Origin of the sequence: Herbaspirillum sp. SJZ099 (assembly GCF_007828355.1) — a bacterium.
Lineage (GTDB): Bacteria > Pseudomonadota > Gammaproteobacteria > Burkholderiales > Burkholderiaceae_D > Herbaspirillum.
On the sequence record NZ_VIUO01000002.1, the window covers coordinates 566,013 to 608,276 of the forward strand.

General features: G+C 63.3%; 35 protein-coding genes and 1 pseudogene (1 of these 36 cut by a window edge). 18 read left to right on the plus strand and 18 right to left on the minus strand.

The features are described from left to right. From FB597_RS07675 to FB597_RS07690, 4 genes are all read left to right on the plus strand, one after another. On the plus strand, positions 1-59 hold the 3' end of the coding sequence (locus FB597_RS07675; RefSeq protein ID WP_144768971.1) for a peptidylprolyl isomerase. The gene continues 1,444 nt to the left of window position 1, outside the view; 59 of the gene's 1,503 nt are visible here — the last part of the coding sequence; its start codon lies off the left edge, out of view; the stop codon is at positions 57-59. 134 nt (positions 60-193) lie between these two features. Beyond that, positions 194-1,225 carry a 4-hydroxythreonine-4-phosphate dehydrogenase PdxA gene (gene pdxA, locus FB597_RS07680; RefSeq protein ID WP_144768974.1) on the plus strand — a complete coding sequence of 344 codons (1,032 nt, stop codon included), beginning with the start codon at positions 194-196 and terminating at the stop codon, positions 1,223-1,225. Continuing rightward, on the plus strand, positions 1,222-2,004 hold the full coding sequence (gene rsmA, locus FB597_RS07685; RefSeq protein ID WP_144768976.1) for a 16S rRNA (adenine(1518)-N(6)/adenine(1519)-N(6))-dimethyltransferase RsmA: 783 nt from the start codon (positions 1,222-1,224) through the stop codon (positions 2,002-2,004). The genes pdxA and rsmA overlap by 4 nt, the downstream gene beginning before the upstream one ends. Before the next feature lie 162 nt (positions 2,005-2,166). After that, positions 2,167-2,535: a hypothetical protein gene (locus tag FB597_RS07690; RefSeq protein WP_141913678.1), complete on the plus strand. Its 369-nt coding sequence runs from the start codon at positions 2,167-2,169 to the stop codon at positions 2,533-2,535. A gap of 85 nt (positions 2,536-2,620) precedes the next feature. Here the strand turns inward: FB597_RS07690 and FB597_RS07695 are convergent, their stop codons facing one another. Both FB597_RS07695 and FB597_RS07705 read right to left on the minus strand, forming a co-directional pair. Further along, on the minus strand, positions 2,621-3,508 hold the full coding sequence (locus tag FB597_RS07695; protein WP_141913677.1) for a LysR family transcriptional regulator: 888 nt from the start codon (positions 3,506-3,508) through the stop codon (positions 2,621-2,623). Between the two features lie 180 nt (positions 3,509-3,688). After that, on the minus strand, positions 3,689-4,432 hold the full coding sequence (locus tag FB597_RS07705) for a siderophore-interacting protein (protein ID WP_141913675.1): 744 nt from the start codon (positions 4,430-4,432) through the stop codon (positions 3,689-3,691). 32 nt (positions 4,433-4,464) lie between these two features. Between FB597_RS07705 and FB597_RS07710 the strand changes: the two genes are divergently transcribed. Beyond that, on the plus strand, positions 4,465-4,929 hold the full coding sequence (locus FB597_RS07710; protein ID WP_141913674.1) for a MarR family winged helix-turn-helix transcriptional regulator: 465 nt from the start codon (positions 4,465-4,467) through the stop codon (positions 4,927-4,929). A 103-nt stretch (positions 4,930-5,032) separates the two neighbouring features. Beyond that, complete coding sequence (gloA, locus tag FB597_RS07715; RefSeq protein ID WP_050468214.1) at positions 5,033-5,419, plus strand: lactoylglutathione lyase; 387 nt, start codon at positions 5,033-5,035, stop codon at positions 5,417-5,419. Positions 5,420-5,560: 141 nt separating this feature from the next. Here the strand turns inward: gloA and FB597_RS07720 are convergent, their stop codons facing one another. The 11 genes from FB597_RS07720 to FB597_RS07770 all read right to left on the minus strand — a co-directional run bounded on the left by FB597_RS07720 (position 5,561) and on the right by FB597_RS07770 (position 18,340). Further along, positions 5,561-6,547 carry a M48 family metallopeptidase gene (locus tag FB597_RS07720; RefSeq protein ID WP_141913673.1) on the minus strand — a complete coding sequence of 329 codons (987 nt, stop codon included), beginning with the start codon at positions 6,545-6,547 and terminating at the stop codon, positions 5,561-5,563. Between the two features lie 202 nt (positions 6,548-6,749). Beyond that, complete coding sequence (locus FB597_RS07725) at positions 6,750-7,547, minus strand: 1-acyl-sn-glycerol-3-phosphate acyltransferase (protein WP_141913672.1); 798 nt, start codon at positions 7,545-7,547, stop codon at positions 6,750-6,752. A 40-nt stretch (positions 7,548-7,587) separates the two neighbouring features. Beyond that, complete coding sequence (gene gmhB, locus FB597_RS07730; protein WP_141913671.1) at positions 7,588-8,145, minus strand: D-glycero-beta-D-manno-heptose 1,7-bisphosphate 7-phosphatase; 558 nt, start codon at positions 8,143-8,145, stop codon at positions 7,588-7,590. A 91-nt stretch (positions 8,146-8,236) separates the two neighbouring features. Then, complete coding sequence (gene glyS, locus FB597_RS07735) at positions 8,237-10,357, minus strand: glycine--tRNA ligase subunit beta (RefSeq protein WP_141913670.1); 2,121 nt, start codon at positions 10,355-10,357, stop codon at positions 8,237-8,239. Between the two features lie 77 nt (positions 10,358-10,434). Beyond that, positions 10,435-11,352: a glycine--tRNA ligase subunit alpha gene (gene glyQ / locus FB597_RS07740; protein ID WP_141913669.1), complete on the minus strand. Its 918-nt coding sequence runs from the start codon at positions 11,350-11,352 to the stop codon at positions 10,435-10,437. A 155-nt stretch (positions 11,353-11,507) separates the two neighbouring features. Then, entirely contained in the window at positions 11,508-13,139 is a 1,632-nt protein-coding gene (lnt, locus tag FB597_RS07745) for an apolipoprotein N-acyltransferase (protein WP_144768978.1), read from the minus strand. Between the two features lie 25 nt (positions 13,140-13,164). Then, the gene (locus tag FB597_RS07750; RefSeq protein WP_141913667.1) at positions 13,165-14,043 is read right to left on the minus strand and encodes an HlyC/CorC family transporter; all 879 of its coding nucleotides are present in this window, start codon (positions 14,041-14,043) and stop codon (positions 13,165-13,167) included. Positions 14,044-14,262: 219 nt separating this feature from the next. Beyond that, positions 14,263-14,721 carry an rRNA maturation RNase YbeY gene (gene ybeY, locus FB597_RS07755; protein ID WP_141913666.1) on the minus strand — a complete coding sequence of 153 codons (459 nt, stop codon included), beginning with the start codon at positions 14,719-14,721 and terminating at the stop codon, positions 14,263-14,265. Then, complete coding sequence (locus FB597_RS07760; RefSeq protein ID WP_141913665.1) at positions 14,705-15,838, minus strand: PhoH family protein; 1,134 nt, start codon at positions 15,836-15,838, stop codon at positions 14,705-14,707. The genes ybeY and FB597_RS07760 overlap by 17 nt, the downstream gene beginning before the upstream one ends. Before the next feature lie 23 nt (positions 15,839-15,861). Continuing rightward, positions 15,862-17,202 (minus strand): tRNA (N6-isopentenyl adenosine(37)-C2)-methylthiotransferase MiaB, encoded by a 1,341-nt coding sequence (miaB, locus tag FB597_RS07765; RefSeq protein WP_141913664.1) that lies wholly within the window; start codon positions 17,200-17,202, stop codon positions 15,862-15,864. Positions 17,203-17,635: 433 nt separating this feature from the next. Further along, a complete protein-coding gene (locus FB597_RS07770) occupies positions 17,636-18,340 on the minus strand; it encodes a TetR/AcrR family transcriptional regulator (protein ID WP_141913663.1) in 705 nt (234 codons plus the stop codon). 231 nt (positions 18,341-18,571) lie between these two features. Here FB597_RS07770 and FB597_RS07775 point away from each other — a divergent pair, with 231 nt between their 5' ends. Genes FB597_RS07775 through FB597_RS07785 form a run of 3 tightly spaced genes read left to right on the plus strand, consistent with a single transcriptional unit; the run spans position 18,572 to position 24,275 of the window. Further along, entirely contained in the window at positions 18,572-19,657 is a 1,086-nt protein-coding gene (locus FB597_RS07775) for an efflux RND transporter periplasmic adaptor subunit (RefSeq protein ID WP_141914199.1), read from the plus strand. Beyond that, positions 19,654-22,797, plus strand: a complete 3,144-nt coding sequence (locus FB597_RS07780; RefSeq protein ID WP_144768980.1) for an efflux RND transporter permease subunit — start codon at positions 19,654-19,656, stop codon at positions 22,795-22,797. The genes FB597_RS07775 and FB597_RS07780 overlap by 4 nt, the downstream gene beginning before the upstream one ends. Further along, positions 22,797-24,275, plus strand: a complete 1,479-nt coding sequence (locus FB597_RS07785) for an efflux transporter outer membrane subunit (RefSeq protein WP_144768982.1) — start codon at positions 22,797-22,799, stop codon at positions 24,273-24,275. Before FB597_RS07780 ends, FB597_RS07785 begins: the two co-directional genes overlap by 1 nt. Before the next feature lie 108 nt (positions 24,276-24,383). Here FB597_RS07785 and FB597_RS07790 read toward each other — a convergent pair whose 3' ends face one another. The 3 genes from FB597_RS07790 to FB597_RS07800 all read right to left on the minus strand — a co-directional run bounded on the left by FB597_RS07790 (position 24,384) and on the right by FB597_RS07800 (position 27,526). After that, positions 24,384-25,151, minus strand: coding sequence for a flagellar brake protein (locus tag FB597_RS07790; protein ID WP_144768984.1), 768 nt, complete (start codon positions 25,149-25,151; stop codon positions 24,384-24,386). A 400-nt stretch (positions 25,152-25,551) separates the two neighbouring features. Then, positions 25,552-25,830 carry a hypothetical protein gene (locus FB597_RS07795; RefSeq protein ID WP_144768986.1) on the minus strand — a complete coding sequence of 93 codons (279 nt, stop codon included), beginning with the start codon at positions 25,828-25,830 and terminating at the stop codon, positions 25,552-25,554. A gap of 1 nt (position 25,831) precedes the next feature. Next, a complete protein-coding gene (locus tag FB597_RS07800; RefSeq protein WP_144768988.1) occupies positions 25,832-27,526 on the minus strand; it encodes a thiamine pyrophosphate-binding protein in 1,695 nt (564 codons plus the stop codon). Positions 27,527-27,814: 288 nt separating this feature from the next. Here FB597_RS07800 and FB597_RS07805 point away from each other — a divergent pair, with 288 nt between their 5' ends. Both FB597_RS07805 and ligD read left to right on the plus strand, forming a co-directional pair. Beyond that, a complete protein-coding gene (locus FB597_RS07805; protein WP_144768990.1) occupies positions 27,815-28,828 on the plus strand; it encodes a Ku protein in 1,014 nt (337 codons plus the stop codon). Then, positions 28,825-31,461 (plus strand): DNA ligase D, encoded by a 2,637-nt coding sequence (gene ligD, locus FB597_RS07810; protein WP_144768992.1) that lies wholly within the window; start codon positions 28,825-28,827, stop codon positions 31,459-31,461. Before FB597_RS07805 ends, ligD begins: the two co-directional genes overlap by 4 nt. A 180-nt stretch (positions 31,462-31,641) precedes the next feature. On the opposite strand, the gene FB597_RS07815 is transcribed toward ligD, so the two are convergent. Further along, the gene (locus tag FB597_RS07815) at positions 31,642-34,062 is read right to left on the minus strand and encodes a catalase (protein ID WP_144768994.1); all 2,421 of its coding nucleotides are present in this window, start codon (positions 34,060-34,062) and stop codon (positions 31,642-31,644) included. 377 nt (positions 34,063-34,439) lie between these two features. On the opposite strand from FB597_RS07815, the gene FB597_RS07820 reads away from it, so the two are divergent. The 5 genes from FB597_RS07820 to FB597_RS07840 all read left to right on the plus strand — a co-directional run bounded on the left by FB597_RS07820 (position 34,440) and on the right by FB597_RS07840 (position 38,886). Continuing rightward, complete coding sequence (locus FB597_RS07820; RefSeq protein WP_222428640.1) at positions 34,440-35,486, plus strand: acyl-CoA dehydrogenase family protein; 1,047 nt, start codon at positions 34,440-34,442, stop codon at positions 35,484-35,486. Next, positions 35,474-36,250, plus strand: coding sequence for a PIG-L deacetylase family protein (locus FB597_RS07825; protein WP_144768996.1), 777 nt, complete (start codon positions 35,474-35,476; stop codon positions 36,248-36,250). Before FB597_RS07820 ends, FB597_RS07825 begins: the two co-directional genes overlap by 13 nt. Next, a complete protein-coding gene (locus FB597_RS07830; protein WP_144768998.1) occupies positions 36,247-36,849 on the plus strand; it encodes an SAM-dependent methyltransferase in 603 nt (200 codons plus the stop codon). The genes FB597_RS07825 and FB597_RS07830 overlap by 4 nt, the downstream gene beginning before the upstream one ends. Further along, positions 36,846-37,523 (plus strand): glycosyltransferase family 2 protein, encoded by a 678-nt coding sequence (locus tag FB597_RS07835; RefSeq protein ID WP_141913636.1) that lies wholly within the window; start codon positions 36,846-36,848, stop codon positions 37,521-37,523. The genes FB597_RS07830 and FB597_RS07835 overlap by 4 nt, the downstream gene beginning before the upstream one ends. Before the next feature lie 502 nt (positions 37,524-38,025). After that, positions 38,026-38,886 carry a hypothetical protein gene (locus tag FB597_RS07840; protein WP_144769001.1) on the plus strand — a complete coding sequence of 287 codons (861 nt, stop codon included), beginning with the start codon at positions 38,026-38,028 and terminating at the stop codon, positions 38,884-38,886. A gap of 194 nt (positions 38,887-39,080) precedes the next feature. Here FB597_RS07840 and FB597_RS07845 read toward each other — a convergent pair. Further along, positions 39,081-39,386 (minus strand): annotated as a pseudogene (locus tag FB597_RS07845) (integrase core domain-containing protein); the annotation flags it as partial. Between the two features lie 352 nt (positions 39,387-39,738). Between FB597_RS07845 and FB597_RS07850 the strand changes: the two are divergent. Together FB597_RS07850 and FB597_RS07855 are read left to right on the plus strand one after the other, a co-directional pair. Next, positions 39,739-40,893 carry a branched-chain amino acid ABC transporter substrate-binding protein gene (locus tag FB597_RS07850; protein WP_144769003.1) on the plus strand — a complete coding sequence of 385 codons (1,155 nt, stop codon included), beginning with the start codon at positions 39,739-39,741 and terminating at the stop codon, positions 40,891-40,893. Then, positions 40,890-42,113, plus strand: a complete 1,224-nt coding sequence (locus tag FB597_RS07855; RefSeq protein ID WP_144769005.1) for a branched-chain amino acid ABC transporter substrate-binding protein — start codon at positions 40,890-40,892, stop codon at positions 42,111-42,113. The genes FB597_RS07850 and FB597_RS07855 overlap by 4 nt, the downstream gene beginning before the upstream one ends. Positions 42,114-42,264: the final 151 nt, after the last annotated feature.

The window sequence follows — 42,264 nt, forward strand, 5'->3', positions numbered from 1 at the left end:
AAGACTGGATGCGCCAGATCCGCGACCGCGCCTATGTCGAGTACCGTAACGACGACTGATGCGGCCAGCGCGCGGCGCCCGTTGCAAGCGGCGCTGCGCGCCTGTGCATCTGGCGTCGCCTGCATGAGAGCCCAGCAAGAAGCCGGCCCTGGTGCCGGCTCTTGCTTTTTTTGACGAGGGATTTTCCAACGCCATGAATCGACCCATCATCGCGCTCACCTGCGGCGAACCGGCAGGCATCGGCCCCGAAATTTCGCTGCGCGCGGCCTGGGAGTTGCGCGCTGAAGTACGTTGCGTACTGTTGGGCGATGCCGCCTTGCTGGCGCAAACCGCGCAAGGCATCGACCCGCAGATGCGGGTCGCCGCACTGTCGATACAGGCCTGGCGCAACAGCGGCTTGCCGGACTTCCCGGCCGATTGCCTGACCGTCATCGACTGCCCGGTGGCGGAACCGGTGCGTCCTGGCCAGCTTGATGCGCGCAATGGCCGCGCCGTGCTGCAGGCGCTGGATCTCGCAGTCGAAGGGGCGATGAGCGGCGGCTTTGCCGCGATCGTCACCGCGCCGCTGCAAAAGAGCACCATCAACGACGCCGGCGTGGCGTTTTCAGGCCATACCGAATACCTGGCCGCAGCCACGCATACGCCGCACGTGGTGATGATGCTGGCCGGCGCAGCCACGTCACATGCGCCGCATCTGCGCGTGGCGTTGGCCACTACGCACCTGGCCTTGAAGGATGTGCCGGCCGCCATCACCGGCGACAGCCTGGCGCACACGCTGGATATCCTCCAGTCCGACTTGCGCGCCAAGTTCGGCATCGCCGCGCCGCGCATCCTGGTCACCGGCCTGAATCCGCATGCCGGCGAGAACGGCTATCTCGGCCGCGAGGAAATCGACGTCATCGCGCCGGCGCTGCAGGCGGCGCAGCAGCGCGGCATCGATGCGCGCGGCCCGTATCCGGCCGATACGCTGTTCCAGCCCAAGTACCTGGAAGGCGCCGATTGCGTGCTGGCGATGTACCACGACCAAGGGCTGCCGGTGCTCAAGTTCGCCAGCTTCGGCCACGGCATCAATATCACGCTGGGACTGCCGCTGATTCGCACCTCGGTCGACCACGGCACCGCACTGGACCTGGCCGCGCGCGGGCTGGGCCATGCCGACCACGGCAGCATGACGGTGGCGATCCGCGCCGCCGCCGAGATGGCGCGCAACCAAGGCAAGCTATGAAACACATCCCCCGCAAACGTTTCGGCCAGAATTTCCTGACCGACGACACCGTCCTGTACGACATCATCCGTTGCATCGAGCCCCAGCCGGACGATGCCATGGTCGAGATCGGCCCCGGCCTGGCGGCGATGACTTCCCTGCTGCTCGACTCCCTCAAGCACCTGCACGTGGTCGAGCTCGACCGCGACCTGGTCGAGCGCCTGCAAAAACGCTTCGACCCGGCACGCCTGACGGTGCATTCGGCCGACGCATTGAAGTTCGACTTCGGCAGCATTCCGGTGCCTGACGGGCAAAAGTTGCGGGTGGTCGGCAACCTGCCGTATAACATTTCCAGCCCCTTGCTGTTTCATCTGGCCAGCATTGCGCCGCAGGTGCGCGACCAGCATTTCATGCTGCAAAAGGAAGTGGTGGAACGCATGGTGGCCGAACCGGGCGGCAAGGCTTACGGGCGCCTGTCGGTGATGCTGCAATGGCGCTATCACATGGAATTGCTGTTCGTGGTGCCGCCCGCCGCATTCGACCCGCCGCCGAAGGTGGACTCGGCCATTGTCCGCATGATTCCGCTGGCGCAGCCCATGCCCTGCGATGAGAACTTGCTGGCGCAGGTGGTCACCAAAGCCTTCTCCCAGCGCCGCAAGGTGATCCGCAACTGCGTGGCGGGTTTGTTCACCGAAGAGGAATTGCGCCAGGCCGGCGTCGACCCGCAAGCCCGCCCGGAAGCGGTGCCGGTGGCGCAGTTCGTGGCGCTGGCCAATCTGCTGGGCAACCGCAAGACCTGAAAAACGCCGCCTTTGTGCGTATCCGGTTGCAAATAGTCACATTCGGGGTACGACTCGTAAGAACTGTAACCAAGTCACAGAATCGATGGATTTCGAGATTTGTTGGCATATAGTTGAATCGTGCCGCGACAACATAGCGGACTCATTTGACAGGAGCCAATCATGGCCAGCAAAAAAATCGCAACGGTTCTGATCGCAACAACCCTTCTCGCCTCGGCAGCAGTCGTCAGCGCGCCCGCCATGGCGCGTGACCACGGCGGCAATAACGGCGTCGCCATCGCTGCCGGCATCATCGGCGCGGTCGCCATCGGTTCGCTGATCGCCAATTCGGTTCCAGCCCAGCCGGTCTACCAGGCTCCGCCGCAACAGGTGTACTACCAAGCCCCGCCGCAGCCGGTTTATTACCAGGCGCCGCAGCCCGTGTACTACGAGCAGCCGCGCTATTACGCGCCGCGCCCGGTGCGCTACGTAGAACGCACCGAAGTGCGCTCCTACCGCTATGACGACCGTCCGTACTACTACGGCCGTTAAGCGATGCGGTAAATCGCAGTCTTGAGGAAAAAACGGGCAAGCCACGCGGCTTGCCCGTTTTTCATTGTGCTCCTGGAGCCGGGGTTCAGGCGCCAGCGTTTCGCGCCAGCTCGATGAAAGCATGCAGGTAATCGATGCCGACTTCGGTTTCGCGCGCGCCGAGGAAGATCTGCTTGGCGATGCCGTGCTTGCCCAGCCGCACCGGCGCCACGTCCATCTTGTCGGCGTATTCTTCCACCAGCCAGCGCGGCAGGGCGGCGACGCCGCGTCCGCTGGCGACCATCTGCAGCATGATGTCGGTGGTTTCGATGGCCTTGTGCCGTTTGGGCGTGACGCCCGCCGGCGACAGGAATTGATTGTAGATATCCAGGCGGTCGGTCGGAACGGGATACGTGACCAGTACTTCATCCAGCAGTTGCTGCGGTTTCACATAAGCGGCGCCGGCCAGCTTGTGGTTGCCGGCCACGACCAGCACCTGTTCGTAATCGAAGACCGGTTCGAAGACCAGGCCGGGCTTGTACAGCGGGTCCGGCGTGACCAGCAGGTCGATCTCATAGCCGAACAGCGCGCCGATGCCGCCGAACTGGAATTTCTGTTTCACGTCCACATCCACATCCGGCCATGCCTCCAGATAAGGCGACACCACCTTCAACAGCCATTGGTAACAAGGATGGCATTCCATGCCGATGCGCAATGCGCCGCGTTCGCCCTGGGCGAACTGGCGCAGCCTGCCCTCGGCCAGGTCCAGTTGCGGCAGCACGCGGTTGGCTACGGCCAGCAGGTATTGGCCGGCTTGCGTGAGCCGCAGGCTGCGTCCCTCGCGCAGCCAGATATCGGTGCCCAGTTGCTGTTCCAGCTTCTTCATGCTGTGGCTCAGCGCCGATTGCGTGACACACAGGATCTGGGCGGCGGCGGTCAGCGAACCTTGCCGCTCGACTTCCTGGACGATGGATAAATGGATGCGTTCCAACATGATGTATGAGCAACTTTCATGGCATTGTGGATTGATGCCATTCTACTTCATGGATGTCCGGTCCTGTGACCGCTCCATTCGACTGCGGACTGAAGACCCGCCAGAGGCAGGAGAAGGGATGCCGGCCTTGAGCAACATGGCGGCGGCCAAGACCTTGCGCGGCCGGATTTTTCCTTCGATCTATTGATCCAGCTTCTCGTGGAAGTCGGAGGCGCCGCGTTTCCAATAGGCGGAAATGCGCATGGCATCCTTGGAGTGCTGTTTTTCGTTGAGCAGCAAGGCGCGCAGTTGGGCCATCGTCGCCGCTTCACCCGCGCCCCAGACGTAACCCTCGCCGGCCGGCAATTGCCATGCGCGGATGTCGGCCAAGGCTTCGGCGCCGTTGGTCACCCATTTCACGTCGACTTGCGCCTGGCTGTCGAACTGGCGGATATCGCCCATGTGGGCAATCTCGATGACCGCCCGCACGCGCGCGCCCGCCGGCAGTTCCTTGAGGCGGCGGCTGATCGCCGGCAAGGCAGACAGGTCGCCCACCAGCAGGTGCCAGTCATAATCGGCGGGGATGATCATGGAGCCGCGCGGCCCGGCGATCACCGCCGTCATGCCGACCTTGGCCCGGCGCGCCCAGTCGGTGGCGGCGCCTTCGGCATGCAAGGCGAATTCCAGCGTGATTTCATTGCGTTGCTCGTCATGATCGATTGGCGTATAGTCGCGCCGCACCGGGACGCCGGCGGCATCCGGAAAGATGAATTTGACGTGGTCGTCAAACGACAGCGAAACGAAATCCGACAAGGCCTCGCCCTTGAATGTGATGCTGAGCATGTTGGCGCCGGTCTGGCGGATGCGCGAGACGGTGACGTCGCGGAATTTGACGTCATGGCGGACACGTTGCACTGCACGCGACGGTGTATTGATGGTATCCATGGAAGCCTATTTAGTTGATAATATCTACCATTATGAAAAATCAAGTTGATAAAGTCAACCAATCACCTGCTGCCGATAAGGTCTTTGAGGCCATCCATACGGTCATGCACTTGTACCGCGCCAGTCGCTTACAGGTTTTCCGCGAGGACGAGCGCGGCATTACGCATATGGAAAGCCGCGTGCTGGATTACTTTGCGCAACACCCCGACGCCACGCTGAGCGACCTGGTGGCGCATTCCGGGCGCGACAAGGCCCAGCTGACGCGGCTCATCCGCGGCTTGCGGGACAAGAACTATCTGGAGGCGAGGGAAGACGCGCAAGATCGCCGCTCCGTGCGCTTGCAGCTCAGCAAGGAAGGCCGGGCGCTGCAGCGCCAATTGAAAAAGACCGGGTCCCGGATCCTGGCGCAGGCAGTGGAGGGCTTATCGGAAAAGCAATGCGATGAGCTGGTCGCGCTGCTCAAGATCGTGCAGGGAAACCTGGAACGGCAAGACTGAATTTCTCCCGATCCTGCCGTGCTTGTCCCGAAGGCGCCACGGGGCACGAAACATCCAGTGCGTCTACAATACGGGTCTTACCCAGCAACATTTTGAGGCACACATGCGAATTCTCCATACCATGCTGCGAGTCGGCGACCTGCAACGTTCCATCGATTTTTACACGCGAGTGCTGGGCATGAAGCTTCTGCGCACGTCGGAAAACACCGAGTACAAATACACGCTGGCGTTCCTAGGCTATGGTTCCAATCCCGACCATGCGGAACTGGAGCTGACCTATAACCACGGCGTCGACAAGTACGAAATGGGCACCGCCTACGGCCACATCGCCATTTCAGTGGAAGACGCATACAAGGCCTGCGAGGCCGTCAAGGCCGCCGGCGGCAATGTCACGCGCGAAGCCGGCCCGGTCAAGGGCGGCGCCACGGTGATTGCCTTCGTCACCGATCCGGACGGCTACAAGGTCGAGTTCATCGAACACAAGAAGTGATGAAGTGATCGCAGGCGCAAGGGATGGGGAGAGGCGAAAGCGATACCCGGTCCCGATGCGCAGGCGTCGTATCCACAGAGCCCGCTTGCGGGCTCTTGTTGTTTACGGTGCCGTTTGGGACTTGTACGCGATCGCCTGCGATCAGAAGATCGGCAGGGTTTCCGGCGCGCTGTCGCGCAGCGCTTTCTTGGCCAGCTCGAATTCGGGGAAGATCGATTGCACCGTGGCCCAGAAGCGCGGGCTGTGGTTCATCTCGCGCAGATGTGCCAGCTCATGCGCGATCACATAGTCGATCAGCGGCAGGGCGAAGTGCATCAGGCGCCAGTTCAGGCGGATGCGGCCGTCGGCGGTGCATGAACCCCATTGCGTGGTGGCAGAGGACAGCGCGTAGGAGCGGTAGGTGACGCCGAGCTTTTCGGCGTAGACGATCAGGCGCTTGCCGAACAGTTCTTCGGCGCGCGCTTGCAGCCAGCCTTGCACGCGGTCCTTCAATTGCTGCTCGCCGGCGTCGGCGGGCAGGCTGACGTTCAGTTCGCGCGCATCCTCGTCGAGATAGACCGCGGCGCGTTGGCCGGCGCGGATGCGCAGCGTGATGTCCGCGCCCAGGTAGGGCAGCGTGGCGCCGTCGCGCCACTGCATCTGCGGCTGCAGGCGGCGTGCCGAGCGCTCGCGGCGCTCATTGAGCTTGGCCAGGATCCAGCGCTGCTTTTCGCGGATGGCGTTTTCGATCTCGGCCAGCGTCACCCATTTGGGCGAGGTCACGCGCAGTCCTTCGTCGCTCACCAGGAAACCGATGGTGCTGCGCTTGGAGCGCAGCAGGACGTAATCCAATGTGTGTTCGCCCAGCTGGATGCGGCGTTTGCCGTCGGCCGGGCGACCGCTCGGCGGCGGCACCAGCGTGGCGGGCGGCGCGACGACCGGGGGCGGCAGCGGCGCGGCATGCACCACCGGCGTGGGCGTGACGATCAGCGGCGGCTGCAGCGTCGGCGACGGCAAGGCCGGGCCGGGATCCTGGATAGGGGTAATCTGTTGCGCGGGCGACTGTCCCTGCTCCGGCTCCGGAGCGAACAAATCCAGTTGCAGCGAAAGCTGGTTGGGATTGGGCTTGGGTTTGCGAAGCAGTTTCAAGGGAGTCGCGGCGTCCTGATATGTCGGTTGGCTATCTGCAAGAACCTGTTGACGATCTCGTCCGGGGTTGCCCAAATACTCTTTCAGGCGGTCTGCGGCGTGGCAAAGCCTCGCCGGGCCAACCGGCCCGGCTACGTTTTACGCCTTGCATTCCATCCTGAAATGACATTTGCTCAACTCCCGGCTAGATCATCAACAGGTTCTAAGACCTGGCCGGATCGACAGGATCGACGGCGGCCTGCCGGGGCGCGTTGTTGTTGTATGCGTCCGGCGAAATCACGCGCATCTCGGATTCTATCCAATTTTCAACGCGCGCGTTGAGCTCGTTGGGCGACAGCCCGGCGGGCGAGATCGGCTTGCCGATCGATACCGTGATGGTGCCCGGTTGCTTGACGAACGAGCCCTTGGGCCAGCGTTCGCCGGAGTTGACGGCGATGGGCACCACCAGCGTATTGGTTTCCACCGCCAGGCGCGAGCCGCCCGCCTTGTATTTGCCTTGCGAGCCGACCCTGGTGCGCGTGCCTTCCGGAAACATCACGATCCATTGGCCGTCGGCCAGCCTGCGGCGGCCGTGTTCCAGCACCTGCGAGAAGGCGTCGCGGCCCTTGCTGCGGTCGATCGGGATCATGCGCAACAGGCCGATGCCCCAGCCGAAGAAGGGGATGTAGGTGAGTTCCTTCTTGAACACGAACACCAGCGGGCGCGGCATGTTGATGACGTAGAAGATGGTCTCCCAGGCCGACTGGTGCTTGGACAGCAGGATCACCGGCGCATCGGGCAGGTTTTCCTTGCCGCGGATCTCATAGCGGATGCCGCAGATGACTTTGGCGCTCCAGATGACGAACACATTCCAGCGCGAGGTCCACCAGTAGCGTTGCGCATAAGGGAAGGGCGCGGACAAGAGGCAGGCGAAGGACCAGATGATGGTGGCCACCGCCATCAGGACCAGGAACACTACCGACCGCAGAATCAAGGTAAGGCGCAAAATACATTCTCCCATGCCGCAGCATGCGTTGTTTGTTGTGATGAAACGGACGGTGCTATACCGACACGTCGACCGGCGACTTGAGGATGAAATCGACCACCGAAGACAGGTTGGGGTAGACCAGCGTACCCGGCGGCAGGCCGCCCTTGGCATGGGTCTTTTCGCCCTTGCCGGTCAGTACCAGGTAGGGCGCGCAGCCGGCCACGAAGCCGGCCTGCAGGTCGCGCAGCGAATCGCCCACGGTGGCCACGCCGCCGCGCAGGCTGATGCCGAAGCGCTTGGCGATCTCAAGGAACATGCCGGGCTTGGGTTTGCGGCAGTCGCAGTTGTCGTCGGCCGAGTGCGGGCAGAAGAACACGGCGTCGATATCGGCGCCGACCTGCTGGGCCGCGGTGTGCATTTTGTGGTGGATGGCGTTGAGGGTCTTGATGTCGAACAGCCCGCGCGCCACGCCGGACTGGTTGGTGGCGACCACCACCCGGTAGCCGGCCTGGTTCAGGCGCGCGATGGCTTCCAGCGATCCCTTGATCGGGATCCACTCGTCGGGCGATTTGATGAACGCGTCGGAGTCGTGGTTGATGACGCCGTCGCGATCGAGGATGATCAGTTTCATGCGGTAGGCTTCCCTTCATGCAATCCGCCGCGCCGGCCTGGGGCCATGCGCGGCGGATCTTCCCGGTATCGGTCTTGCTGATGGATTAGGATTACGCGGCCAGCTTGGAAATATCGGCCACCTGGTTCAGCATGCCATGCAGCTCCGCCAGCAACGCTTGGCGGTTCTTGCGCAACTGTTCGTCTTCGGCGTTGACCATCACGTCGTTGAAGAAGGCGTCGACATTCTGCCGCAATTGCGCCAGCGCCTTCAATGCGCCGGCGAAATCGCCCTTGGCATAGGCCGCTTCCACCTGCGGGCGCGACAGCTGCATGGCCGAGTGCAGGCCCTGCTCGGCGGCTTCGCGCAGCAGGCTGTCCTGCACCTGGCCGTGGCCGTCGATGGCCACGCCTTCGATCTTCTTCAGGATGTTGGTGATGCGCTTGTTGGCCGCGGCCAGCGCTTCGGCTTCGGGCAAGGCGGCGAAGGCCTTGACCGCGTCCAGGCGCTCGACCACGTTGTCCAGCACGGCCGGCTGCTGCGCCACCACCGCTTCGACTTCATTCTGCGCGAAGCCGCGCTCGCGCAGCAGGCCGCGCAGGCGGTCGTACAGGAAGGCCAGCACGTCGGCGCCCGGGTTCTTGAAATTGGCGTTGCCGGCGAACAGTGCGGCCGCGGCCTCCACCAGCACCGGCAGCGACAGCGGCAGGCGCTTTTCGACCAGCATGCGCAGCACGCCCAGGGCGTGGCGGCGCAGCGCGAACGGGTCCTTGTCGCCGGTCGGCTGCAGGCCGATGCCCCAGATCCCGACCAGGGTTTCCAGCTTGTCGGCCAGCGCCACGGCGGTGCCGGTCGCGGTGGCCGGCAGCGCGTCGCCGGCAAAGCGCGGCTGGTAATGCTCGGAGGCGGCTTGCGCGACGTCTTCGGCTTCGCCGTCATGGCGCGCGTAGTAGGTGCCCATGATGCCTTGCAGCTCGGGGAACTCGCCCACCATGTCGGTCAGCAGGTCGGCCTTGGCCAGCAGCGCGCCGCGCTCGGCCAGCGCCACGTCGCCGCTCAACAGGCCGGCGATCTTGCCGGCCAGCGCCTGGACGCGCTCGGTGCGCTGCAACTGGTTGCCCAGCTTGTTGTGGTAGACCACGTTGGCCAAGAGCGGCACGCGCTCGGCCAGCTTTTTCTTCTTGTCCTGCTCGAAGAAGAACTTGGCGTCCGACAGGCGCGGGCGCACCACGCGCTCGTTGCCGCCGATGATGTGTTCGGGATGCGCGGTCTCCAGGTTGGAGACGATCAGGAAGCGCGAGCGCAGTTTTCCGTTGGCGTCGGTCAGCGCGAAGTACTTCTGGTTGGTCTGCATGGTCAGGATCAGGCATTCCTGCGGCACGGCCAGGAACTCATCCTCGAACTTGCATTCGTAGACCACCGGCCATTCGACCAGCGCGGTGACTTCGTCGAGCAGGCTGTCGGGCATCAGCACCTGGTCGGCGCCGGCCTTGTCCAGCAGCGCGGCGCGGATCTTGTCGCGGCGCTCGGCGAAGCTGGCGATGACGCGGCCTTGCGCGGCCAGCGTCTCGACGTAGGCGTCGGGCGCGGCGATCTGCAGCGCGCCCGGCGACAGGAATCGGTGGCCCAGCGTGGTGCGGCCGGCGTCCAGGCCGAGGATGGTCAGCGGCAGCACGGCATCGCCGAACAGGGCCACCAGGTAATGCGCCGGGCGCACGAAATGCACGGTTTCCCCGGCGGCGCGGCCGAACTGGCGCTGGTAGCTCATGACCTTGGGGATCGGCAGCTTGGCGACGGCTTCTTCCAATGCCGCCTGCAGGCCCTGGGCCAGGGCCGAGCCCTTGGCGGTATAGGTGTAGAAGAAGCTTTCGGCCTTGCCGTCCTGCGCGCGTTCCAACTGGTCCGGCGTGATCACGGCGGCGCCGGTGGCGGCGGCCAGGGAAGCCAGCTTCTTGACCAGCGGCGCGGCCGGGCGGCCTTCCGCATCCAGGCCGACTGCGACCGGCAACACCTTTTCGCGGATCGCCTTGTCGGGCGAGGCGGGGCGTACCTTGGTGATGGAGACGGCCAGGCGGCGCGGCGTGGCGTAGGCGGTGGCGGCGGAATCGGATTCCAGGTAGCCGCGGCTTTGCAGGCCATTGAAGATGCCGGCGGCGAAAGCGTCGCCCAGCTTGGCCAGCACCTTGGGCGGCAGTTCTTCGGTGACGAGTTCTACGAGAAGTGTTTGGTTCATGTTGTGTGTCTTGCTGTCTTGCTCGGTGCGCCTGCAATGCCAGGCGCCGGTTCTGTCGTATGCGGTTGCGGCCGCGCTCAGGCAGCGGCCTTGATCCCGGCCTCTCCCAGCATGGGGAAGCCCAGGCGCTCGCGCGACTCGAAATAGGCTTGCGCCACGGCGCGCGAAAGGTTGCGGATACGGCCGATGTAGGCGGCGCGCTCGGTGACCGAGATGGCGCCGCGCGCATCGAGCATGTTGAAGGTGTGCGCCGCCTTGAGCACCTGTTCGTAGGCCGGCAGCGCCAGCGGCACTTCCATCAGGCGCTTGGCTTCGGCTTCGTAGTTGGAGAACAGCGAGAACAGGAACTCGGTGTTGGAGTACTCGAAGTTGAAGGTCGACTGCTCGACTTCATTCTGGTGGAACACGTCGCCGTAGGTCAGCTTCTTCTTGACGCCGTTTTCGATCCATTCGGTCCACACCAGGTCGTAGACGTTTTCCACGCCTTGCAGGTACATCGCCAGGCGTTCGATGCCGTAGGTGATCTCGCCCAGCACCGGCTTGCAGTCCAATCCGCCGACTTGCTGGAAATAGGTGAACTGGGTCACTTCCATGCCGTTCAACCACACTTCCCAGCCCAGGCCCCAGGCGCCCAGGGTCGGGTTTTCCCAGTCGTCCTCGACGAAGCGCACATCGTTTTGCTGCAGGTCCAGGCCCAGCGCTTGCAGCGAACCCAGGTACAGGTCGAGGATGTTTTCCGGGGCCGGCTTCAACACCACCTGGTATTGGTAGTAGTGCTGCATGCGGTTGGGATTTTCACCGTAGCGGCCGTCCTTGGGGCGGCGCGACGGTTGCACGTAGGCGGCGCGCCACGGCTCGGGGCCGATCGCGCGCAGGAAGGTCGCGGTGTGCGAAGTGCCCGCGCCGACTTCCATGTCGTAGGGCTGCAGCAGCGCGCAGCCTTGGGCGTCCCAATATTCTTGCAGCTTGAGGATGATTTGTTGAAATGTCAGCATCTTGTGTGGTTGCCGGAGGAACTGGCGAGGAATTGCTAAAACCTTGAATTTTAGCGTCTTTTGGGCTGTTTGACCCGGTTTCGGGGTGGCCGATTGCAGGCGGGTTTGAACTGTTTCAAGCCTTGAAACAGTTCGGCGTGCCCACTGGCGACTTGTCAGTGGCGGATGCGCGCGGCCTTGTTGCGGCCCCAGGCCACCAGCAGCATCAGCAGGGCCAGCCCGACCACCAGCTTGTTGCCCAGCAAAATGTAGGGCGTCTGGCCGGCATAGCCTTGTACCTGCGCGGCGAGCGTGCCGCGCGTGTAGGGCGGCAGTTCCTCCAGCGCGCCGCCGGGCACGATCACGGCGGTGGCGCCGGTGTTGGTGGCGCGCAGCATCGGGCGGCCGGTCTCCAGCGTGCGCATCTGCGAAATCTGCAAATGCTGCGGCAGCGCGATGGAATTGCCGAACCAGGCGATGTTGGACAGGTTCAGCAGCACGCTGGCCTGCGGCTGGCCGGCGCGGTAAGCGTCGCGCAGCTGGCCGGCGATTTCTTCGCCGAATAAATCTTCGTAGCAGATATTGGGCAGCACCCACTGGTCTTTCACGGCGAACGGCGATTGCACGGGGGCGCCGCGCGTCATGTCGCCCAGCGGGATGTGCATCATGTCGACGAACCAGCGGAAACCCAGCGGGATGAATTCGCCGAAAGGCACCAGGTGGTGCTTGTCATAACGATAAGGCGACACCGCCGAGCCGGCTTCGGGGCCGAAGCCCAGCACCGAATTGGCGTATTGCATCGGCGCGTCCGACAACGGAATGCCCAGCGCCAGGTGGCTGCCGCTCGATTGCGCGAAGCGCACCAGGCGCGCCAGGTAGTCCGGCGGCAGTTGCTGGGGCAGCAAGGGAATGGCGGTTTCCGGCGTGGCGATCAGGTCGGCCGGTTCGGCGCTGATCATCTGCTCGTACATGGTGAGCGTGGACACCAGCGCATCGTTGGAGAATTTCATTTCCTGCGGGATATTGCCCTGCAGGAGCCGCACCGAGATCGGCTGGCCTTGCGGCGTGGTCCAGGCCACCTGGCGCAGCGCCAGCCCGCCGGCCCATAACGCCAGTACCGTAGCCAGCGGCACGCCGATGCGGATGGCCGCGCCGGCGGCGCCCTTGCGGCGCATTCCCTGCCACAGCAGCGCCAGCGCGCCGGCCGCCAGCGCGGCGATCCAGCCCACACCATAGACCCCGCCCACGGCCGCGAAACCGGCCAGCGGCCCGGCGGTGTGCGCATAGCCGGACACCAGCCAGGGAAAGCCGGTGAAGATCCAGCCGCGCGCCCATTCGGACAAGGCCCACAGCGCCGGCAGCATCAGCAGGCCCATCGTCAGCGGCGACGACGACCAGTGCTTGCGCAGCCAGCCGGCCAGCGCCATGGCGCCGCCGGCGTACAGGCCGAGGTACAGCGCCAGCAAGGCCACCGCCAGGGCCGCCATCCAGGAGGGCATGCCGCCATAGTCGTGCATGCTGATGTACAGCCAGTGCACGCCGGCCGCGGCCCAGCCGAAACCGTACAGCCAGCCCAGCAGGAAGTGCCGGCGCGCGCCGGCCTGGGGGGAAACGATGGCCTGGTGGAACAGCCAGGCCAGCGCCGCGATCTGCAGCGGCCACAGCCTGAACGGCGCGAATGCGAAGACGTTGGCGGCGCCCGCCAGGATCGGCAGCAGCAGCGGCAGCAGCGCGGCCGGGCCGATGCGGTCGCGCGCGGGGGCTTCCCCGCGTTGTTCAGGAGTGTTGTTCGGGACGGGGGAATTCACGCTGGACAGTGCCGGGAGAGCGGGATTATTCGTCTTCCGCTGCCGCAGACGGCAGCTTGGACACCAGCAGGACATGCACCTGGCGAGCGTCGGCGCGCAGCACTTCGAAATGCAGGCCGTCGATGTCGAACTCGTCGCCCTTGCGCGGCACACGGCCGAGGTGGTTGGCGACCAGGCCGCCGATGGTGTCGGCATCCTCGTCTTCGAGGCGGCAGCCGACCTCGTCGTTGAACTGTTCGATCTCGGTGAGCGCCTTGACGCGCCAGCGCGCGCCGTGGGGGCCATCCTTCAGGGCCAGCACGTTGTCTTCGGCCTCGTCGAAATCGTACTCGTCCTCGATGTCGCCGACGATCTGCTCCAGCACGTCCTCGATGGTGATCAGGCCGGCCACGCCGCCGTATTCGTCGACCACGATGGCCATGTGGTTGCGGTTGGCGCGGAAGTCGCGCAGCAGCACGTTGAGGCGCTTGGATTCGGGGATGAAGATGGCCGGGCGCAGCATGTCGCGCACGTCGAACGATTCTTCGGCGTAGTAGCGCAGCAGGTCCTTGGCCAACAGGATGCCGACCACCTTGTCGCGTTCGCCGTCCACGGCCGGGAAGCGGGAGTGCGAGGTCGACAGCACGTCGGGCATCCAGGTTTCGATGGGCTTGCTGATGTCGATGCTGTCCATCTGCGAACGCGGCACCATGATGTCGCGCGCGGCCAGGTCGGAGACCTGGAACACGCCTTCGATCATCGACAGGGCGTCGGCGTCGATCAGGTTGCGTTCGTGCGCGTCATGCAGCACCTCGAGCAACTCTGCACGGTTTTCTGGTTCGGGGGAAATCAGGGCGGTGAGACGTTCAAACAATGAACGGTGGGGTTTAGCGTCAGACTTGACGCTACTAGGGTGTTCTTGCATGGCGTTAGGCGCGAGCCCGACGTAGTTTTGAAGAGGCATAGGATACAACAATTATGTGACAAGTCCACTAAACCGCCGCAAGTCCAGGCATGGCGCGGCTTGCGCGCAGATGCCGTCAGTTGCATGCCGGAAACTGGAAAATCCCGCCTGTTGCCGCCATCCGGGCAAAAAAAAAGCCGGCCACGCTCGCGCGTGCCGGCCATTTCCGCGCATCGGCGCTCAGCGTCCGGCGTAAGGGTCGGCAAAGCCCAGCCCGGCCAGCAATTCGGTCTCCAGCGTTTCCATTTCGACCGCGTCTTTCTCGTCTTCATGGTCGTAGCCCTGCGCATGCAGCACGCCGTGCACCACCAGGTGGGCGGTGTGCTCAATGACGCTCTTTTTCTGTTCGGCGGCCTCCTTCTCCAGCACGTCGGTGCAGAAGATGATGTCGGCCTGCGTCACTTCGCTGTCTTCATCCTCTGTATAGGCGAAGGTCAGCACATTGGTGGCATAGTCCTTGCCGCGATAGTCGCGGTTCAGCGCGCGGCCTTCGTCGGCATCGACGAAGCGCAGCGTCAGTTCGGCCGGGGCGAACAGCGCGGCCTGCACCCAGCGGCGCAGCATGGGGCGGGTGACGGTGTCTTTCAGGCTGGCGTCGGCGTATTGCACCGACAAGGCGAGCTTAGGTTTTGCGGACATTGCGGGGCTTGGCTGCTTTGGTCAGGAGGTTGGTGGCCGCGCGCGCGGTGCTGCGGGCGGTGTCGGGTTTCGGGTTGTTGTGCCCATCGTAGGCATCGACGATGCGCGCCACCAGCGGATGGCGCACCACGTCGGCGCTGGTGAAGCGCGAGAAGGCGATGCCGCGCACATTGTGCAGCACCGTCAGCGCATCGACCAGGCCGCTCTTCTGGCCGTGATGCAGGTCGACCTGGGTGACGTCGCCGGTCACCACCGCCTTGCTGCCGAAGCCGATGCGGGTCAGGAACATCTTCATCTGTTCCGGCGTGGTGTTTTGCGCCTCGTCCAGGATGATGAAGGCATGGTTCAGCGTGCGGCCGCGCATGTAGGCCAGCGGCGCGATCTCGATGGCCTGCTTCTCGAACAGCTTTTGCGTGCGGTCGAAACCGAGCAGGTCGTACAGCGCGTCATACAGCGGACGCAGGTAGGGGTCGACCTTCTGCGCCAGGTCGCCCGGCAGGAAACCCAGGCGTTCGCCGGCTTCCACCGCCGGTCGGGTCAGTACGATGCGTTGCACCGAATCGCGCTCCAGCGCATCCACCGCGCAGGCCACGGCCAGGTAGGTCTTGCCGGTGCCGGCCGGGCCGACGCCGAAGGTGATGTCGTGTTCCAGGATGGCGTTGAGATACTGGCTCTGGTGCGGCGTGCGGCCACGCAGGTCGTGCTTGCGGGTCTTCAGGATCGGGCTGTCGGGGATGGCCTGTTCATCGGCCGCGGCCGTTTCTTCCGCGGTCGGCGCCTCCGCCTTGCGCGCGCGGCGAACGCTGGCGCTCAGCGGCGGCAATCCGGCTTCTTCATCGGCGGCCGCATTGGCGCGCTGTTCGACCAGCGTCAGCTGGATATCGTCCAGCGACACCGCGCGGTCGGCGCGTTCATAGAAGCGCTCCAGCACATCCACTGCGCGTTCGGCGTTAGTGCCGGTGACGATGAAACGGTCGCCGCGGCGGAAGATGGTCACATCCAGCGCGTTGGAAATCTGCCGCAGGTTTTCATCCAGCGCCCCGCACAGGTTGGCCAGGCGCCGGTTGTCCAGCGGTTGCGGGATGAAGTGGTGCGGCTGGTTGGGGATCTTTTTCAATGAGGGGTCCGGTCTTTGTTTGGCTATTGTTTGACGACGATCTCGCCGCGCAGCGAGAACGGGAATGCCTGCAGGATGGTGACATCGACCATCTGGCCGACCAGGCGCGCGCCGTTGGGGCCGCCGTCGAAGTTGACCACGCGGTTGTTTTCAGTACGGCCTTGCAGTTCGTTGGGGTCGCGCTTGGAAGGGCCTTCGACCAGGATGCGCTGCACGCTGCCGAGCATGGACGCGCTGATCCTGGCGACGTTGCCGTTGATGACCGCCTGCAGGCGCTGCAGGCGTTTCAACTTGACTTCCTGCGGCGTGTCGTCGGCCAGGTTGGCGGCCGGGGTGCCGGGGCGCGCGCTGAAGACGAAGGAGAAGCTGTTGTCGAAGCCGATGTCGTCGATGAGCTTCATCAGCGCCTCGAAATCCTCTTCGGTCTCGCCGGGGAAGCCGACGATGAAGTCGGACGACACCGTGATATTGGGACGCACCTTGCGCAGGCGGCGGATCACCGACTTGTATTCGATGGCGGTATAGCCGCGCTTCATCGCCGCCAGCGTGCGGTCCGAGCCGTGCTGCGCCGGCAGGTAGAGGTGATCCACCAGCTTGGGCACCTTGGCGTAGGTATCGATCAGGCGCTGCGAGAATTCCTTGGGATGGCTGGTGACGAAACGGATGCGCTCGATGCCGGGCATTTCGGCGATGTATTCGATGAGCAGCGCGAAGTCGGCGATCTCGCCGTCTTCCATGGCGCCGCGGTAGGCGTTCACGTTCTGGCCCAGCAGCGTGATTTCCTTCACGCCCTGGTCGGCCAGGCCGGCCACTTCGGTCAGTACATCCTCGAAGCGGCGCGAGACTTCCTCGCCGCGGGTGTAGGGCACCACGCAATAGCTGCAATACTTGCTGCAGCCTTCCATGATGGAGACGTAGGCGGTGGCCCCTTCCACGCGCGCCGGCGGCAGGTGGTCGAACTTCTCGATCTCGGGGAAGCTGATGTCGACCTGCGCGCGGCCGGTGTAGCGGCGTTCGGTGATCATCTGCGGCAGGCGGTGCAGGGTTTGCGGGCCGAACACCATATCGACATACGGCGCGCGCTTGACGATGGCTTCGCCTTCCTGCGAAGCCACGCAGCCGCCCACGCCGATGAGCAGGTCGGGATTCTTCTTCTTCAGCTCGCGCAGGCGGCCCAGGTCGGAAAACACCTTCTCCTGCGCCTTTTCGCGCACCGAGCAGGTATTGAGCAGGATCACGTCCGCGTCTTCGGGACGGTCGGTCTTGACCAGGCCTTCGGCGACGTTGAGCACATCGGCCATCTTGTCCGAGTCGTACTCGTTCATCTGGCAGCCGAAGGTTTTGATGAATACTTTCTTTTGCATAAATCTCAATCAAGCGTAGGGCGCGAGGGAAGATGCATGTGGGATGCGGGCGCCGGCAAAGGGAGGCGGTCGGGCCGGTCGGCAGTGCGAGGGCGGGCGCGGCGCATGGCATCCGATGCGATGCCTGCGGAGCCTGCCGGCGCGGTGGGCGAGCCATTCCTCAAAGGCTGGCGATTATAGCACCTGATGCCTGGGGCGAGCCCGTCCGAGGCGGCCTTGGCGGGGCGCCGGAGCATGCGCGCAACAGCTTGGGCAGGCGGTGTCCGGAGGGTGTCGATATGGCAACATTCAAAGACCGCCCGGCATGCTCAGGTCGCTGCCGGGGCGTTGCCTGCCGCGGATCCGCCGGTTCAATGTGTCCATTGCAGGAAAAGCTGCGGAGCAGGGCATGATGGGCTCGCTGTGCGCAGGGGAGGCGATGCGCAAGCGTGTGTCAGCCAGCCTTTTTCTTTTTCGCCGCCGCTTTGCGCGCCGGCGTTGCCTTTTGTCGTTGCGGCTGCGGCTGCGGTTGTGGCTGCAGTGCGGCCGGGACCGCAATCGAAGCCTTCAGGAACCACGACAGGACCGATTCGGCCGTCTTGGCGTCCACCATGCCCGGTGCGCAGCGGTGCGAAAAGCTCACGCCTTCGCACAAGGCCATCAGGCCGATGGCGATCTCGCGCGGCGGCGCTGCCGGCGGGGTGCCGGTCAGTTTGGAAAACATCTCGACGAATTCGGCGATCTGGCGATAGCGCTCTTCCAGGAAACCGTTGAATTCGGTACGGAATTTCTCGTCGCGCAAGGCGACGATGCGCGCTTCCATCCACAGCAGGCTGCATTTGTCTCCCTGGTACAACTGGGAGTAATGGGCGGCAACTTCTTCCTTCAGGGCCAGCGGATCGTCGGTCGGGCCGCCCAGCATGCGGTGGAACTCCTGGTCGATGCCTTCGCCTTCGCGGCGCAACAGTTCGAAGAACAGCTGGGTCTTGTCGTCGAAGTTGGAATAGAAGGCGCCGCGCGAATAACCGGCCGCGGCGCTGATGTCTTCCACGCTGGCTAGCGGGAATCCCTTTTGCATGAAAACGGCGTGTGCAGCGTCCAGCAGCCTTTCCCTGGTCTGCTCCCGGCTTTGCTCGCGGCTGAGTCGTTGGCGTGTCATGGGGGAAATTTTAGCATTGATGAATCCAAATACAATGTTGCATTTGAATTCGTATATGAATTAGAATGCCGGAAATCCGAAGCGCTTGCCTTCGGGGATTCGGAGCGCGCGGCGATCCGGACATCTACCTTCCATGAAAGGACCGTCGTGAAGATTGCTCTCCATTCCCGCCATTCCCGCTTGCGCAGCTTGCCTGCGCGCGTTGCCGGCGTGCGGCGCCTGGCGCCTTCGGTGCTGGCGCTGTCGCTGGCATTGGCCCTGGGGGCCTGCAGCAAGCCGGCGCCGGTGGCTGAAGCGCCGCGCGAAGTGGTGGTCTTGCAGGCCCAGCAGCGTAACGCTGCGCAAGTGCTGCACCTGCCGGCCGAAGTGCAGGCGCGCTTTGTCACGGCGATGTCCTTCCGGGTGGCCGGCCAGTTGGTGGAGCGCCGCGTGCATCTGGGCGATGCGGTGCGCAAGGGACAGGCGGTCGCGCGCCTGGACCCGGCCGATGCCGAACACAATGCCGCCAGCGCGCGGGCCGACCTGGCCTCGGCGCGCCAGCATCTGGATGCGGCCGAAAAGCAGCTCAAGCGCGATACCGAGCAGGCGCGCGAGAACCTGATCAGCACGCAACAGCTGGAGCAAAGCCAGGATGCCCATGCGGCGGCGCAGGCCCAGTTCAAGGCGGCCCAGGCGCGCGCGGCGGTGGCCGGCAACCAGCGCGACTATACCGTTCTGCTGGCGGAACACGATGGCGTCATCAGTGCCGAGCAGGCCAATACCGGCGACGTGCTATCGGCCGGCCAGCCGGTGTTTTCGCTGGCCTGGTCCGGCGCGGTGGACGTGATCACCGACGTGGCCGACAACCAGGTCGCGGGCATCCGGCCGGGCGCGCCGGCCACCGTTACGTTGCCGGCCTTGCCGGGGCGCAGCTTCGGCGGCCGCGTGCGCGAGGTCAGCCCGGCGGCGGATCCGCAAAGTCGCACCTACCGCGTCAAGGTCACGCTGGAACAGCCTGACGCAGCGCTGCGCCTGGGCATGACCGGCGAAGTCGCCATCGCACCGGAGGCAGGCCAACGGCAAGCCGCGCCGGTCATGGTGCTGCCGGCCACGGCCCTGTTCCACCAGGGCGACAAGCCCGCGGTGTGGATCGTCGGCGGCGACGGCAAGCTGGAATTGCGGGCGGTGACGGTGGCCGCCTATGGCGAGCGCAGCATCTCGCTGGCGCAAGGCGTGGGCGCCGATGACAAGGTCGTGGTGCAAGGCGTGCATACGCTGACCGCCGGCGAAAAGGTCAAGCCCATCGCGCCGTTGCATGCCGAGGACTTCGCACTATGAGCGCGCCTGGCCGTTTCAATCTCTCTTCCTGGACCCTGCAGCACCAGGCGCTGGTGACCTTCATCCTGGCGCTGGTGACGTTGTTGGGCGTCGGTTCCTACACCAGGCTGTCGCAGTCGGAAGACCCGCCGTTCACCTTCAAGGTGATGGTGATCCAGACCGACTGGCCGGGCGCCACCGCGCGCCAGGTGCAGGAACAGATCACCGATCGCATCGCGCGCAAGCTGCAGGAAACGCCGGACGTGGATTTCCTGCGCAGCTATTCGCGCCCGGGGCAGTCGCAGCTGTTCTTCACCATCAAGGACACGGCGCCTGCCGCGCAGGTACCCAAGACCTGGTACCAGGTGCGCAAGAAGGTCGGCGACATCGCCGCCACCTTGCCGCAGGGCGTGCGCGGGCCGTACTTCAACGACGAGTTCGGCGACGTCTATACCAACATCTACGCGCTGGAAGGCGACGGCTTCACGCCGGCGCAACTGCGCGACTATGCCGACCAGCTGCGCGGCGAGCTGCTGCGCGTGCCCGGAGTGGGCAAGATCGACTATTTCGGCGACCGCAACCAGCACATCTACATCGACATCGGCAACGCCAAGATGACGCGCCTGGGCATCAGCCCGCAGCAGCTGGCCGATGCCATCGGCGGCCAGAACGCGGTGGTGCCGGGCGGCCTGGTCACCACCGGCAACGACCGCGTGTATGTGCGGCCCACCGGCCAGTTCGAGGATGTCAGCGCGATCGAAAACAAGATCGTCCACATCAACAACCGCAACTTCCGCCTGGGCGACATCGCCACCATCCGGCGCGGCTATGACGAGCCGCAGGAGCAGGAAATGCGCTCCAACGGCAAGCCGGTGCTGGGCATCGGCGTGACCATGCAACCCGGCGGCGATGTGATTCGCCTGGGCAAGGCGCTCGATGCGCGCACGGAGGAGCTGCGCAAGCGGCTGCCTGCCGGACTGGCACTGACGGCGGTGTCCAGCATGCCGCACGCGGTGGAGAAATCGGTGGACGATTTCCTCGAAGCCGTGGCCGAGGCGGTCGCCATCGTGCTGGTGGTCAGCCTGGTGTCGCTGGGCATCCGTACCGGCATGGTGGTGGTGATCTCGATCCCGATCGTGCTGGCGGTTACCGCCTTGTTCATGGACATGTTCGACATCGGCCTGCACAAGGTCTCGCTGGGCACGCTGGTGCTGGCGCTGGGCCTGCTGGTGGATGACGCCATCATCGCCGTGGAGATGATGGCGGTGAAGCTGGAACAGGGCTGGAACCGCCGCCGCGCGGCCGCCTTCGCCTATACCAGCACCGCCTTCCCGATGCTGACCGGCACGCTGGTGACGGTATCGGGCTTCCTGCCGATCGCGCTGGCCAAGTCGGGCACCGGCGAATACACCCGCTCGATCTTCGAAGTCTCGGCCATCGCCTTGCTGCTGTCCTGGCTGGCGGCGGTGGTGCTGATCCCGCTGCTGGGCTACCACATGCTCAAGGAGAAACCCGGCGCGCTCACCGACGAGCAGATCGCCGCCAATCCGCATGCCGGCCATGACGAGGAAGACCACGACCATCCGATCTACCAGACCAGGATCTACACCCGCCTGCGCAAGATGGTGGCCTGGTGCGTGGCCCATCGCGGCCGCGTGGTGCTGGCCACGACCTTGCTGTTCCTCGGTTCGCTGGCGGCGTTCGGCCTGGTGCCGCAGCAGTTCTTCCCCAGCTCGGACCGTCCCGAATTGCTGATCGACCTGCGCCTGCCGGAGCGCGCTTCCTTCGAGGCCACCCAGCGCGAGGCGCAGCGCATGGAGGCGGTGCTCCAGGGCCGTCCGCAGATCGACCATGTGGTCAGCTTCGTCGGCACCGGCGCGCCGCGTTTCTACCTGCCGCTGGACCAGCAACTGCCCAGCGCCAATTTCGCGCAATTCGTGGTCACGGCCAAATCGGTGGAGGATCGCGAGGCCCTGGCCCGCGCGCTGGAAGAGCCGTTGCGCACCCAGTTCAGCGGCCTGCGCACGCGCCTGACGCGGCTGGAGAACGGCCCGCCGGTCGGCTTCCCGGTGCAGTTCCGCGTCAGCGGCGAGCAGATCCCCAAGGTGCGCGCCATCGCCGAGCAGGTGGCGGCCGAGATCCGCAAGGAGAGCCGCGCCACCAATGTGCAGTTCGACTGGGATGAACCGGCCCAGCGCTCGGTGTCGTTCGAAGTGGACCAGAAGCGCGCCGGCGAACTGGGGCTGACCTCGCAGCAGATTTCCAACTTCCTGGCCATGCAGCTGTCCGGCTATACCGTGACCCAGTACCGCGAGCGCGACAAGCTGATCAGTGTCGACCTGCGCGCGCCGCGCAACGAACGTGTCGATCCATCCCGCCTGTCCACGTTGTCCATGCCGACCGCCAACGGCCCGGTGCCGCTGGCCGCGCTCGGGCAGTTCCGCAATACGCTGGAATACGGCGTGATCTGGGAACGCGACCTCCAGCCTACCATTACCGTGCTGGCCGACGTGCGCGCCGGCGTGCAGGGCATCGACGTCACCAACGCAGTCAACGGGAAGCTCAATGCGCTGCGCGCCGAACTGCCGGTGGGTTACCGCATCGAGGTCGGCGGCCCGGTCGAGGAAAACGCCAAGGCGCAGTCCTCGATCTCGGCGCAGATGCCGCTGATGGTGATCGCCGTGCTGCTGTTGCTGATGGTGCAGCTGCAAAGCTTCGGCCGCACCATGATGGTGGTGCTGACTGCGCCGCTGGGCCTGATCGGGGTGGTGGGCGCGCTGCTGCTGTTTCGCCAGCCGTTCGGTTTCGTCGCCATGCTGGGCACCATCGCCATGCTGGGCATCATCATGCGCAACTCGGTGATCCTGGTGGACCAGATCGAACAGGACATCGCCGCCGGCCGCGGCCGCTTCGACGCCATCGTCGGCGCCACCGTGCGGCGCTTTCGCCCCATCACGCTGACCGCGGCGGCGGCGGTGCTGGCGCTGATTCCGCTGTTGCGCAGCAACTTCTTCGGCCCGATGGCCACCGCCCTGATGGGCGGCATCACCATCGCCACCGTGCTGACCCTGTTCTACCTGCCGGCCTTGTATGCGCTGTGCTACCGGGTCAAGCCCAATGAAACCCACCACGGCGACGCGGCAACGCAAGGGAGCCACTGATGCGTACTCATGAAATGTTCAAGCCGCAGCGGCTGACCCTGCTGGCGATGCTGGCCTTGTCGGCGCTGTCGGGTTGCGCCCTGGGCCCGAGCGGCGATGCGCCGGCCATGCCGCACCCCGACCATTACGCGGTGGAGGCCACGCCGGACGCCATCGGCCCCGACGGCGCCCGCCAGCAATTCGTGCTGGGCCAGCGCGCCGTGCCGCAATGGTGGCAGGCCTATGCCTCGCCCGAATTGTCGGCCTGGGTGGAAGAAGCCCTGCAGCACAACCATTCGCTGGCGCAGGCCGAACGCAGCCTGGCCGGCGCCAAGGAGCAACTGCGCGCGCAGATCAACGAATCGCTGTGGCCCACCATCGACGCGGTCGGACAAGCCACCCGCCAGCGCGCGCTGGGCCTGCCCACCATGGGGCCGCCGACCAACCTGTACAACGTCTTTGCCGGCGAGATCAATGCCAGCTATACCTTCGACCTGTTCGGCGTGGAGCGCTACGCCAACTCGGCGCTGGCGGCCCAGGTCGATGCCCAGTCCTATCAGTTCGACGCGGCGCGCCGCACGCTGGCCGCCAACGTGGTGATCGCCGCCATCAATGCGGCCTCGTTGCAAGCACAGGTCGTGCAGACCGAACGCCTGGCGGCGCTGGCCGACACCGATGCGCAAGAGTTGCAGCGGCGCGCGGCGATCGGCGCGGTGGCGGCCGACGATGTGCTGGCGGCCCAGGCCAGCGCGCAATCGCTGCGCGCCAGCCTGCCGGGATTGAAATCGCAATGGCAGGCCACACGGCATGCACTGGCGGTGCTGATGGGGCGTACGCCGGATGCCGCGCCGGCCGACCTCGATATCGCCGCCTTGCGCCTGCCCGAGCGTGTGCCGCTGTCGGTGCAGTCGGACCTGCTGCGCCAGCGCCCCGACATCCTGGCGGCCGACGCCGCGCTGAAAGTGGCCGCCGCGCAGGAAGCGCTGGCCACGGCCGAGATGTTCCCCAGCCTGTCGATCAATGCCTCGTTCGGGCAATCCGGCTTCAGCTGGCCCAAGGCCACCGGCGCCGCGGGCGCGGTGTGGGGCATCGGCGCCTCCATCACGCAACCGATCTTCCACGGCGGCGCCCTGCGCGCACGCCGGCGCGCCGCGCAGGAAGCCTATCAGGCGTCGCAAGACAATTACCGGCAGACGGTATTGAACGCCTTCCAGAACGTGGCCGACAGCCTGGTAGCGCTGACCCATGATGCCGACGCGCTGCAGGCGGCATCGGCCGCGCGCGGCCACAGCGAGCAGACCTGGCGCAATGCGCAAAGGAAGACCGCATTGGGCGCGGTGGCCCCGAGCGCCGCGCGCGCCGGCGAGCGCCAATACCTCAATGCGCGCCTTGGCGAAATCCGCGCCACGGCGACGCGGCTGGCCGATACGGCCACCCTGTTCCAGGCGATGGGGGTGAGCATTGATGTGCAGGAGGGGGCTGCGCAGGAAAAGCGTTAGGACAAGACGACGGCAGTCTTGGGTCAGCGTGGGGGCAGGGACAGGGAGGAAAGGGCAAAAACGGCGCGTGCCGGGAAATAGAAAGACATCGCGATACCGCACTACGATTTATTTGGCGGGATCGTCCTTGATTTTTATTTTTTGGGCATTCTGTTCGCGTTCCAATTGCAAGATGAATTTTTGAATGGACGCCAGAACAGCGCGCGGGGTCTCCACGAATTCACAGCCAAAATGGTGGATATGGCTTGCGTTGGGCTGCTCTTCTTTTTTGAGCGACCGCACCTTGAGCCTGATGGGGACGGTCGTGGCCATCCCCAATTCCAGGTGGCAATCGTCATAAACGGTATTCACCTGCAATGGCACCGACGCGCTTTTGTCGGTGATGCCGACGCCTCCCGCGCTGATATTGCTGATGGCAACCCAGACCAGGTTGAACTTCCCGTCGGGCGAAGTGAAACGGATCTTGCAGCGCAGGGATGAGGTCGACGGAATGGCAATGCGGAAAAATTCGCGCCGCTGTATGCGCACCAGTTGATCGGGGATGTCGACCTTCAGCGCCAAAAACTGCTCGTGGGGTTCAGTGTGACGGACCTGCTTGGCGGAAAACTTGATCAAGGCGTTGCGCGGATTGGCGGCAAAAATCACGTCGCTGCTTTCCACGATCGCCTTGTTCAGGCTGGGGGTCGGCGCCGCCTTGATGAACATGACGTCCTCTTCCATGCGCAAGATGGAAGTCGCAATCGCCTCTTCCATATCCTTGAGCCGGATGGACAGCTCGAGATTTTCTTTCATCATTGTGCTCAATAGCCCAATGATTTCCCTCTTGGAAGACACTTGGTATCCTGCGTCTTCTGATTCAAGCGCATTATTGTCCATTTGTAAGACCCCCCACGAGCCTATTCAAGGAAGAATCAGGTGATGCCGTTGCCATGCGCCACAGCCAACAGGCGCCGAAAACGACGTCATAGAATAGCACCCGGCTTTCCATGCGGCAATCGAAAATCGGGTCTGCAGGCCGGTCGAGATGGGGTTTTTTGCCATTTCAGGCGGCGTTTGCAAGGCAGACCGTCTGGCGGCGCAGGAAGGAATGAACTGTCTTGATTTAAAAACAAAAAAACGCCCACACACGGGGCACGACTTTCCGGCTTCTACCGGACTGTTTCGAATCGGTGTCTGATGATAGATTCGCTTTAACATCGGCTTTAATATGCTGAAATTAAAGGAATTTATTTGATTCTAAGAAAAAATTACCTCCTCAAAAAATATCCTCCATAACTCAAGGCCAAGGTGCCGGGGTCACATCTTCAAACTGTGACTGCTGCCCAGTGCCCATGGAAGCCGTATCCGGCTTGCGGCCGGGATGCAGCATCGCACCGGTGATCAGTTCCAGCTCGCGCTCGGCGGCTACGAAGGCAGCGTCGGTCAGCGCCTGCTCTTTGACCGGCCAGTTGCTCATTGCCCACCGTTTATAGTCGGTGAAGCGGGTCCGTAACTCTTCGGCATAGTGCTCGCGCTGACGCTCAACAACGGCATCGGAATTGGCCGGTGAATTCATGTCAGCCTCCTTTCATCGAGATCAGGCTTTCGCGTACCTTGGCCATGCCGAAGCGCCAGATCTGCTCTATCTTGATGTGCGGCATGGTCGGCAGCTCGGCGGCATCGATGAAGACGTTCAACACCGCCGGGCCGGGCGCGGCCAGCAGCTGCGCGATGCCGTTGTCGAGTTCATCGGGAGTGCGCGCGGTGAAACCCTGTGCGCCGCAGGCCTGGGCGAAGGCGGCGAAGTCCGGGTTGGGAAATTCTGAGCCTTCAAAGGCCGGTAGCCCGGCTTCTTCCATCTCCAGATGCACCAGGCCCCATTCACGGTTGTTGAACACGATCACCTTGACCGGCAGCTTGTGCTCGACGCTGGTCATGAACTCGCCCAGCAGCATTGTGAAGCCGCCGTCGCCGACCGCTACCACCACCTGGCGCGCGCGGTCCAGCGCCTGGATGCCGTTGGCCTGGCCCAGTGAGGTGCCGACCGCGGCATTGTTGAACGAGGCGAGGATACGTTGGCGCCCGCTCTGGCGGATCCAGTTGCCGCACCATAGCGTGACCACGCCGGTGTCGATTACGAACACCGCATCGTCCTGCGCCAGGTCGCCCAAACGGCGTGCGGCGCGCTGCGGCTTGATCTTCTTGCTGTGGCGCTTTGTCTCGGCATCGCGATCCAGTGAGGCGTTCCATTTCTCGCGGTCGGCATTAACCTTGTTGAGGAAGGCGCTGTCAGTCTTGCCCTCTACCTGCGCCAGCAGCTGCTTCACCGCGGGCGCCACCGAGCCGGTGATGCCCAGCTCCACCGGCGCGCGCCGGCCCAACACGAAGCCTCGCTCGTCGATCTGGATTACGCGGTTCTTGGTCGGCAGGAATTCGGAATAGGGATAGTCTGAGCCGAGCATGAGCATCAGCTCGGCATCATGCAGCGCATCGGTGCCGGGCGCGCCGCCGATCAGGCCGACGCCGCCGATCCAGTGCGGATGGTTGAAAGCGGCCATGTCCTTGGCCTTGAAGGTATGCATCACCGGCGCCTGCAGCTTGGCGGCCAGCGCCAGCACGTCATCGATGGCGTCGCGACAGCCGTTGCCGGCGAAAATGGCGACCGTCTTCGCCTCGTTGATCAGCTTGGCGGCGGCGTCGATTTCTGCCTGGTCCGGCGCCAAGTCGGTACGCCGGCGCAGCGTGGCGAGGCTGGGCACTGTTTCCGCCACCTTGGCGCCGATCACGTCAGCCGGAATGTTCAGGTGGGCCACGCCGCGTTGCGCATAGGCCTGGGCGATAGCCTGGTGGAACACGGCGGGCGCCTGCTCCGCGCTGGTCACGGTCTGCGTGTAGCAGGCCACGTCGCGGAACAGGATGTCCGGCATATTTTCCTGCAGGTAGTCGGTGCCGCGCCTGGCGGCCGGTACGCCGCCAGAGATCGCCAACACCGGCGCATGATCCTTGCGCGCTTCGTACAGGCCGGCCACCAGGTGGTTGGAACCCGGGCCGGTGGTGCCGCAGCATACAGCCAACTGCCCGGTCAGCTTGGCCTGGCCGGCAGCGGCCAGCGCCGCGCCTTCCTCGTGGCGTACGCCGATCCATTCGATGCGCTTGTCGCGGCGGATGGCTTCGGTGAGCGGGTTCAAGGCGTCGCCGACTACGCCGAAGATCTGGCGCACGCCGATCCGGTAAAGCGTGTCGATGAGGGTTTCTGCTACGGTGGCGGACATGGCGGCTCCATCAAAAGTGAACGGGATACAGCGAAAGGGTGTTCGTTTGAGACTAATCCCGTTGGCATCCGGCATGTATCGGCGGGAGCGGTAAATCCCTGTAGGAAAGTCTCACTGTAGGAAAGCCGGATCTTCCTGCGGCCGATTCGCCTTGATGAACAGCAAGAGACCGGCATTCAACGGCTGCTTCGGGCGTATTCCTACGCTCCCTTCATCCACCGGCCGACTGCGCCGCGCCACACGCGCTTCGATAATGTTCCATGAGTGATGACGATAACGGAGACAGCCATGCGCCGCGCATTGTGGACGGGAGCGATCAGCTTCGGCCTGATCAACATTCCGGTCGAGCTCTACACCGCCGAAAAGAAGGACGAATTGGACTTTCACATGCTCGACCGTCGCGACTTGGCGCCGGTCGGCTACAAGCGCGTCAACAAGAAGTCCGGGCGCGAAGTGTCGTGGGAAAACATCATCAAGGGCTACGAATACGAAGAGGGGAAATACGTGCTGATGTCCGACGAGGACCTGCGCCGCGCCAATGTCGAGGCTACGCAGAGCATCGATATCCAGAGCTTCGTCGAGGTCGGGCAGGTGCCGATCCTGTATTACGAACAGCCGTACTACCTGGCGCCGGCCAAGGTTGGCGACAAGGCGTATACCCTGTTGCGCGAAACCCTGCTGGCGAGCGGCAAGATGGCCATCGCCCAGATCGTGATCCGCACGCGCCAGCACCTGGCGGCGCTGCTGCCGCAGGGCGAGATGCTGAACCTGATCACCTTGCGCTACCCGACCGAACTGCGCGCGCCGGACGACATTGCGGTGCCGTCGCGCACCGCGAAGAAATCCGGAGTGTCGAAGCAGGAAGTGGAAATGGCGCGGGCGCTGGTCGAGCACATGTCGGCCGACTGGGCGCCGGAGCAATTTCGCGACACCTATCGCGACGACGTGCTGGCCCTTATCAACAAGAAGATCAAAAGCGGCCAGACCCACGAAGTGGCCGAGCCGGAGGAACAGTCCGTCGCTTCTCCGGGCAGCGGCAAGGTGGTGGACTTGATGGCCCTGCTCAAGGGCAGCCTGGAAGGGCGAGGCAAGAGCGCCGGCGCGTCGCGCCAGGCGGTCGATGATGCGCCGGCCAAGCCCCGCGCCGCGAAGGGCGCCAGCGTCCACAAGCTGCCGGTCCGCAAGCCGGCCGCAAAGAAAGCGGCCGCGACCAAGTCCGGGGCCAAGCACAATGCCGCCAAATCCGCCACCGCCGCACGCACCGCATCCGGCCGCAGTGGCGCCAGGAGGGCTCAGGCATGAGCGCCAATCATCTCGACCGCTATCGCGCCAAACGCAACTTCAGCATCACGCCCGAGCCGTTGGGTGGCACGCCTGAGCGCAAGGTGGACAAGCGCGCTACGCCCGACAGGCTGCAATTCTTTATCCAGCGCCACCATGCGCGCCGCCTGCACTACGATTTCCGGCTGGAACTGGACGGCGTGCTCAAGAGCTGGGCCGTACCCAAGGGGCCCAGCCTGGATCCGCACGACAAGCGCCTGGCGGTGCGGGTGGAAGACCATCCGTTGGACTATGGCAGCTTCGAGGGCGACATCCCCGAGCACCAGTACGGCGCCGGTCACGTGGTGTTGTGGGATCGCGGCGAATGGGCGCCCGCAGGCGACCCCCAGGCCGGTCTGAAGAAAGGTCATCTGGCCTTCGAGCTGCGCGGCGAAAAGCTGGAAGGCCGCTGGGCGCTGGTGCGCATGGGCCATGCCGACGATCACGGCAAGGAAAACTGGCTGCTGATCAAGGAAGATGACGGCGCCGCCCAGCGCGGCAAGCAGGCCGCCATCACAGATCTGCGCCCGGAAAGCGTGGCCGGCCGGGGCGACGGGCCGCCGAAGAAAGCGCGCAGGTCCACCCAATCGACGTTCAGGCCCAAGGCCGGGCCGGTGCAGGCCGCTGCGCCCAAGTCCGCGCTCAAGCCTGCGCGCATGCCGGCCCGCATTGAGGCCGAACTGGCCACGCTGGCGGCACAGGCGCCGGACGGCGACGAATGGCTGTCGGAGATGAAGTTCGACGGATATCGGGGCTTGTGCCGTATCGCCGGGGGACACGCCGCCATTTATACCCGGGAAGGCCTGGACTGGAGCAAACGCTGGCCGGTACTGGTGCGCGCGCTGGAAAAGCTGCCGCTAGACGATGCCTGGATCGATGGCGAGGTAGTGGCGCTGGACCAGCATGGCGGCATCAGCTTCGAGGCGCTGCAGAACTACGCCAACGGCGAGCGGCAGCAGGCCGATGGCGTGCGCCTGGCGCTGTATGCTTTCGACCTGCCATACCTGAACGGCCATGACCTGCGCGAACTGCCGCTACTCCAACGCAAGCAGTTGCTGCGCGAGCTGATCCCCGGCGCTGACGAAGAGGGCCTGCTGCTGTACAGCGAGCATATCGTCGGCCACGCGAGCGAAGTATTCAGGCATGCCTGTCGGCACGGCATGGAGGGGATCGTCGCCAAGCGCGTGGATGCACCCTATACCGGGCGGCGCGACCGCAACTGGCTCAAGATCAAGTGCGAGCGGCGCCAGGAGTTCGTGATCGGCGGCTACACCGATCCGGCTGGACAACGCAGCGGCTTCGGCGCCATCCTGGTCGGCGTCTACGACAGCGACGGCGCCTTACGTTACGCGGGCCGCGTGGGTACCGGTTTCGACGAACGGCTACTGGCTTCGTTGCTGAAGCAGTTCAAGTCGCTGGAGCAAGATCATCCGGCCTTCGCCAACCCGCCGGGTGGCAGGCAACTGCGCGGCATGCATTGGATCGCACCGAAGCTGGTAGCCGAGGTGAAGTTTGCGCAATGGACCCAGGCCGGCATCGTGCGACATGGCACCTTTGTCGCGTTGCGCGAGGACAAGAAACCACGCGACATCGTGCGCGAAACCGAGCAGCACAGCGCGCCGGCGATGAGCGACGGCGGCGCTGCGAAGACCGGTTCGTCCCGCAAGAAAACCGGCGCCCGCAACCGGGCCAGGCAGATCGACCAGTCGGCGCCGGTGACGGTGGAAGGCGTCAAGCTCACGCATCCCGGAAAAATCCTGTTCCCCGATACCGGCCTGACCAAGCTGGAGTTGGCGCGCTACTACCAGAGCGTGGCGCGCTGGATCCTGCCTGAGTTGAAGCAGCGCCCGCTGTCGCTGGTGCGCTGTCCGGAAGGCCATGCCGGCAAGTGTTTTTTCCAGAAGCACGCCGGCCAGGGCATGCCGGATGCCATCGCGCCGATCGAGGTGCCGGAAGGCGATGGCACGGCGCAGTACATGATGGTCAACGATGTCGCCGGATTAGTGGCGACGGTGCAGATGGGCGTGCTGGAACTGCATTTCTGGGGCGCCACCGGGCGCGCGCTGATGCAGCCGGACCGTGTCGTGTTCGATCTCGATCCGGCGCCCGACGTACCGTGGCCGACGGTGGCGGAAGGCGCCCAGCTTCTGCGCGGCCTGTTGCAGGAGGTGGGGCTGGAGTCCTTCCTCAAGACCTCGGGCGGCAAGGGACTGCACCTGATCGTGCCGATCCGGCCGGAGCATGGCTGGGACATCGTCAAGGGCTGGGCGCACCGCGTGGCAGCGCATCTGGCGCGCCATCTTCCGGATCGCTTCATCGCGCGCATGACCAAGGCTGCGCGCGGCGGCAAGATTTTCGTCGACTACCTGCGCAATGCGCCCGGTTCAACCACCGTGGCCGCCTATTCGGTACGAGCCAGGGATGGCGCGCCGGTCTCGGTACCGATCACCTGGGAGGAGCTTGAGGACGGAACCGGGCCCGACAGATTCCGCGTTGCCAATATGGCCGACCGCGTGCAAATACTGCAAAGAAGTGATCCTTGGAAAAACATTGAAAAATCCAATCAGCGGCTGACCGAAGGAGCATTGAAGGCATTCCCCGCTCTGGCTAAATAAACAAAGCATCCATTCACTTCGTGCTGTTCGTGGTTGCCGCCTCGGGTGTTTCCTGATTAATCAGAGCGGCGGCGCAGGGCTATCGGCACAGGGCGCCATCTCCGCCGGGCATCTTCCGACAGCGGGGGCAGCGTCGGAAGATGAGGGCCGGATCCGCGCCGCTCCCGACGCCTGCCGCCCTCACGCCAACGCCTCGCGGCCCAGCTCGCGCTGTCCGGCCAGCGCCTCGACAAATTGCTGCAACAGCTCGGGCAACTGGCCGGCATCGCCCACCGCCAGCGAGAAGTCGTCATCACCGTTGGGCAACACATTGGGGAGTTCGGCCTTGTCGATCACCGAGCTCGCGCTGCCCACGACCAGCAAGGGCTTGCAATGGCGATACTGGTCACGCACGAACTCCGCCACCAGGGGATCGGCCGCCAGGAGCGTGGCGGCCTGTTCGCCATCGGGAATCGCCATCGCGTCGTACAGCGCCGACGGCGCGGCCGACAGCGTGATCTCCACCTGGAAGGGCTGGCCCGCCGAGCAGGTGATCGCTCCCAGTTTCTGCCCCACCAGCCGCGGTACCGCACCCCGCTGCAGCAGGTGTTCATAGACGTGCCTGAGCATGGCGCCGTCGACGCCATCGGCGGCCAGCACGGCCACGCGGCGGGTGGCAATGCCGGTATCGCCCGGATAACTTGTCAGCGACAGCGCCGGCGAAACGGCATATCGAGGCGCATCCGCCACCAAGACGGGCGCCGCCTCCGGCACCTCCAAGCCCAGTCCCTCCGCCACCTGTTGCGCCAGCATGGGATCGACATTGACCAGCAGCGACACCACCCGTTGGCGTACGGCCGGCGTCTGCACGCGAGTCAGCTCGAAGCGGAAGGCGTTGACGATGTGCAGCTGCTCGGCCAGAGTCTGGCTTTGCCAGAACAGCCGCGCCTGCGAATAGTGATCGGCGAACTTCTCCGGCTTGGCCCGTATCTTGTCGCCCTCGACCGGCTGCGGGAAACTCTTGAAACCCGCGGCCCCGGCCTGGAACGGGCAACCGCCGCCCAGCGAATTGGGCTCGTAGGCGACACGGCCGCGATGCAACGTCTGGCGATGCATGCCGTCGCGCTGGTTGTTATGGACGGCGCGCAGCGGCGAGTTGATCGGCAGCTCGTGGAAGTTGGCCCCGCCCAGCCGGCTGATCTGGGTATCCAGGTAGGAATGGATGCGTCCTTGCAGCAGCGGGTCATTGGTGAAGTCGATCCCCGGCACGATATGCGCGGTGCAGAACGCCACCTGCTCGGTCTCGGCGAAGAAGTTGTCGGGATTGCGGTTGAGCACCATGCGGCCCACCGGGATCAATGGCACCAGCTCTTCGGGCACGATCTTGGTGGGGTCGAGGATGTCGAAGGGCATGCCCTCGGCCTCGTCTTCGGAAAAGACCTGCAGGCTCAACTCCCACTCGGGCGCGGCGCCGGCCTCGATGGCTTCCCACAGGTCGCGTCGGTGATAGTCGGGATCGGCGCCGCCGATCTTGACCGCTTCGTCCCAGATCAGCGAATGGGTGCCGGCCTTGGGCGTCCAGTGGAACTTGCAGAACACCGACTTGCCATCGGCATTGACCAGTCGGAAGGTATGCACGCCGAAGCCCTGCATCATGCGGTAGCTGCGTGGAATGGCGCGGTCCGACATCTGCCACAGCAGCATATGGGTGGATTCCGGCATCAGCGAGACGAAGTCCCAAAAGGTGTCGTGCGCGCTGGAGGCCTGCGGCATGCCGAAATGCGGCTCCGGCTTCAGCGCATGCACCAGGTCGGGAAACTTCATCGCATCCTGGATGAAGAACACGGGGATGTTATTGCCCACCAGGTCCCAATTGCCTTCGTCAGTATAGAACTTGACGGCGAAGCCGCGCACGTCGCGCACCGTGTCGGCCGAGCCGGCGCCGCCTGCCACGGTCGAGAAGCGCGTGAACACCGGCGTTCGCTTGCCGTCCTCGGCAAAGGGGGCCGCACAGGTCAGCTCGGTCAGCGCCTTGTAGCACTCGAAGTAACCGTGCGCGGCCGATCCGCGCGCATGCACTACACGCTCGGGAATACGCTCGTGGTCGAAGTGGGTGATCTTCTCGCGCAGGAGAAAATCCTCCATCGCGGTCGGGCCGCGCAACCCTGCCTTGAGCGAATTCTGGTTGTCCGAGACGGGTACGCCCTGGTTGCTGGTCAGCGCCTGGCCGCTATCATCGGCGCGCACGCGGTCCAGCGAGCCGGCCAGCGCGTTGGCGCCCGGCACCGGTTGCGCGGCGCCGGTCTTAACCGAGCCATGGGCTTCGGTGACGGTGCTGCCATGCACCACCGGATCGGGGGCTTCGACGGTGGCGCCGGTCGGCGCGGTCCGTCCCCGGGCGCCGATCTCGCCCGGCTTGGCGGGATTGTTCGGCAGGCCCGCCGAGACGGCATTGACGCCGGCAATCTTTTGCAACAGCGCCGTCGGCGAATACTCGCCGGCGCCAAATGCAGGCTTGCCGTCGGCAGGTCCCGACATGGTGGACAGCAGCGAACCCGAACCGGGCTTGCCTGATCCAGAGGCGGAGGTTTTTTTTGCGGCAGGAGCTTTCTTGGTCGGCATGGCGTACTCTCGTTTCAAATGCTGTGGGGGGAGGCTGGCTAGGGAACGCGCAGGGCGCGCACGAAGAGTTGCCAGCATAGGCAGGCGTCGGACGACAGGCCATAAGACGGCGCCGACATCGGCGGTCAGACATGCTGAAGAAGAGTTGGCGGGCGCCGCGGCTCCCGCATTCGCGGCAGGCCTGGGCGTACATGGCACAGCCCTGCTATTCGAACAACAGGCGGACATCGTCCAGGTTCATTTCCTGCGTTGCCGTTGAAATCGGGTCATATTCCTACGATGCGCTGCGCCGTCTGCCGACATTCAGGCGAACCGGCTTTCACGATACTCAAGCTTGGCCCAGCTTCGTTCCCGTTCCTCTTCTCCATCACGAAACCATGGCAGCTACCGACGGTTCCAGTATCGCTTGTATGCTCAACGAGCTCATCGCAGAGCGCATCGACCAGTGCCCCCAGGAAGCGCTGCCATCCCTGGTGGGCGACATCCTGTGCGAGATCGTCGACAACCGCCTCGATCTCCTGCCGCTGCCCGGCAGCGGCGCCACACTGGAACGATGGCGGGTGCTGGCCGCCATCGCCGGACGCGACCTGAGCCTGTTCAAGTTGTATGAAGCCCATACCGATGCGCAGGCCATCCTGGCCGAGGCCGGCGTCACCGACATCCCGCCGCTATCCGTGTGGGGCGTGTGGTGTGCGGAGCCTGCCGGTGCGATGCTGCATGCGCGCCGTATCGCGGCGCAAGGATCGCTGGTGCTTGACGGAGAAAAACGCTGGTGTTCCGGCGCGATGTTCGCCACGCACGCACTGCTCAGCTATCGCAACGAACAGGGACAAGCCTGCCTGGCCGCGGTGGATCTGGGGCAGGACGGTATCGCGCTGGAAGACGATGGATGGAAAGCCGTGGGCATGGCTGCCACGCGCACGGCCACCGTCAGGCTCACTGGCGTCCATGCGACTCCGGTCGGAGCGCCCGGCTTCTACCTGGAACGGCCAGGGTTCTGGCACGGTGCCATCGGCATCGCCGCTGGCTGGTATGGCGCAGGCGTTGCATTGGCGGAAAAGCTGCGCCAGGCATTGCACAATAAGAACGACCCGCATGGATTGGCGCACTTGGGCGAGGCCGACTGCCAGTTGAGCGGTGCGCTGAACCAGCTGCGCGAGAGCGCGCGTTTCATCGATGCGAACCCGGCCACTACTGTCGACCGGCTGGCCCTGTCCACCCGCCTGCAGGTAGAGGCTGCCAGCCAGGCTGTACTTGGCCATGTCGGCCGCGCCCTGGGGCCTGCTCCCTATTGCCTGGATCGCCACAGCGCACGCATCCTGGCCGACCTCCCGGTGTTCCTGCGCCAGAGCCATGCGGAGCGGGATCTGGCGCAGCTCGGCACCTTATGCATTGAGGGCGAGGAGTCGCCATGGCGACTCTGAATGCCTGCGTAAAGGATGCGCCGTCCCGCCATATCGACATCGACGGCGGCACGCCGGAGCATGTCTGGCAAGCTTGCGGCAAGCTCGAGGCGCTGCCGGCAGTCGAGCTCTGCGAGCTGGCGCCCGCACGCTCCCGCGCAGTCATCCTGGCGCCGCATCCCGACGATGAAACGCTGGGCTGCGGCGGCCTGATCGGCAGCCTGGCGGCGCTGGGCCGGCAAGTCAGCGTGGTGGCGGTCAGCGATGGCGAAGGCAGCCATCCGCAAGAATCGAAGCTGCACGCCCGGCTGCCGGAAATGCGCGCCCGCGAAAGCCTCAGCGCCTTGCGCCATCTTGGCCTTGGCGACGCCGCCATCCAGCACGTATGCATTCCGGACGGCGCGGTGACGGCGTATCTTCCTGAACTCAAGAAGTGGTTGCGCGCTTACCTGCACCCGACCGACATCCTGTTCGCGCCCTGGAGGCTGGATGGACATCCCGATCACGAGGCCGCAGGCCATGCGGCGAACGAGATGGAACAGGAGATTGGCTGCAAGCTGGTCGAGGTGCCCATCTGGACCTGGCATTGGGCCCGCCCCGACGATTCGCGCCTCCCTTGGGGGCGTGCCAGGAGCCTGCACCTGACGCCGTCCGCAGAACGCAGCAAGCGCCTGGCGATGCAATGTTACCGGAGCCAGATAGCCGAGGATGAGGGCCGCATGCCGGTTCTCCCGGCTAACGTCCTGGCTCACTTCGTCCGTCCTTACGAGGTATTTTTCTTATGACTGCACTTGCGACCACCGCCGAGCACTTCCGCTCCTTGTATGCCAGCAGCGCTGATCCCTGGCATACCGCCGACAGCTGGTATGAACGACGCAAGCTGTCCATCCTGCTCGCCACTTTGCCCAAGCCACACTTTTCCAGCGTCTATGAGCCCGGCTGCGGCAATGGCGCACTCACCGTCGAGCTGGCTGGGTGCTGCGAGCGCCTGCTCGCCTCGGATCTCTGTGACGAAGCTGTGCGCCTGACGCTTGAGCGCGTCAACGGGCACAGCCATGTGCAGGTCTCCAAAGAATGCCTGCCGGAGCAGTGGCCCGTCGGCGGGGAGCCGGCATTCGACCTCATCGTGCTGTCCGAGTTGTGCTACTACCTGGACGACGAACAACTGCGCACGACCGTCTCACAGTCCGTTGACAGCCTCCTTCCCGCAGGCCACCTGCTGGCCTGCCACTGGAAGCGCCCCTTCGACGACAGGCAGCAGGAAACAGCGGCCATCCACGCCCTGTTTACGGCACACGGCGCACTGCGCGTCTGCGCACACTACGAAGATGAGGAATTTCGCCTCGACATATGGCAGAAGCGAAGCACGGGAGAAGCCGCATGATCGGCATCGTCATCCCGGCCCACAATGAGGAAGAGTTGCTGGACGGCTGCCTCGCCGCCGCACGCATCTCTGCCACACATCCAACCCTTCTGCTCGAACCGGTGCGTATCGTGGTGGTGCTCGACGCCTGCACCGACGATTCCGCCGCCGTTGCCCGCCGCCATCACGTGGATATCGAATACGTCGACGCCATGAATGTCGGCCATGCGCGCGCACACGGGGCGCAGCGCATGCTGGCCGGCGGCGCGCGCTGGCTGGCATTCACCGATGCCGACACGCTGGTCGCGCCCGATTGGCTCACGACCCAGCTGGCGCTGCGTGCCGATGCTGTCTGCGGCACGGTCGGCGTGGCGGACTGGCGCGAACACCCGCGCCATGTCTGGGAGAAATTCCGGTCGGAATATTGCGACCGCGACGGCCACGGCCATATCCACGGCGCCAACTTCGGCATCTCGGCCGAGGCCTACCTGCGTTGCGGCGGCTTCAAGCCGCTCTCCTGCCATGAAGACGTCGATCTGGTGCGAGCGCTGCAAGCCACCGGCGCTGCCATCGCCTGGAGTGCGGCGCCGCGCGTGACCACCAGCGCGCGACTGGCCAGCAAGTCGCGCGGCGGCTTCGGCGACACCTTGCGCAGTTGGGCGCAGCCTGTATCCATCGAGCGCGGGTATCCTTGACGGCGGATAGTCCTGCCGAGGCGGGCAACCAGTCGGTTGCCGAGATGGCACCGATGCCCAATGGGTGATTGCCGCACTCAGGTATTCTGGCCCGTTGTCATATCGATTTTAGGCTGTGGAGTGTCTAGAGTTTCCGGGGGCGATTCAGATATCGTTTAGAAATATTGCGCACATAGATCCAAACCGAAAGAATGCTCACGTAAATACCGACGCCATGTGACCGAGGATTTAGCGATATCCATGGAGTTCAGAATGAAAGCATCCAGTCGTCAAAATTCACGGCAACCGTCTGGCGGTCTGCAATAGTTCACGCTCACAACAATCCACAGCACATAGGGTTAAACCAGGCCGCGCAATCGCAACTTCCCGATAGCCCATTCTGAATAAGCAGGAAATCACTTTCGCTCCGCGCGCATGTGCCCTCTCTTACGCTGCAATTCCGCGCTCTGAAAACACGACAGAGCAACTAGCTGAAATTTATTTCATTAAACGGAGTACACCCATGTCAATGATTCTTAACAGCGGATCCTGTTTTTTCAACAGAACCCTCAGCGATAAACTCATCCAACGCGCCATTGAAGGCTCATCAAAAGAAACATCTATCCATATTGGAATTTGGGAAAAAATTAAGGATTGGTTTTGCGGAACCGATTCAAAAAGCGCACTGGATAAAATCTACGACCTGACCCATGCAAACGAAAATCCATCCGAAAATAATAAAACCGAATTTGTGCTTAATAGGGCCGTAATGTTTTTTGATCTTAAACATATGGCGTACCCTGCCTATCAAGACAGATTTCAAGCATCTATTATTAAACTCGACAACGGCTCTCTTGCCTTTTCCTTTTCCATCAAGGACGCCATGGATGAACGAACTCTTCCTTACGGAGACGTGCACAACGAAATTCATAGCGTAAACGAAAGGAATTTAACCAATGATAGTGAATTTCTAGATAAGCGTTCTGTAGAAGAATATGGACTTCATGGAGCAATGTCCACGGTCGAATATGACCTTCAAAAAGACGAATTCAAAGGAATAAATGAACATAATCAAAGAAGGATCAACTCGCACTTATTGCGCCATGAAACAAAGGAGAAGCTATCGGAATATCCGGAACTGGCTCAAGAGTGGATTAGATGGCAGGCTAATTGTTATGACCATTATGCTTCTCTAGACCAGTCCTTGATGACAGGCGGCTCACTGCACCCTGCAAAATTAATAGGGACAGATGATGAATGGATGTACGATCTTTTTAAATCCGTCAATGAAATTAGAGCTGAAACCAACCAGGCTATAGCCGATAAATTTAATGCCGCCATTTATAAGGCTTTTCATTCTGGAATGCCATATACTCATCTTTGAAAAACACTTCACCCAGGCCGATGATATGCCCTTCCGGTGACTTGACCTGAAAAACTGGTCCGACTTGAAATTCCATATGCTATTGAAAAGGAGAGTCAGACCATGCCCAAGAAGAGATTTACGTCCGCAGACATCATTCACAAGCTGCGCGAGGCAGAAGTCATGTCTGCGCAGGCTAAGACAGTTGTCCAGTCCTAAAATAGATTGACAGGTTTTACTGCCATGCAAAACGCCCGATGCACAGCATCGGGCGTTTTGTATTTCAAGGCTATATGCGGCTTCTCTCGGTTATACATCCTTACCGATTGCGCAACCATCTTCGCAGCTTGCGCCAGATTCTCAGGACGGTTCAGAAGGAACTCGCCCTTGAGGATGCCATTGACTCGCTCGGCCAGAGCATTCTGGTAGCAGTCGTAGTCATCTGTCATCGAACAGACCAAACCATGTCGGCGATGGATTTCCTGGTAATACGTCGAGCAATATTGAGTGCACCTGTTACTGCACCTGGCAATCGTGTCCGCGATCTTGGGTTCGTGCAGGGCGAACCGTACCATTCAGACTTTATACGATAGGATGATCGTTCACCGAGACCTGCGGCAGAGTAGGGCAATGAGCGGGGCCAGCGCTACCTCGTTGAGTGCCCATGCATTGCATTGTCGTCAGGTAAATATCTTTGCCGTTGGGAAAAATGCAATTGTCATTTTGTATAGAGCTCACTCCTATTTATGAAATGAGTTCTAGTTATGGTGGGCAAGTGCTTGACACTATATCTGGCGGAGATTGATTAAGCGGAGGAGCGCGCGCTCATGGATAAAATACCTTGGATCGGTAAGGTATGTGTGGGGGGGGATTATGAATGTATCGTATCGTCGGCGATGGCTGTGGGCTATCGCCAGCTTATTGCTGGCCGGGATGACACAGGCGGCAGACCGGACGGTCGTCATTGGTTGTGCGGCGCCCTTGTCGGGGCCTTCAGCTGCGACCGGCGCTAGTTTGGTGCGTGCTGCGCAGATCGCGATAGACGATCTTAATCGGCAACCGATCTACCTTAATGGCGACAAGCTAGTGTTCAAGCTGCTCAGCCAAGATGACCGTTCTGATCCGCGCACTGGTGTGTTGGTGGCTAACTATCTGGTCAAGAGTGATGTAGTGGGGGTGGTGGGGCATTGGAATTCAGGTGTTAGCCTTTTGGCCTCACGCATCTATAACGAGGTAGAGTTGGCGCAGATTGCGCCCGGTTCGACTGCGCGCAGCTATACGCAACAGGCGTTTTCGACCACTTTTCGCATTGTGGCGCATGATGATGAAGGGGTCGTTATGATTGCCGAATACGTTCTACGTGAGATGAAGGCTAGGCGCATCGCCGTGATCGACGATGGGACGCCTTTCGGTTCCGGCTATGCGGGCGAATTCAGCAAACAGGTTGTGGCGTTGGGTGGCGAAGTGGTCCTGCAGGGCAGGATTAGCCATAAGACCTCCGACTTTAATGACGTGATGAAAGCCGTCAAGGCGGCCGCACCGGATGTGATTTTCTTCGGCGGATTGGATGCCCAGGCGGGCCAACTGGTACGAGAGATGAGGCGCTTCGGTACCACAGTGCCGCTGATCGGTGGCAGCGGATTGGTTAGTGCGCTATTCCTCAAGACCGCAGGCGATGCCGGCGAGGGTACGATAGGTTTGGAGCCAGGTGCGCGCTCCTACAAGGGTGAACAGTGGCAGCGTTTCGAGAAGGCTTATTCGGCGCAGGGTGCGGCGCGCGAGGACATGAGTATTTATGCGCCGTTCGTCTACGATGCGGTGCGGATGTTGGCGGCGGCGATCAAGCAGGCTAATACGCTGGATCGGCGCAAGATCACGCAAACCCTGCATGAGATTCGGTACGAAGGTATGACGGGCAGCATTGCCTTCGACACCGAGGGCAACGTGCGCAATCCGATCCTCAGTTTTTACCAGGTCAAGAATCGGCAGTGGATGGCAATACGCACCATCGGAGGGAGAAAAGAATGAACAGTGGACGATGGACGGCATTGTTCCGAAGGCAAACGGCGTCCGGGTGGTGCGGCAATGGTTCGCGGCGCCGGACGCTGGCAGCCATGCTCCGCAGTGGGGCATGGCTCATCTTACTGCTGGCGGGCGGGAGCGCTTGGGCTGACGATACTGTCGAGGTCGCGATCGGTTACTCGGGGCCTTTGTCGGGAATGCCCGAGCTGTATGGGCGCAGCTTGGCTGATGCCGCGCAACTGGCGGTGGACGAGGCCAACCGGCGCAACGTCAGGTTTCAGGGAAAGCGTGCGGTGTTTAAGCTGCAGGTTCAGGACGACAAGCACAATCCAAATACCGCGGTGGCGGTGGCGAACTATTTTATCAAGTCGGACGTAGTCGGCGTGATCGGAAATACCAGTACCACGGTTAGTCTGGCGACCGAGGGCAGCTACGAAGCTGCCATGTTGGCTCATATCTCGCCAGCCTCGACCGGCCGCTCTCTTACCCGGCAGGGACATCGCAGCGTGTTTCGCGTAGTTGGACACGACGGCGCGGCGGTGGATTATTTGAGCCGATACCTTGTCGAGAACATGAAGGTCAAGCGGATCGCTGTGATCGATAATGGTACGCCGTTTGGCACCGGGTTGGCCGATTCCTTCGTCACCTCCTTCGGCAAGGCAGGGGGTATTGTCGCTGGCCGCTTTTCGGTGACTGGACGTACCTACGATTTCAATGCCGCACTGGAGCAGGTGCGAGCTGCCAAACCCGAGCTGATTTTCTGGGGCGGCAATGCGGAGCAGGCTGCCATGTTGACGAGTTCCGTAGTGCGGCTGAATATCGGTGCCAAGGTGGTCAGTTCGCAGATCGGCGCAGCTAGCTTAGCCTTCTTAGAGACAGCGGGCTATGCGGCCGAAGGGACGATCATGTTGGAGTCGGGCTTGCCGCCGGAGAGAATGGCTGGTTGGAAGCGTTTTGAAAACGCCTACAACAAGCAATCATCGGTGCCGATCAATCCGTTCACGGTGTTTGCCTACGATGCTGCCAATGTCTTGATCGCGGCGGTGGAACAGGCCAAATCCACCAATCGCAAGGCCGTCATCGACAGTTTGCATGCCTTGCGTTACCAGGGCGTCACCGGCCTGATCAGTTTCGATGCAAGTGGCGATGTTGTTCATCCAGCATTTACCATCCTGCGCGCCGAGCGCGACAAGTGGAGGGTGATCAACACCAGCGCGGAAAAATGAGTCATGCCGCCCCGAGGGTAGCGGCGAATTTCAGTTCAGATGCGGCTGCGTCAATGATGACCGGCCTGAAACAACTGGTCCAGACTTAAAGTTAGTCTAAGCGGCAAGCCGCAGTGGTGCTGGGGTTGTTGCCGGCAGCGTAGCCTGCGGT

What these genes read in the sequence shown, in the direction of transcription:
- pdxA (WP_144768974.1), top strand. Translation starts at nt 194, where the DNA reads ATGAATCGACCCATCATCGCGCTCACCTGCGGCGAACCGGCAGGCATC.
- rsmA (WP_144768976.1), top strand. Translation starts at nt 1,222, where the DNA reads ATGAAACACATCCCCCGCAAACGTTTCGGCCAGAATTTCCTGACCGAC.
- FB597_RS07690 (WP_141913678.1), top strand. Translation starts at nt 2,167, where the DNA reads ATGGCCAGCAAAAAAATCGCAACGGTTCTGATCGCAACAACCCTTCTC.
- FB597_RS07695 (WP_141913677.1), bottom strand. Translation starts at nt 3,508, where the DNA reads ATGTTGGAACGCATCCATTTATCCATCGTCCAGGAAGTCGAGCGGCAA.
- FB597_RS07705 (WP_141913675.1), bottom strand. Translation starts at nt 4,432, where the DNA reads ATGGATACCATCAATACACCGTCGCGTGCAGTGCAACGTGTCCGCCAT.
- FB597_RS07710 (WP_141913674.1), top strand. Translation starts at nt 4,465, where the DNA reads ATGAAAAATCAAGTTGATAAAGTCAACCAATCACCTGCTGCCGATAAG.
- gloA (WP_050468214.1), top strand. Translation starts at nt 5,033, where the DNA reads ATGCGAATTCTCCATACCATGCTGCGAGTCGGCGACCTGCAACGTTCC.
- FB597_RS07725 (WP_141913672.1), bottom strand. Translation starts at nt 7,547, where the DNA reads ATGGGAGAATGTATTTTGCGCCTTACCTTGATTCTGCGGTCGGTAGTG.
- gmhB (WP_141913671.1), bottom strand. Translation starts at nt 8,145, where the DNA reads ATGAAACTGATCATCCTCGATCGCGACGGCGTCATCAACCACGACTCC.
- glyS (WP_141913670.1), bottom strand. Translation starts at nt 10,357, where the DNA reads ATGAACCAAACACTTCTCGTAGAACTCGTCACCGAAGAACTGCCGCCC.
- glyQ (WP_141913669.1), bottom strand. Translation starts at nt 11,352, where the DNA reads ATGCTGACATTTCAACAAATCATCCTCAAGCTGCAAGAATATTGGGAC.
- FB597_RS07750 (WP_141913667.1), bottom strand. Translation starts at nt 14,043, where the DNA reads ATGCAAGAACACCCTAGTAGCGTCAAGTCTGACGCTAAACCCCACCGT.
- ybeY (WP_141913666.1), bottom strand. Translation starts at nt 14,721, where the DNA reads ATGTCCGCAAAACCTAAGCTCGCCTTGTCGGTGCAATACGCCGACGCC.
- miaB (WP_141913664.1), bottom strand. Translation starts at nt 17,202, where the DNA reads ATGCAAAAGAAAGTATTCATCAAAACCTTCGGCTGCCAGATGAACGAG.
- FB597_RS07770 (WP_141913663.1), bottom strand. Translation starts at nt 18,340, where the DNA reads ATGACACGCCAACGACTCAGCCGCGAGCAAAGCCGGGAGCAGACCAGG.
- FB597_RS07780 (WP_144768980.1), top strand. Translation starts at nt 19,654, where the DNA reads ATGAGCGCGCCTGGCCGTTTCAATCTCTCTTCCTGGACCCTGCAGCAC.
- FB597_RS07785 (WP_144768982.1), top strand. Translation starts at nt 22,797, where the DNA reads ATGCGTACTCATGAAATGTTCAAGCCGCAGCGGCTGACCCTGCTGGCG.
- FB597_RS07790 (WP_144768984.1), bottom strand. Translation starts at nt 25,151, where the DNA reads ATGGACAATAATGCGCTTGAATCAGAAGACGCAGGATACCAAGTGTCT.
- FB597_RS07795 (WP_144768986.1), bottom strand. Translation starts at nt 25,830, where the DNA reads ATGAATTCACCGGCCAATTCCGATGCCGTTGTTGAGCGTCAGCGCGAG.
- FB597_RS07800 (WP_144768988.1), bottom strand. Translation starts at nt 27,526, where the DNA reads ATGTCCGCCACCGTAGCAGAAACCCTCATCGACACGCTTTACCGGATC.
- FB597_RS07805 (WP_144768990.1), top strand. Translation starts at nt 27,815, where the DNA reads ATGCGCCGCGCATTGTGGACGGGAGCGATCAGCTTCGGCCTGATCAAC.
- ligD (WP_144768992.1), top strand. Translation starts at nt 28,825, where the DNA reads ATGAGCGCCAATCATCTCGACCGCTATCGCGCCAAACGCAACTTCAGC.
- FB597_RS07815 (WP_144768994.1), bottom strand. Translation starts at nt 34,062, where the DNA reads ATGCCGACCAAGAAAGCTCCTGCCGCAAAAAAAACCTCCGCCTCTGGA.
- FB597_RS07820 (WP_222428640.1), top strand. Translation starts at nt 34,440, where the DNA reads ATGGCAGCTACCGACGGTTCCAGTATCGCTTGTATGCTCAACGAGCTC.
- FB597_RS07825 (WP_144768996.1), top strand. Translation starts at nt 35,474, where the DNA reads ATGGCGACTCTGAATGCCTGCGTAAAGGATGCGCCGTCCCGCCATATC.
- FB597_RS07830 (WP_144768998.1), top strand. Translation starts at nt 36,247, where the DNA reads ATGACTGCACTTGCGACCACCGCCGAGCACTTCCGCTCCTTGTATGCC.
- FB597_RS07835 (WP_141913636.1), top strand. Translation starts at nt 36,846, where the DNA reads ATGATCGGCATCGTCATCCCGGCCCACAATGAGGAAGAGTTGCTGGAC.
- FB597_RS07840 (WP_144769001.1), top strand. Translation starts at nt 38,026, where the DNA reads ATGTCAATGATTCTTAACAGCGGATCCTGTTTTTTCAACAGAACCCTC.
- FB597_RS07850 (WP_144769003.1), top strand. Translation starts at nt 39,739, where the DNA reads ATGAATGTATCGTATCGTCGGCGATGGCTGTGGGCTATCGCCAGCTTA.
- FB597_RS07855 (WP_144769005.1), top strand. Translation starts at nt 40,890, where the DNA reads ATGAACAGTGGACGATGGACGGCATTGTTCCGAAGGCAAACGGCGTCC.